This window comes from Psychrobacter sp. Ps2 (assembly GCF_022129405.1).
Classification (GTDB): Bacteria; Pseudomonadota; Gammaproteobacteria; order Pseudomonadales; family Moraxellaceae; genus Psychrobacter.
The window spans coordinates 1-55,528 of sequence record NZ_JADQAM010000030.1; the positions used below are offsets into that span (position 1 = coordinate 1).

General features: G+C 42.6%; 47 protein-coding genes and 3 tRNA genes. 32 read left to right on the top strand and 18 right to left on the bottom strand.

Annotation, left to right across the window (positions count from 1 at the left end; genetic code table 11):
* Positions 1-582 precede the first annotated feature (582 nt).
* Complete coding sequence (locus tag I3254_RS01785) at positions 583-2,190, top strand: inorganic phosphate transporter (RefSeq protein WP_101206393.1); 1,608 nt, start codon at positions 583-585, stop codon at positions 2,188-2,190.
* A 288-nt stretch (positions 2,191-2,478) separates the two neighbouring features.
* Here I3254_RS01785 and I3254_RS01790 read toward each other — a convergent pair whose 3' ends face one another.
* Positions 2,479-4,137 carry an aminotransferase class I/II-fold pyridoxal phosphate-dependent enzyme gene (locus I3254_RS01790; RefSeq protein ID WP_238050726.1) on the bottom strand — a complete coding sequence of 553 codons (1,659 nt, stop codon included), beginning with the start codon at positions 4,135-4,137 and terminating at the stop codon, positions 2,479-2,481.
* A gap of 444 nt (positions 4,138-4,581) precedes the next feature.
* On the opposite strand from I3254_RS01790, the gene msrB reads away from it, so the two are divergent.
* The 4 genes from msrB to I3254_RS01810 all read left to right on the top strand — a co-directional run bounded on the left by msrB (position 4,582) and on the right by I3254_RS01810 (position 6,050).
* Positions 4,582-5,007, top strand: a complete 426-nt coding sequence (msrB, locus tag I3254_RS01795; RefSeq protein WP_057760931.1) for a peptide-methionine (R)-S-oxide reductase MsrB — start codon at positions 4,582-4,584, stop codon at positions 5,005-5,007.
* Between the two features lie 143 nt (positions 5,008-5,150).
* Positions 5,151-5,636, top strand: a complete 486-nt coding sequence (locus I3254_RS01800) for a glutathione peroxidase (RefSeq protein ID WP_238050728.1) — start codon at positions 5,151-5,153, stop codon at positions 5,634-5,636.
* 224 nt (positions 5,637-5,860) lie between these two features.
* Positions 5,861-5,936 (top strand) — tRNA-Val (locus I3254_RS01805).
* Positions 5,937-5,973: 37 nt separating this feature from the next.
* Positions 5,974-6,050, top strand: a tRNA-Asp gene (locus I3254_RS01810).
* A 355-nt stretch (positions 6,051-6,405) separates the two neighbouring features.
* Here I3254_RS01810 and I3254_RS01815 read toward each other — a convergent pair.
* Positions 6,406-6,840: a rhodanese-like domain-containing protein gene (locus tag I3254_RS01815; protein ID WP_238050729.1), complete on the bottom strand. Its 435-nt coding sequence runs from the start codon at positions 6,838-6,840 to the stop codon at positions 6,406-6,408.
* A 13-nt stretch (positions 6,841-6,853) separates the two neighbouring features.
* A complete protein-coding gene (locus I3254_RS01820) occupies positions 6,854-7,282 on the bottom strand; it encodes an MBL fold metallo-hydrolase (protein WP_238050731.1) in 429 nt (142 codons plus the stop codon).
* Positions 7,283-7,639: 357 nt separating this feature from the next.
* Here I3254_RS01820 and I3254_RS01825 point away from each other — a divergent pair, with 357 nt between their 5' ends.
* The 4 genes from I3254_RS01825 (at position 7,640) to I3254_RS01840 (ending at position 10,618) form a co-directional block, all read left to right on the top strand.
* The gene (locus tag I3254_RS01825; protein WP_238050732.1) at positions 7,640-8,002 is read left to right on the top strand and encodes a winged helix-turn-helix domain-containing protein; all 363 of its coding nucleotides are present in this window, start codon (positions 7,640-7,642) and stop codon (positions 8,000-8,002) included.
* A 44-nt stretch (positions 8,003-8,046) separates the two neighbouring features.
* Entirely contained in the window at positions 8,047-8,454 is a 408-nt protein-coding gene (arsC, locus tag I3254_RS01830) for an arsenate reductase (glutaredoxin) (protein WP_238050733.1), read from the top strand.
* Positions 8,441-9,214 (top strand): arsenical resistance protein ArsH, encoded by a 774-nt coding sequence (arsH, locus tag I3254_RS01835; protein WP_228153152.1) that lies wholly within the window; start codon positions 8,441-8,443, stop codon positions 9,212-9,214. Before arsC ends, arsH begins: the two co-directional genes overlap by 14 nt.
* An 84-nt stretch (positions 9,215-9,298) precedes the next feature.
* Positions 9,299-10,618 (top strand): arsenic transporter, encoded by a 1,320-nt coding sequence (locus I3254_RS01840; protein ID WP_238050734.1) that lies wholly within the window; start codon positions 9,299-9,301, stop codon positions 10,616-10,618.
* Positions 10,619-11,169: 551 nt separating this feature from the next.
* On the opposite strand, the gene I3254_RS01845 is transcribed toward I3254_RS01840, so the two are convergent.
* Positions 11,170-11,245 (bottom strand) — tRNA-Asn (locus I3254_RS01845).
* A 255-nt stretch (positions 11,246-11,500) separates the two neighbouring features.
* On the bottom strand, positions 11,501-12,703 hold the full coding sequence (locus tag I3254_RS01850) for a pyridoxal phosphate-dependent aminotransferase (protein WP_238050735.1): 1,203 nt from the start codon (positions 12,701-12,703) through the stop codon (positions 11,501-11,503).
* 537 nt (positions 12,704-13,240) lie between these two features.
* Between I3254_RS01850 and I3254_RS01855 the strand changes: the two genes are divergently transcribed.
* The 4 genes from I3254_RS01855 (at position 13,241) to I3254_RS01870 (ending at position 18,443) form a co-directional block, all read left to right on the top strand.
* A complete protein-coding gene (locus I3254_RS01855) occupies positions 13,241-13,978 on the top strand; it encodes an SDR family NAD(P)-dependent oxidoreductase (RefSeq protein ID WP_102092377.1) in 738 nt (245 codons plus the stop codon).
* Between the two features lie 62 nt (positions 13,979-14,040).
* On the top strand, positions 14,041-15,765 hold the full coding sequence (locus I3254_RS01860) for an FAD-dependent oxidoreductase (protein ID WP_238050736.1): 1,725 nt from the start codon (positions 14,041-14,043) through the stop codon (positions 15,763-15,765).
* 84 nt (positions 15,766-15,849) lie between these two features.
* Complete coding sequence (locus I3254_RS01865; protein WP_238050737.1) at positions 15,850-16,869, top strand: DUF1365 family protein; 1,020 nt, start codon at positions 15,850-15,852, stop codon at positions 16,867-16,869.
* A gap of 122 nt (positions 16,870-16,991) precedes the next feature.
* Complete coding sequence (locus tag I3254_RS01870; protein WP_238050739.1) at positions 16,992-18,443, top strand: cyclopropane-fatty-acyl-phospholipid synthase family protein; 1,452 nt, start codon at positions 16,992-16,994, stop codon at positions 18,441-18,443.
* A 116-nt stretch (positions 18,444-18,559) separates the two neighbouring features.
* Here I3254_RS01870 and I3254_RS01875 read toward each other — a convergent pair whose 3' ends face one another.
* Positions 18,560-19,732: an MFS transporter gene (locus tag I3254_RS01875; RefSeq protein ID WP_191113921.1), complete on the bottom strand. Its 1,173-nt coding sequence runs from the start codon at positions 19,730-19,732 to the stop codon at positions 18,560-18,562.
* Positions 19,733-19,840: 108 nt separating this feature from the next.
* Between I3254_RS01875 and I3254_RS01880 the strand changes: the two genes are divergently transcribed.
* The 4 genes from I3254_RS01880 (at position 19,841) to I3254_RS01895 (ending at position 23,362) form a co-directional block, all read left to right on the top strand.
* The gene (locus I3254_RS01880) at positions 19,841-20,743 is read left to right on the top strand and encodes a LysR family transcriptional regulator (protein WP_238050740.1); all 903 of its coding nucleotides are present in this window, start codon (positions 19,841-19,843) and stop codon (positions 20,741-20,743) included.
* 39 nt (positions 20,744-20,782) lie between these two features.
* Complete coding sequence (locus tag I3254_RS01885) at positions 20,783-21,193, top strand: DUF2177 family protein (RefSeq protein ID WP_201569847.1); 411 nt, start codon at positions 20,783-20,785, stop codon at positions 21,191-21,193.
* Positions 21,194-21,517: 324 nt separating this feature from the next.
* Entirely contained in the window at positions 21,518-22,078 is a 561-nt protein-coding gene (locus I3254_RS01890) for an acyl-CoA thioesterase (protein ID WP_101206408.1), read from the top strand.
* 195 nt (positions 22,079-22,273) lie between these two features.
* A complete protein-coding gene (locus I3254_RS01895) occupies positions 22,274-23,362 on the top strand; it encodes a cation diffusion facilitator family transporter (RefSeq protein WP_238050742.1) in 1,089 nt (362 codons plus the stop codon).
* A 175-nt stretch (positions 23,363-23,537) separates the two neighbouring features.
* Here the strand turns inward: I3254_RS01895 and dps are convergent, their stop codons facing one another.
* Complete coding sequence (dps, locus tag I3254_RS01900) at positions 23,538-24,020, bottom strand: DNA starvation/stationary phase protection protein Dps (RefSeq protein ID WP_238050744.1); 483 nt, start codon at positions 24,018-24,020, stop codon at positions 23,538-23,540.
* Between the two features lie 483 nt (positions 24,021-24,503).
* Between dps and uvrB the strand changes: the two genes are divergently transcribed.
* The 3 genes from uvrB (at position 24,504) to I3254_RS01915 (ending at position 28,657) form a co-directional block, all read left to right on the top strand.
* Positions 24,504-26,615, top strand: a complete 2,112-nt coding sequence (gene uvrB / locus I3254_RS01905; RefSeq protein ID WP_101206411.1) for an excinuclease ABC subunit UvrB — start codon at positions 24,504-24,506, stop codon at positions 26,613-26,615.
* 311 nt (positions 26,616-26,926) lie between these two features.
* Positions 26,927-27,979, top strand: coding sequence for a histidinol-phosphate transaminase (locus I3254_RS01910; protein ID WP_238050746.1), 1,053 nt, complete (start codon positions 26,927-26,929; stop codon positions 27,977-27,979).
* Between the two features lie 300 nt (positions 27,980-28,279).
* The gene (locus I3254_RS01915; protein WP_165597842.1) at positions 28,280-28,657 is read left to right on the top strand and encodes a hypothetical protein; all 378 of its coding nucleotides are present in this window, start codon (positions 28,280-28,282) and stop codon (positions 28,655-28,657) included.
* Between the two features lie 98 nt (positions 28,658-28,755).
* On the opposite strand, the gene I3254_RS01920 is transcribed toward I3254_RS01915, so the two are convergent.
* Both I3254_RS01920 and I3254_RS01925 read right to left on the bottom strand, forming a co-directional pair.
* The gene (locus tag I3254_RS01920) at positions 28,756-29,145 is read right to left on the bottom strand and encodes a hypothetical protein (protein WP_101206414.1); all 390 of its coding nucleotides are present in this window, start codon (positions 29,143-29,145) and stop codon (positions 28,756-28,758) included.
* Positions 29,146-29,329: 184 nt separating this feature from the next.
* Entirely contained in the window at positions 29,330-29,845 is a 516-nt protein-coding gene (locus tag I3254_RS01925; protein ID WP_101206415.1) for a hypothetical protein, read from the bottom strand.
* A 317-nt stretch (positions 29,846-30,162) separates the two neighbouring features.
* On the opposite strand from I3254_RS01925, the gene recJ reads away from it, so the two are divergent.
* Positions 30,163-32,001 carry a single-stranded-DNA-specific exonuclease RecJ gene (gene recJ, locus I3254_RS01930; protein ID WP_238050749.1) on the top strand — a complete coding sequence of 613 codons (1,839 nt, stop codon included), beginning with the start codon at positions 30,163-30,165 and terminating at the stop codon, positions 31,999-32,001.
* A 251-nt stretch (positions 32,002-32,252) separates the two neighbouring features.
* Here recJ and I3254_RS01935 read toward each other — a convergent pair whose 3' ends face one another.
* From I3254_RS01935 to I3254_RS01960, 6 genes are all read right to left on the bottom strand, one after another.
* The gene (locus I3254_RS01935) at positions 32,253-32,918 is read right to left on the bottom strand and encodes a trimeric intracellular cation channel family protein (RefSeq protein ID WP_057760888.1); all 666 of its coding nucleotides are present in this window, start codon (positions 32,916-32,918) and stop codon (positions 32,253-32,255) included.
* A 71-nt stretch (positions 32,919-32,989) separates the two neighbouring features.
* Positions 32,990-33,625: a trimeric intracellular cation channel family protein gene (locus tag I3254_RS01940; RefSeq protein WP_057760886.1), complete on the bottom strand. Its 636-nt coding sequence runs from the start codon at positions 33,623-33,625 to the stop codon at positions 32,990-32,992.
* Positions 33,626-33,725: 100 nt separating this feature from the next.
* Positions 33,726-34,889, bottom strand: coding sequence for a multidrug resistance efflux transporter family protein (locus I3254_RS01945; protein WP_238050751.1), 1,164 nt, complete (start codon positions 34,887-34,889; stop codon positions 33,726-33,728).
* Positions 34,890-34,950: 61 nt separating this feature from the next.
* Complete coding sequence (gene queE, locus I3254_RS01950; RefSeq protein WP_238050753.1) at positions 34,951-35,682, bottom strand: 7-carboxy-7-deazaguanine synthase QueE; 732 nt, start codon at positions 35,680-35,682, stop codon at positions 34,951-34,953.
* A 225-nt stretch (positions 35,683-35,907) separates the two neighbouring features.
* Positions 35,908-36,729 (bottom strand): 2,3,4,5-tetrahydropyridine-2,6-dicarboxylate N-succinyltransferase, encoded by an 822-nt coding sequence (gene dapD / locus I3254_RS01955; RefSeq protein WP_057760881.1) that lies wholly within the window; start codon positions 36,727-36,729, stop codon positions 35,908-35,910.
* Positions 36,730-36,953: 224 nt separating this feature from the next.
* A complete protein-coding gene (locus I3254_RS01960; protein WP_238050755.1) occupies positions 36,954-37,910 on the bottom strand; it encodes an alpha/beta fold hydrolase in 957 nt (318 codons plus the stop codon).
* Positions 37,911-38,287: 377 nt separating this feature from the next.
* On the opposite strand from I3254_RS01960, the gene I3254_RS01965 reads away from it, so the two are divergent.
* The 6 genes from I3254_RS01965 (at position 38,288) to I3254_RS01990 (ending at position 44,320) form a co-directional block, all read left to right on the top strand.
* On the top strand, positions 38,288-39,478 hold the full coding sequence (locus tag I3254_RS01965; protein WP_238050757.1) for an FAD-dependent oxidoreductase: 1,191 nt from the start codon (positions 38,288-38,290) through the stop codon (positions 39,476-39,478).
* Between the two features lie 221 nt (positions 39,479-39,699).
* Entirely contained in the window at positions 39,700-40,692 is a 993-nt protein-coding gene (gene arsS, locus I3254_RS01970; RefSeq protein WP_238050759.1) for an arsenosugar biosynthesis radical SAM (seleno)protein ArsS, read from the top strand.
* Positions 40,693-40,843: 151 nt separating this feature from the next.
* A complete protein-coding gene (locus tag I3254_RS01975; RefSeq protein ID WP_238050761.1) occupies positions 40,844-41,665 on the top strand; it encodes a DUF547 domain-containing protein in 822 nt (273 codons plus the stop codon).
* A 36-nt stretch (positions 41,666-41,701) separates the two neighbouring features.
* The gene (locus I3254_RS01980) at positions 41,702-42,415 is read left to right on the top strand and encodes a TIGR04283 family arsenosugar biosynthesis glycosyltransferase (RefSeq protein WP_238050773.1); all 714 of its coding nucleotides are present in this window, start codon (positions 41,702-41,704) and stop codon (positions 42,413-42,415) included.
* Positions 42,416-42,499: 84 nt separating this feature from the next.
* Positions 42,500-43,168, top strand: a complete 669-nt coding sequence (locus tag I3254_RS01985; RefSeq protein WP_238050763.1) for a TIGR04282 family arsenosugar biosynthesis glycosyltransferase — start codon at positions 42,500-42,502, stop codon at positions 43,166-43,168.
* A gap of 108 nt (positions 43,169-43,276) precedes the next feature.
* Positions 43,277-44,320 (top strand): methyltransferase domain-containing protein, encoded by a 1,044-nt coding sequence (locus tag I3254_RS01990; protein ID WP_238050765.1) that lies wholly within the window; start codon positions 43,277-43,279, stop codon positions 44,318-44,320.
* 158 nt (positions 44,321-44,478) lie between these two features.
* On the opposite strand, the gene mtnP is transcribed toward I3254_RS01990, so the two are convergent.
* A complete protein-coding gene (gene mtnP, locus I3254_RS01995; protein WP_238050767.1) occupies positions 44,479-45,372 on the bottom strand; it encodes an S-methyl-5'-thioadenosine phosphorylase in 894 nt (297 codons plus the stop codon).
* A 485-nt stretch (positions 45,373-45,857) separates the two neighbouring features.
* On the opposite strand from mtnP, the gene I3254_RS02000 reads away from it, so the two are divergent.
* Genes I3254_RS02000 through I3254_RS02010 form a run of 3 tightly spaced genes read left to right on the top strand, consistent with a single transcriptional unit; the run spans position 45,858 to position 49,432 of the window.
* Positions 45,858-46,877: a TAXI family TRAP transporter solute-binding subunit gene (locus tag I3254_RS02000; protein WP_057760864.1), complete on the top strand. Its 1,020-nt coding sequence runs from the start codon at positions 45,858-45,860 to the stop codon at positions 46,875-46,877.
* Positions 46,855-47,418, top strand: a complete 564-nt coding sequence (locus I3254_RS02005) for a DUF1850 domain-containing protein (protein ID WP_102092356.1) — start codon at positions 46,855-46,857, stop codon at positions 47,416-47,418. Before I3254_RS02000 ends, I3254_RS02005 begins: the two co-directional genes overlap by 23 nt.
* A 10-nt stretch (positions 47,419-47,428) precedes the next feature.
* Complete coding sequence (locus tag I3254_RS02010) at positions 47,429-49,432, top strand: TRAP transporter permease (protein WP_238050775.1); 2,004 nt, start codon at positions 47,429-47,431, stop codon at positions 49,430-49,432.
* Between the two features lie 143 nt (positions 49,433-49,575).
* Here I3254_RS02010 and lipA read toward each other — a convergent pair whose 3' ends face one another.
* Both lipA and I3254_RS02020 read right to left on the bottom strand, forming a co-directional pair.
* On the bottom strand, positions 49,576-50,619 hold the full coding sequence (gene lipA / locus I3254_RS02015; protein WP_057760861.1) for a lipoyl synthase: 1,044 nt from the start codon (positions 50,617-50,619) through the stop codon (positions 49,576-49,578).
* A gap of 148 nt (positions 50,620-50,767) precedes the next feature.
* On the bottom strand, positions 50,768-51,178 hold the full coding sequence (locus I3254_RS02020) for a carboxymuconolactone decarboxylase family protein (RefSeq protein ID WP_057760859.1): 411 nt from the start codon (positions 51,176-51,178) through the stop codon (positions 50,768-50,770).
* Between the two features lie 420 nt (positions 51,179-51,598).
* On the opposite strand from I3254_RS02020, the gene acnB reads away from it, so the two are divergent.
* On the top strand, positions 51,599-54,202 hold the full coding sequence (gene acnB / locus I3254_RS02025; RefSeq protein ID WP_238050769.1) for a bifunctional aconitate hydratase 2/2-methylisocitrate dehydratase: 2,604 nt from the start codon (positions 51,599-51,601) through the stop codon (positions 54,200-54,202).
* A gap of 204 nt (positions 54,203-54,406) precedes the next feature.
* Positions 54,407-55,345, top strand: coding sequence for a hypothetical protein (locus I3254_RS02030; protein ID WP_238050771.1), 939 nt, complete (start codon positions 54,407-54,409; stop codon positions 55,343-55,345).
* The last annotated feature ends 183 nt before the right edge of the window (positions 55,346-55,528 follow it).

The window sequence follows — 55,528 nt, forward strand, 5'->3', positions numbered from 1 at the left end:
CTGCTCTGAATCGTTTTATGATTATGTTTGATGACCGTATCAGTAAGCATTTAATCTAAATGGCAGTTACACAGAATATGGGATGGGCTCCTCGAAACATATTCGAGTTATCCTATCTTTTACAGAGTGTGGTCTTGTCCGTATACACTCGCAGTTACAAATCTCGCAATATCATTATGCATTATGTGCTCATATTTAATATAATAGAGCGCGAAACAGCCTCTGCTAAATAATAATTTTAATTTAGCAAACAACGTATTTTGGTTATTTAGTATAGATAACTTAATAATTACGACAAAAATTGTTACAATAGCTGTTAGTAATACCACAAATATCGCTAAGAAATATATAAGCCGCAAGATGCTGTAATCAGACGATTTGGCAATATCACTTGCGGCTTTGTGACATGTTGAAGGATGTGTTTTTCCTTGCCGTTATAATAATCGGTTCAAAACCTTCTAACCGCATGTTGTATATTTTCTATTGCTACTTCATTAGATGCTGCGACAAGCACTGTGAGTAGCAGCGCAATACTATTAACCTCATATAATTTTCATCAGCTTACGCAGGACGTACTAACGTATGGGTATTAGCAGCAGTTCTACAGAGTCAGTCAAGCCAGTTGGCTCTATGAGAATAAATCTATTTTTTGCCATTTTACTGATTGCGATGACTTCCTACTTTTTGTGGTGGGGTTTAGATTACACCATGCGTCAGCAAACGACGCTATTCATCGTGGCGACCGCTTTTGGTGTCTTTATGGCATTCAATATCGGTGGTAACGATGTCGCCAACTCATTTGGTACTTCGGTGGGTGCAGGGACGTTGACTATCCCGCAAGCATTGGGTATTGCCGCGATATTTGAAGTATCGGGGGCAGTCCTTGCAGGCGGGGAGGTGACTGATACGATTCGAAGCGGTATCGTCGATCTAGATGGTCTATCAGTGACGCCCAATCAGTTTATTTATGTCATGCTCTCCGCATTGGTTGCAGCAGCATTTTGGCTGTTATTTGCGACCAAGAAAGGTCTGCCTGTTTCGACCACTCACTCCATTATTGGCGGTGTGATTGGTAGCTCCATTGTTTTAGGTATCACGTTAGGTGGTACGGACATGGCGCTATCAACGGTAGACTGGGGAACGGTTGGAACCATCGCTATTTCTTGGGTATTGTCGCCGCTACTAGGTGGCGTGTTGTCTTATCTTTTATATGGACAAATCAAGAAAAACATCATTGAATATAATGATAAAACCGAAGCCTATATTGCGACGCTAAAAGGCAATAAAAAAGTCTTAAAGCAAAACCATAAAGAGTTTTTGGATGGTTTGACAGAGTCTGAGCAATTGGCCTATACGTCAGCGATGCTACGTGATCAGGAAATCTATAAAGATGATGATTGTATCGTTGAAGACCTAGAAACTGATTACTACAAAAAGCTTTATGATATTGAAAATGAGCGTAGTAGCCTTGATACTCTAAAAGCACTTAAGCAATGGGTACCTATCATTGCTGCCGCAGGTGGTGCGGTGATGACTTCTCTAGTCGTCTTTAAAGGTCTGAAAAATGTTAATAGCGGCCTGACCACACTACAGGGCTTCTTGATTATGGGTATGATAGCGGCGCTAGTATGGTTAGCGACCTATATTTATACCAAGAGTATCCGCGGTAAGCATAAAGAAGATTTGACCAAAGCGACATTCATTATGTTTAGCTGGATGCAGGTCTTTACCGCGTCAGCTTTTGCCTTTAGTCATGGTTCAAACGATATCGCCAATGCGGTTGGTCCTTTTGCCGCCATTATGGATGTGATTCGTACTAATAGTATCGCTACTGAAGCTGCCGTGCCACCTGCTGTCATGCTGACTTTTGGTGTAGCATTAATCGTTGGTCTTTGGTTCATTGGTAAAGAAGTAATTCAAACCGTTGGTACCAATCTAGCGAAAATGCATCCAGCTTCAGGCTTCTCAGCTGAGTTAGCTGCTGCTGCTGTTGTAATGGGCGCATCGACTATGGGTCTGCCTGTATCAAGTACTCACACGCTAGTAGGTGCGGTACTGGGTATCGGTATCGTCAACAGAGATACTAACTGGAAGCTTATGAAGCCGATTGGTTTGGCTTGGATTGTGACGCTACCTGCAGCGGCTACTATGTCTGCCATCAGTTATCTTGTATTGAGCAACATTTTTTAATGCGCTGTTTTCATCAGTGAATTATCATAATTGAGTTTTAATAACTAGGGCGTGTCTTCATTTCAAAAATGGTGGTGAAAATGAGATAAATTGCCGTCAAACAAGAAAAATAGCGCAGATAATATCGGGATATTAACCAGCTATTTGACGATGTTTGGCAAGATTTAGCCATTTTTAGCCCATTTAGATGACTATCGGGTGAATTGAAGACACGCCCTAGGTTCAACGCAATAAAAAACGCTTATCAGCATGATGCTGATAAGCGTTTTTTTAATGATGTATGAAGATTTACTCGGTACCAAATTGCTTACGTTTCTTCGCAAAAAATCTGTCCAATCTATCCATCGCATTTTCTAGGTCAAGTAAGTTAGGTAAGAACACCAGACGGAAATGGTCAGGTCTGTCCCAGTTAAACCCACTACCTTGAACCATCAATACGTTTTCTTCAACGAGCAAGTCCATCATAAAGTCCATATCATCGGTGATAGGGTAAACTTCTGGATCCATTTTTGGAAAACAGTAAAACGCGCCTTGAGGCATGGTACAAGAAATACCTTTAATAGCATTTAGACGTGAGACAGCCATTTCACGTTGCTTATACAGCCGACCCTTTTCAGAAGTCAGGTCTTGCATGCTCTGATGCCCACCCATTGCTGTTTGAATGGCATACTGTCCTTGCACGTTAGAGCAAAGGCGCATGGATGCGAGCATATCTAAGCCTTCAATAAAGTCAGCTGCATGCTGTTTGCGGCCTGATACCATCATCCAACCTGAGCGAAAACCTGCAATACGATGTGACTTTGACAAGCCATTGTAAGAGAGCACCAGCACGTCGTCAGTTAAGGTGCTCATTGGGGTATGGACATTATCATCATAGAGAATGCGATCGTAAATCTCATCAGCCATGATGATTAAATCATGCTCTTTAGCAACTTCGATAATTTGCTTTAATAACTCATCACTATAAAGTGAACCTGTCGGATTATTTGGGTTAATAACCACGATACCCTTTGTTTTGCTCGTGATTTTCGACTTAATGTCTTCAATATCAGGGTGCCAGTTGTCTTCTTCATTGCAGCGATAGTGCACAGCAGTACCGCCAGCGAGATTAGCAGCAGCAGTCCAAAGCGGATAGTCTGGCATCGGAATCAAGACTTCATCACCGTCATTCATCAACGCCTGCATGGTCATAACAATAAGCTCAGAAACCCCATTGCCCAAATACACATCACGTACGTCAACGGCCGACAGCAACCCCTTTGATTGGTAGTATTGCAAAATGGCTTTGCGCGCTGAAAAGATTCCCTGCGAGTCTGAATAGCCAGTTGCCTCAGATAAGTTCATAGCGACATCGCGTAAAATCTCATGAGGGGCTTCTAAGCCAAAAGGCGCTGGATTACCTACGTTTAGTTTTAATATGCGTTTGCCTTCTGCTTCCATCTTATTGGCCGTCTGCAATAGAGGACCACGAATGTCATAGCAAACGTTTTGTAATTTATCAGATTTTTTTATAGTGTTCATAGCATGACCGTTTTTCGGATTGGTTGTCGAATTGGTTTTTGAGCCTTTAGGAGCAGTAAAAGGTTTCGTGGACTGAGCATCAGTTGTTTTAATGTCTGATTGGGTATGTGAACTCGTATCTAGCTTTTGATATTCACTGCGCTCTATAGATGATTTTAATTTGTCCGTATCAATAGAGATAACCTCATTGTTGAGGTCGCCGCGTAACAGATAGCCTTCACTACAGCCCAAAATACGTGCGAGTGTAGGCAGCTTGGATGAGACAATGCCATTGGTACCGCGCTCCCAGTTTGAGATAGCACCACGACTCACTTTTGCACCAGCGGCAGTCATGGCTTGCGCTAGCTGCTCAGCAGTAAATCCTTTGTCACGGCGTAACTGTACCAGTCGTTCCGCTTGAGTACTTTTGCTATTGTCGTCAGACATTTTCGTTCGAGCCTTTATTAATCAGTAATTATTCAGAGTAGAAATATATTAAACATTTTATTTAAATACTAATGCAAGATATTATTGCATTGATAGTTAATTTGCAAATGATTTTACAATCAGTTCTATGAGTGTTTGCAAGTATATCTTGCAATTAATACTTGGCTTATATTCATATGGCTCTAAATCTCTTATATAGACTATAAAAGGTATAGATATCAAAATTACATCTTTACCCATCATTATCTAAAATTAATTTGGTATATTTAACTCAGTCAATCTCTTCAATCATGCTGTCTATCTCCCAATATAAAGAGTGCTTTTCTTATATATGCCTTGAATAGTGTGCTGATAACCAACAGATAGAGCACGTCGTTCTCATAATCATATGGCGATAAAATAGTTACCGAGATTAGATAATAAATACTCGAACAAGGATAAATTATGCAAGACAATCAATTAAGCAAAGAAGAGATTAGCCAGTTGACTGAAGCTGACTGGAAAGAGCGTTTAACCGCTGATGAGTATCATATTATGCGTGAGAAGGGCACTGAGCGTCCATTTACAGGTGTATACAATGATGCAACCGATGATGGCGTTTACCGTTGTAAGGGCTGCGGTGCAAGCTTATTTGACTCAAGCAATAAATTTGATGCTAGCTGTGGCTGGCCAAGTTTTGACCAAGGTATCGATAACAGCGCGATTGAAGAGCACGTCGATAACTCGCTAGGCATGACTCGTACTGAAGTCACTTGCAGTAACTGCGGCGCACATTTGGGTCATGTATTCCCTGATGGCCCTACTGAGACAACAGGCATGCGCTATTGCATCAACTCAGTATCTATCGATTTAGATAAGTCTGAGAAGTAAGTAGTCTAAGTAGTATTAGAAACGTGAACGTGAAAGGGAAGTACAGGGTGCTTCCTTTTCAATAGTTTTATTATGTGTATGATAGAAAAAGAAGTAGTGCATAGACACCCAAAACAATAAAAACCTCAATTTAAGGATAAATGATGAGTACGATTTATGATTTTACGGCTGAGCGCATGGATGGTAGCTCGCAAGCGTTTTCAGATTACCAAGATAAAGTATTATTAATCGTCAATACCGCAAGCAAATGTGGATTTACGCCGCAGTTTGAAGGCTTAGAGTCACTATATCAACAATATAAGGATCAAGGACTAGTGGTCGTCGGTTTTCCTTGTAATCAATTTGGTAGCCAAGATCCAGGTAGCAATGACGAGATTGGTGCGTTTTGCCAAAAAAACTATGGTGTCAGCTTTCCGATGATGGCAAAGACTGATGTCAATGGCGCAGATGCTCATCCTATCTATGAATGGCTCAAAGAACAAAAGGGTGGCGTGCTAACAGATGGTATCAAGTGGAATTTCACCAAGTTTCTAGTTGATAGTAAAGGCCAAGTTATTGACCGCTACGCACCAACGACCAAGCCAGAAGCCATCAAAAACGACATAGAGCAAGCATTAGCCAATAAGTAAGCATTAAACTTAAAAAATATTGGTTTTGTATGAAAATATAAAATCAATAAAAACAAATGCTTGCTAGATATTCTCATAAAAATTGAAAAAATATCTAAAAAAGTGGTAAATACTGTTTGACACCCAACTGTAAATCTATATAATACACTCCCACAGCAACGGAGCTTAGTGACAAACTTAAGAGCTCAGTTGAAGTTGAATAAATTGCCTAGCAATTGTTCGAAGGGTGATTAGCTCAGTTGGTAGAGCGTCTGCCTTACACGCAGAATGTCGGCGGTTCGAATCCGTCATCACCCACCACTTCTTAGCAAGTGGCTAAACAAGCTAAGAGACCTAAGCAGCGGTAGTTCAGTTGGTTAGAATACCGGCCTGTCACGCCGGGGGTCGCGGGTTCGAGTCCCGTCCGCTGCGCCATATTTAAAACGAATTTAAACTGTTAAGTTTAAGCAAGTTTCGCCTCAAGCATTAGATTGTTTGAGGTTTTTTTGTGTCTGTTTTTTATGTATCTATGTTTTATGAGTGATAAGTCAGGTAAGGAAATACAGTAAGAGTTAGAATCTAGAACTATGACTTATATTCATTTAAGTCGTATCAATTAAAAGCCAGCTAAAACGACGACGCTTCTTTTATATCAGTCTTATACTGAGTAAAAGAAGGGTCGTCGTATTTATTTTAGATATATCATTTTAAAGTAGCCTTGCTTAAAACTCATGAGCTAGAATTTGTGATGCATTTTAGACAGTTGTAGATTTTAGCTACAAATAAAAGGTTAGTCATGCATTGCTTGCCATGCACCCATTGACCCTAGATAGATATCAATGTGCTCAAAACCTCGACTAGCAAGCCATCCTGCTGCTATTGTTGCCCGAGCACCACTAGCACACATCAAGGTATAGTGGTGACTCCTGTCAAGCTCATGCCAACGCTCATTCAGGTGACCAACATAGATATGCTGTGAGCCTTCTATCGCATTGGTATTCCTCTCATCGATATCGCGTACATCGAGCAATGTCCAGTTCTGAGCATTATTAAGACGACTCTCTACCTCGGTTGTATCGACCATAGGGGTTTGCTGCATCTGTTCCCCTTTGGCAGCGGCAGGGACGACACCTACATAGCCACCGACAATATTATCAAAAGCAATACGTACCAGATGCTCCATCGCAGTCGCAAGTTGCTCTTCATTAGAGGCAATCAGGGCCAAGCTTTGTCCTTCTTCAATCACCTACAAAGAGCGCATCACCGGTAAAAACGCCAACCGCCTTATCTGGGTACGCCGTGTCAAACAGCGCATAAGCAAGATGATCATCGGTATGACCAGGCGTTTCTAAGACATGAATTTCTAATTGGCCAATTGGAAAACAATCACCATTACGTGCGGTCTCAGCGTAGACAACAGGTTGTTCTGGATTGGGTCCATGCAAAACTGTTGCCCCTGTCATTGCAGCCAAGATAGATGCGCCAGAAACCAAATCCTCATTACGATGTGTTTCAAAAATATGAGTAATTTCAAGACCTGCTGCACGCGCTTTTTCTACATATATCGCACAGTCACGACGTGGATCAATTACCGCTGCTTGACCGCCAGAGCCTACCAAATAGGATAAGTGCGAAAGTCCAGGTGTCTTAATTTTCTCTAGTAGCATGGTCATTTCCTTATTGTTGTTTTAATCATAATAGTTATTTTAATCAGGTTTATTGGCAGTACAGAGCGAGAGCTACCAGCCAAATCTAGTTTTACTCTTGCATAAACTTGCATTCAATCTAGCATGAACTTCTAAGTATCATCAATATACAATAACATATATTAAACTTGTTATTTACATAAGGCCAAACGTAGAGAATTTTAGGTTGAAAAGGTGGGGTGATCATTATTTCCACTATTTGGTTAATCGCTTTTACTCGTTGATGTATATAGTTTAATTACACAGATATATCTTTTTTAGATTAAAAATATCTGTCAAACATTGAACTATTTTTAATATGTCTGTATTATTGGACATATGGAAATAACTAATGCTATCGCAAGCTTTGCTGCGCTCTCTCAAGATACTCGTTTAAAGGCTTTTAAGCTGCTTGTCAGCCATGAGCCTGAAGGCCTACCTGCGGGCGAAATAGCCCGTCAGCTCTCTGTTCCTCATAACACAATGTCAGCCCACTTAGCGGTGCTAGCACGGGCAGGATGGGTGGTCTCACAGCGTCATAGCCGACAGATTATCTATCGTGCTTCGCTATCACATATGGATAACGTCATCCAGTTCCTGCTGCAAGATTGCTGTGCGGGACATCCAGAATTGTGTGCGTCACTCATGGATAGCCTGAGTGGCTGCAGAGTAGATGAGTCTGCTGAGCAAGGTAACGATTAAACCAATTATCATTTCAATAAATACATAAAATAGGTGTAAAAACTATGAAGCCATTAATCTTTCATAATCCTAAATGCGGTACCTCTCGTAACACACTTGCCATTATTAAAGCGTCAGGTGAAGAGCCAGAAGTGGTGGAATACCTAGAAAACCCACCAACGCGCGATCGTTTAGTTGAGCTATTGGCACAAATGCAGATTTCGCCTAGAGAGTTATTAAGAAGCAAAGAAGCTATCAATGATGAGCTTGGTCTGGATAATCCTGAGTTGTCTGACGATCAAATTATCGATGCTATGATTGCGCATCCTATTTTAATCAATCGTCCTATCGTAGTGACGGATAAAGGCGCTGCTCTATGCCGTCCTTCAGAACGAGTGTTTGAATTGCTAGCCAATCCAGTAAATAGCTTTACAAAAGAAGACGGCGAGGTTGTTACTCATGACAAACACTGAGGTTGACCAAACATTAGCCGTTGATCCTACTGTTTCGCCAGAATTTAGCTTAGACGATTTGCCCAATATTGATATAGATAATCTTCAGCCTATCGATATTGAGTCTTTGGTTGCGCCAAATGACTCACGTCATCCGCCAAAAATACTAGTGCTATACGGTTCTGTCCGTGCGCGCTCGTTTTCTAGATTGGCCGCTGAAGAGTCTAGCCGATTGCTACGTTGGTATGGTTGTGAAGTAAAAATGTTTGATCCATCCGGCTTGCCGTTGCCTGACGATGTAGACTCAGACCATCCCAAAGTACAAGAATTGCGGGAGCTGGCGCAGTGGTCAGAAGGCATGCTGTGGGTGAGTCCAGAGCGTCACGGCAGTATTACCAGTATCATGAAAGCGCAAATCGACTGGATACCGCTGTCACTAGGTGGCGTGCGTCCAACTCAAGGTAAAACCCTAGCACTGATGCAAGTCAGCGGCGGTAGTCAGAGCTTTAATACAGTTAATCAAATGCGTATTCTCGGGCGCTGGATGCGGATGATTACTATCCCCAACCAATCTTCGATACCCAAAGCGTTCTTAGAGTTCAACGACGACAATCGCATGGATATGTCTCCGTTATATCTGCGTCTTGTCGATGTCTGTGAAGAACTAGTGAAGTTTACCTGGCTCACACGCGGACGTTCAGATTATCTCACGGATCGCTATTCAGAACGCGTTGAGAGTGCTGAAGAACTATCGAGCCGCGTCAATCAAAAATCGATCTAACCTCCTAATTGATCTAACCCCCTAATCGATCTAATTCCCTATATTAAATCGGCTGAATAAAATCAGCTTAAGTAAGGTTGTACAATGCTTGCATTTGCTATTTTTGTGGTCACTTTAGTCTTAGTTATCTGGCAACCTAAAGGATTGGGTATCGGCTGGAGCGCCATGGGTGGTGCCTTAGTCGCGTTAGCGCTTGGCGTCGTGCAGCTATCAGATGTGGGTATCGTCTGGGATATTGTCTGGGATGCGACCTTTACTTTTGTGGCGCTGATTATCATCTCCCTTATCTTAGATCGAGCAGGGTTCTTTGGCTGGGCAGCATTACACGTGGCACGCCTTGGCAATGGACAAGGGCGCTTATTGTTTCCGATGATTGTCGTGCTCGGCGCCTTTATTTCTGCCTTTTTTGCCAATGATGGTGCTGCGCTACTACTGACTCCGATCGTCATCGCTATCTTGCTACGTCTGAAATTTTCGCCACCATCAGCTCTGGCATTTATTATAGCGACTGGTTTTATCGCTGATACGGCAAGTCTGCCATTGGTCACCTCAAATTTAGTCAACATCGTCAGTGCCAATTATTTCGATATTGGTTTCGGTCGTTATGCGGCGGTGATGGTACCGGTCAATATCGTGTCTGTATTAGCGACGCTACTGGTGTTGTGGGTTGTCTATGCACGTCATATTCCAAAAACCTACTCGACTAGCGAGTTAAGCGCTCCAGAGTCTGCTATTACCGATCCATTGGTCTTTCGAGCTGCTTTTCCACTATTGGGCTCACTACTGGTCGCCTACTTTGCAACAGAGCCGTTGGGGCTACCTATTTCACTGGTCACGGGCATCGCTGCTGTTGCACTAATGGCAATCGCTGGTCGTATATGGCAAGGCGGTCGCGGTGCGGTGGTCTCTGTGAGCGATGTAGTACGTAAAGCGCCTTGGCAAATCGTACTATTTTCAATTGGTATGTACTTGGTGGTATATGGTTTGGGTAATGCAGGGCTTACGGCCTATGGTGCGCAAGTACTCAACTGGTTGGGTCAACAGGGTGCAATGATTGCTACCGTTGGGACTGGGTTTTTATCAGCGATAGTTGCTTCTGTTATGAATAATATGCCAGCGACCCTAGTCGGCGCGCTTGCAATTGATCAAGCACAAGTGCCTGCAGCAACACGAGAGCTGATGATTTATGCCAATGTCATCGGTAATGATTTAGGACCTAAGTTTACGCCGATTGGTAGTCTGGCTACTTTACTATGGTTACATGTCTTAGCAGAGAAGGACTACAAAATTAGCTGGGGACAGTATATAAAGATTGGTCTACTGATCACGCCGCCTGTGTTGTTAGTGACACTGTTGGCATTGGTATTCTGGTTGCCACTGTTGCCAAGCTATATTAGCCAATAGACAATTTACTATAGTAATATCCTATCGTGACCATGATATTCATTTTTAAATATCATGGTCATAATCAAGTATGAGATAAAGTAGTGATTAGCGCTTATCAAAGCGACAAAATAGATAACCAATATTAGGGTCTGTTGAACATTCAAATATTAGGACTGCTGATCGCGAAAATCGAATCAAACTAGGCGTAAACCGACGATAGTGTCGAGACCTTAACTAGGCTTGCAACAACGTTTGAGGTGATTTTAGCATCAGCCTTGAGAACGGATCGAGTAAAGCACTGCTTTGCCCGTTTGCAAGACGAGAGCTGTGCTCGAGTGGAGGGCAGGGCTATTTTTTGCCAATACATGGCGAAATCGTCTAACCTAGAACGACTAGGCGTCAAAAACTTCACTGCGTATTGTCTAAAAAATAGTCACTGCGAGTACCACATTTGAATGTTCAACAGACCCTAAATGATACGCATAAAAAAACCCTCATCAAATTGATGAGGGTTTTGGCAAATGCCATAATTGAATCAAAGTTGACTCAAGAAATTTACTACTAGAATGTGGCTCTCCAACCTGGGCTCGAACCAGGGACACACGGATTAACAGTCCGTTGCTCTACCAACTGAGCTATTGGAGAATAGGCTGTAAGTAACTAATCGCTTACAACGAGCCTTAGAAGTCTCTAACGAGTTCTTGCTAAGTGGGGCGTATTCTAGCAAAGTTAAAAAATACGTCAAGCCTTTTTTTGCATAATTAGTAAAAATTATCATTTTAATGACGAGATAGCGTGTTTTTCCTAGTTATGCCTAAGACTCGCGTAAAAAAGACGCCCTATAGAATGTATAGGGCGTCTTTTTAATGAACAGCGGTAAGACTCGTTGCTGTTTACAATTTATTCAGCAACATCTAAATCAGCCACTGCTTTTTCGATACGCGATAGGGCGTCTTTTAACGGCGCCTCATCAGTAGCGTACGAGATACGCATATAGCCGCCAAGACCGAACGCATCGCCAGGTACGACTGCCACGCCAACTTTGTCCAATAACCATGCTGAGAATTCAGTACATGACGATAGGCCAGCCGCTTTGATGAGCGGTACGATATTTGGGTATACATAGAATGCGCCATCAGGACGCAGGCAAGTAATGCCTTTGATGGCATTTAGACCATCTACGACTAGGTCACAGCGTTTCTCAAAAGCGGCTACCATTGGCTCTAGTACGCTCTGATCACCACTAATAGCAACTTCGGCAGCCACTTGGCTGATTGACGTCGGGCATGAGGTAGATTGTGACTGTACCTTTTTCATCGCGCCGATTAGCTTAGCAGGGCCACCCGCATAACCGATACGCCAGCCTGTCATCGCATACGCTTTAGACACACCGTTCAAGATGATGGCGCGATCTTTTAGCTCAGGTGCCGCGTTTAAGATATTGTAGAACTTATCGCCTGTCCAGCGAATGTGCTCGTACATATCGTCTGAAGCTACATAAACTTGTGGATGCTTTTTCAATACTTCAGCGATGGCCTTTAGCTCATCTAACGTATAAATCATACCCGTTGGATTCGATGGGCTGTTCAATACCAACAATTTAGTCTTGTCAGTTATGGCTTCTTCTAGCTGCTCAGGGGTGATTTTGAAGTCTTGTTCAGCCGGGCATTTGACGATGACTGGCACGCCTTCTGCGATGATAACCATGTCAGGATAGCTGACCCAGTATGGTGCTGGGATGATGACTTCGTCGCCAGGATTGATAAATGCCTGGGCAAGGTTAAAGAATGACTGCTTACCACCGACTGATACTAGGATTTCGTTTGGCTCATAGCTGATGTCGTTGTCGCGCTTGAATTTCTCGATGATGGCTGTTTTTAGCTCTGGCGTACCATCGACAGCCGTATATTTAGTGAAGCCATCATTGATTGCATCGATTGCTGCTTTTTTGATGTGTTCAGGGGTATCAAAATCAGGTTCACCAGCGCCCAAACCGATAATATCTTTACCAGCTGCTTTTAGCTCTTTGGCTTTATTGGTAATCGCTAGCGTAGGTGATGGTTGGATGTTGTTGACGCGGTCAGACAGTTGCAACTCGCTCATGAGAGATCCTTTTTATATGGGAGTGGGATTGGTAAAAATCGATATTAATTATATAACGCTTTTATCATTATCAGGACAAGATATCGGGCAGTTTAGACAATCACCTCATCTTGTCGTGAAGATAGCCACAATTCGATCATAAATGAGACGCTCATCCATGTCTGCGCGGCTATTTTAATATTGTAGCATGCTGATATAGCGCTGTCTTATTACCCCGATCACAAAACATTGCGGACTGCCTTGCAGCATGACTCACTGTATAAATATAAAAGCCACAGTAAAGATAAGATGCTTTTGTTGTGGCAATTGCGAAGTCACAACAATAAACCTATAGCCGACCACTATAATTATTTAGATTTGTTAAATAAAATGGCTTATAGCTTAATGAAATGCGACCAATGATATCTGCGAAGAATAACAATAATAGCTAGCTGTTATCAAAAATCTAAGGTTTTATTAGGTAATCAGTTTAAGAGCATTAATTCCATATTATGAAAATACTTAAAAAGATAAGAATACTCAAAAAGGATGTTTACGATGACAGATTCTACTGAAAAATTACATATTCTCATTACTGGGGCGACGTCAGGCATTGGTAAGCAGTTGGCAAAAGACTATCTGCTAGCGGATCATCATGTATATGCAGTTGGCCGTGACGACGAAGCGTTGGCTGAGCTTAAGGCGTTAGGCGCAGAAACGATTGATTTAGACCTCATGGATCGAGAAAAGGTCATCAAAGCTTTTGAAAAAATCGACAATATCGATCTAGCAATTTGCGGTGCTGGCATGTGCGAGTACTTAGATATGCCGAACTTTGATAGCAGTGTGTTTATGAAAGTAATGTCGGTCAACATGGGTACCTTGTCCCATGCGATCGAAGGGGTATTGCCAAAGCTAATCGCTTCAAAAGGTCGCTTGGTCGGTATCGGTTCAGCGTCTGCTTATGTGCCTTTTGCGCGCGCTGAAGCTTATGGTAGCTCAAAAGCTGCTATCCATTATCTGATGAAGACCTTACAGATTAGCCTTGCTCCGCATGATGTGTCAGTTAGCTTAGTCGTACCTGGTTTTGTTGAGACACCGATGACCAAACAGAATGACTTTCCGATGCCATTTATCCAGACGCCAGCGCAGGCAAGTCAAGCCATACGTGACGGTATCGAAAGCGGGCATGAGGTGATTGAATTCCCAAAGAAATTAACTATGCCATTAAAAGCCTTAGGTACGTTGCCTGATTTGGTCTGGCAGCAAGTTAGTGAAAAACTTAATAAAAAATAATCTACTATCAGTAGAACTCTCAGCCATCATATCGACAGAAAAATACAGAAGGGAATGCTTTTATGCCGTTTACTCGTTTCAAGCGTGCAAGTAACCAAAAAAATGCTACCGATGCTGCAACAGATTCTGACCATCAGACTGCCCAAAAACGTATTGCTATCATCGGCTCAGGTGTATCAGGACTGACATGCGCCCATTATTTAGGTACGCAACATGATGTGACGGTATTTGAAGCCAATGATTATATCGGCGGGCATGTAAACACGATTGATGTGGTGCTACAAGACGGTAGAAAAGCAAAGAGTAGCAATGTAGAGAGTAGTGCGATAGATACAGGATTTATTGTTTTTAATGAGCGCACATACCCGAACTTCTTTCGTTTGCTTCATGAGTTACAGGTGCCTTTTCAGGCAACGGACATGAGCTTTTCTGTCAAAAACACTGCACGTCATTTTGAATACAATGGGCATACGCTCAACACCTTATTATCGCAGCGCAAAAACGTACTCAATCCGAAATTTTGGCAATTTATCAAAGATATCTTGCAGTTTAATAAGCACATTAAGCAGCTACGTCAAGATTATGATAATGCGCGTGCTGCGGGGCAAGACATTAGCGGACTTACTGAGCAGACACTCGGTGGTTATCTAGCACAAAAAAACTATGGTCAGCTATTGACCAATAATTATCTGCTACCGATGGTCTCAGCCATTTGGTCAACCAGTCTGGATGAAGTACAAGATTTCCCATTGGTGTTTTTTGCGCAATTCTTTGACAATCATGGCTTGCTCGATGTGGTCAATCGTCCGCAATGGTTTACGATCAAAGGTGGCTCAAAACAATACGTTAATAAACTGATCCCACGCTTTATCAAAGCGGGCGGTAAAGTGCGAGTTAACAGTCCAGTACAGTCTGTGACGCGTGATGGTGAGCAAGTGATTTTGACAGTACAGAATGCTTTGACAGTGCAGGATAAAGGTAACGCTGACAATCGTAGCGAAAATCTTGTATTCGATGAAGTCATTTTTGCCTGCCATGCAGACACCGCATTGAAGATTCTAAAAGATGCCAGTACCGATGAGTCAGAGGTGCTGAGTCACTTCCGCTTTACCAAAAACACGGCAGTATTGCACACCGATACGAGTGTCTTACCTAAGAAGCCACTGGCATGGGCAAGCTGGAATTACCTTATCGATGAAAAAACTTCAGCCAATGTGACAGACAAGAATCAAGCTGGCGTAAATACACAACCACCTGAAAAACCAGTGCTAACGTATCATATGAATATCTTGCAGCGTCTGACCAAGAAGCATAATTATTTGGTTACGCTTAATCATGAAGTCGATGATAAGCAAATCGTCAAAAGCATTGATTATAGTCATCCAGTGTTCGATCTAAAGATGATTGAGGCGCAAACCAAATGGTCAAGCATCTCTGGCGCTGGGTTGCACACGCATTTTTGCGGGGCATATTGGTTTAATGGCTTTCATGAAGATGGCGTACGCAGCGGTCTACGTGTATGTCAGGCGCTCGGCCATGATATCGATATAAAAGATGAGGTTGATCCAGCGCATTTGCCTAATACGGATAGTGCACATACGCCGTTTCGTTATAAAGACTTGCCGATAAAGGCTGACACAAAGGCACGCAAACTTGATAAGCGTCAAATTATCACTGCGACTACTAATCAGGAGCTGGTTGAGTATGCTAATCGTTTGCAGAGTTCAACTGCTGAGACGAGCCGATATAAGAAACGTGGCTTATTCGGTCGCCGTAAAACCAAATAATATGACGATTAACGCCATTATGTATTCTAAGTGTTTTGAAAGATTCGCCATACGAAAAGCACACCGTTACCCAAGAGACTATTTATGACCACGTCCGCTCAAGATACCAATACTATGCCAAGTCATGAGTATTCTTATGATACAAATGCATTGCCGCATCAGCTGTTTGAGGGTACGACATGGCACAGTCGGCTGCTACCTAGTGTAAATAAATTCGTTTACCCTTATCGCTATTGGGGCGTTAATATTAGCGTGCTTGCGAAAGGGAAGGAGCTTCCTGAAATTAGCACGGCGTCATTTGACGAGAGTAAGTTTTTAGAAAAATTACCATTGCGTAAAGTATTACCGAAAAAGCTACTAGCGCAAGGTCTGCCTCTATTTTCAACAAAGAAAAAGGCGCTACAACGATTCTGTCCTAATGATTATCTACAGCATACTGACATACAGAGTAATAATAGCCTAAGCAATGATAAAAAACTTGATAGTAATGTAGAGTCTGTTCAAACGCTGAAAAAACGTCTAAGCCAGGCATTTGAAAAACATGCAGGTAGCGCACCTGAAGGCGATATGTTGGGATTGCTCGTCTGCCGTAATGCTGGCATGTACTTTAGCCCAGTCAATTTTTACTTGGGGTTTAATGCGCAGCAAACGCCCACTCATCTATTAGCTGAGGTGTCTAATACGCCATGGGACAAGCGTCATTACTACGGGTTTCTGTTAGAAGGAGAGAATACTGAGTTCTGTCGTGACAAGGACTTTCACGTATCACCTTTTAACCCTATTGACCAGCTGTACCGCTGGCAGGTTACGGTAAAAGGTACTAAAACGGATGAGCTGCCTAATACTGGCTTACAAGTGCGTATCGCTATCAATATCAGCGATGAGCGCGGTGAAGTTCTAAAAACTGGTATAAAGATATCAGGCGTACCGATGACAGAAGAGGCTGTTCGTCATAGCTTGCGAAAAAACCCTTTGATGAATATGACATCATTAACCCGTATTTATTGGCACGCGTTCAAGCTCTATGCGATAAAAAAAGTGCCATATATCAACTACGATGAAAAATTGGCCGACAGTCAACAGAAAAGCAGCCAGCAGTCTTGATCGCAAAAAGATGTCTTACAGTTACAGCAATTTTCAAATATCAACAATCCAAAAATTTTGTCAATGTAATACTAAAAATGAATCACTAAAAAACAAAGCATTTAAACAAGGATAAATACACGATGCCAGCACGACCGACCGATCGAGCACCAGTCACAAAACTAGAAAAATTAACTGCTCGTGTGAGCAAAGTGGTTAATGAAAGTGCTGTACTACAGCCAGTCAGCAATAGTGTGAATAACTTAGCGAGAAAGCTTATATTTCGTGCGTTACAGCATGTTCAGTTTGGTAGCCTCACGCTGATTGAAACGTTTGACGAGCAGGAACCTAAGACAAGAAGTTTTGGTAAAGTAGCTACTAACGATGCTAGTAGCTCGGCGGTTGGTCGCCATTCGCTACATGTGACGCTACAGATTCATGATAGCGCTGTCTATCGTCAGCTATTACTTGGTGGCTCTATCGCGCTAGCAGACAGTTATATCAATGGTGAATGGGATACGGATGATCTAACAGGTTTGATTCGTTTGGCGGCTCGTAACTTAGCAGTGCTCAATAAACTAGAAAATCGTTTTGCTGGTATTAGTAAAGCATTTGAAAAAGCGAAGCATCAGCTTCGTAGCAATGACAAATCTGGCTCCAAATCCAATATCCTAGCGCATTATGATTTGGGTAATGACATGTATGAGCGGTTTTTGGACGATACGATGATGTATTCATCAGCAGTCTATCCTACGCCTGACGTGACGCTTAGCGATGCTCAGCAGCACAAACTGTCGCTTATATGCCAACGTTTACAGCTTAGTGCTGATGATAATGTGATCGAAATTGGTACAGGGTGGGGCGGTTTTGCTATCTTTGCAGCCAAGCATTACGGCTGCCATGTGACCACCACGACTATCTCTGATGCCCAGTATGATGAAGCGAAGCGACGAGTCGAGGCAGCAGGTCTGTCTGACAAAATCACGCTACTCAAGCAAGATTACCGCGAGTTGACAGGTCAATATGACAAGCTAGTCAGTATCGAGATGATTGAAGCGGTGGGGCATGAGTATCTACCGACTTTCTTTGCTAAGTGTAATAGCTTACTCAAGCCAACAGGTCTTATGGTATTACAGGCTATCACCTTTAACGATCAGAATTATCAAGACTATATCGATTCAGTCGATTTTATCCAAACGCACATCTTCCCAGGTGGTTGCCTGCTTTCAAACCAAGAGCTGACGACCCAATTCACTGAGCAAACCGATATGGTCGTCAAACAATTGCATGATTATGGTTTTGATTATGCGTATACGCTGCGTGACTGGCGTGCTGCGTTTATGGCCCAGTGTGCAGAGATTCAAGCGCTTGGCTATGACGATGCCTTTATCCGCCTATGGGAGTTTTACTTTTGCTATTGCGAAGGTGGGTTTTTGGAGCGCACGATCGGTGTGGTACAAGTTACAGCGGTGAAGCCTAACAACATTGATACGCTACATTTTTCTGATCTGCCATCTGCCGTCTTAAATCATAAAACGGTTTTGAACGATGAGACATTTAGTGAAGAAGATAGAACAGACACCGCTTCAGTATAAGTCTAATCATATAGATATGGTTTGTTCATAACATTCAAAGGGTCTTATACTGCATCTACAGTTTGAGACCCGTATGTTGAGAAGTTATACATTGAAAAGTTCTAAACCGAAAGGCTCTACGATGCTTGCAGGGCACGCTTATCACGTAGACCTGAATAGCGTGTGACCGCTAATGCCATTAAAGAGATAACAGCACCGATCCAAGCCGTGTCTTGCAATGACATATTTTCAACCACGCTACCACCGATAATTGAGCCCAGTGCAATACCGATATTGAACGCAGCAATGTTCAATCCAGAAGCGACATCGACAGCGTTCGGCGTATATTTTTCAGCTTGCTTAACCACATAGATTTGTAGGCCTGGTACATTACCAAAGGCGAAAGCACCCCATACCAGAATAGTTAGCACTGCGGCAATCTTGGACTGCATAGTAAAGGTGAACAGTAAAAGAATGACACTTAAGGCGCTGAATATAATGCTAAGCGCACTAATAGGGCCGCGTTTATCTGCAAGTTTTCCGCCCCAGATATTACCGATAGCAACGGACACGCCATATACGAGCATGATGAGACCGATTGCTGATGGCGCAAATTTGGTCTGCTGCTCTAAGATAGGTGCTAGGTAGGTAAATGCCGTAAACGTACCGCCATAACCAAGGATCGTCATGAGATAAACCAGCAGTAACTGTGGTTTTACAATGACTTGTAATTGCTCTTTGAACGTTGCAGGGATAGATTTTTTTAGGTTTTTCGGTACCAATATGGCGCTACCAATTAAAGCAATTAAACCCAGTACTGAGACGACCAAAAACGTAGCGCGCCAACCGAAATGCTGTCCAATCCATGTACCTAAAGGTACGCCAGTGACGAGCGCTACAGTAAGCCCAGTAAACATAATGGCAATTGCGCTGGCTTCTTTCTCTTTACTAACAAGGCTAGTAGCAATCATGGAACCAATAGAGAAAAACACACCATGTGCCAGACCGGTCAAGATACGGGCAAGTATTAAGGTTTCATAACTGGGTGCTTGCCAAGCCAGCAAGTTGCCGATGACAAACAGACCCATTAGGCTCATCAGTACTATTTTACGATTCCAGCGACCAGTGAGTGCAGTAAGGATAGGGGCACCGATAGCGACACCAACGGCATATAGGCTTACGAGCAAACCTGCTGAAGGCAAGCTCACGCCTAGATCTGCGGCAATAGTTGGTACCAATCCAACAATGACAAATTCGGTTGTCCCAATTGCAAATGCGCTTAGAGTAAGCGCCCATAAAGCGAGTGGCATAACGACATCCTAATAATTAAATAATGCGCGTAGTTTGACCGATTTATAATTTGCAAAAAACAGCACAAATGACAAAATACCTTTGTCAATTTTGTAAAGGTCATCATGATGATGGGACATGCTAAAACAGAAGATATAGAGATATTTTTGACTGTAGTGGATACGGGCAGTTTTACTGGCGCTGCCAACTTGCTGAATCAGCAAGTCGCTAAAGTATCTCGTGCGGTGTCCAGACTCGAAGATACGCTGCAATGCACGCTATTGAATAGAACGACACGGCGCTTAGAGCTGACGGAGGAAGGGCATGTCTTTATTAGATATGCGCGTGAGAGTTTAAATACGTTATATACCGGTGAAGAGGCAATTAAGCTGTTAAAACAAGCGCCGAGTGGGCATCTACGAATTGACGCTGCGAGTCCGTTTGTATTGCATCAGCTGACGCCTTTGGTTGGTGAGTTTGTGCAGCAGTATCCGCATATTACGCTTGATTTGACCTCGCATGACAATATCATCGACTTGCTTGAGCACAAGACGGATCTGGCTATCAGAATTGGCGACTTAAAAGACTCAAATCTGCATGCACGTTTATTAGGTAAAAGTAAGCTGCGGCTAGTAGCCAGTCCTGAATACTTACACCAGCATAATGAAGTAGCTAATATTGATGATTTGAATATTGAGGATTTAAGCACTCATAAATTAATTGGCTTTAACGATGCATCAAAACTAAATAGTTGGCCATTAAAAACTCCAGTTAAACTGAATTTTCATATGACTGGCAGTAGCGGCGAGACCTTACGTCAGCTATGTTTGAATCACCAAGGGATTGCTTTACTGTCGCATTTTATGATTGGTGAAGACTTGGAATCTGGCAGATTGGTTGAAATATTGCCTGAGGCGATAGTCAGACCAAACAACCGTGAAGCCATACAGGCGGTATATTACAAAAACAGTGCCGTATCTTCGCGTATTCTGGCATTTTTAGACTTTGTCCAACCAAGACTAACACTATAAATTTTATCCGTTTTTATTCATTTTATAAGAGGTAATATCATGGGTTACGTTTTTATTTATCTCGCCGCTGTAGTTATCTTTTTGGGTGTCGATGCTGTCTGGCTGACGACCATGAAAGGCGCCTTTTATGAGTCGCGTATTGGGCATCTATTGGCTGATGAACCGAACATGATGGCCGCTGGCGTGTTTTATATGTTTTATATATTGGCACTTTGTATTTTGGTTCTGTATCCGCAAATCAAAGCTGGCGCATCCGTTGGTCATATCTTCTTGCTTGGTGGTCTGATTGGCTTGATGGCTTACGGGACATATGACTTTACCAATTTGGCACTGTATAAAGGCTTTACGCTAGATACAGCGTTGGTTGACTTTGTATGGGGTGGTATTTTGACCGGTTCAGTGAGTGCGATAGTGGCATGGCTTGCGTATCGCTTTCATTGGTTGGCCTAAAGCTTATTATTTTGGCTTATCTAGGGCGTGTCCTCATTTTAAAAATGGTGATAAAAATGAGATAAATCGCAGTCAAACAAGGAAAATAGCGCAGATAATATCGAGATATTAGTCAGCTATTTGACGCCATTTGGCAAGATTTAGCCATTTTTAACCCATTTAGATGACTATCGATTGAATTGAAGACACGCCCTAACGCTGTTTAAATAGCCCTGATTTACACAATTTAGACTGTCCAATGACAGAGGTCTGTTTGTGCTATACGGCGACCTGCTGTATAAATGGTAGACATAATAAATAAGTGTTAACCCATTAAGGAATATTATGCCGCAATACAATACCAGCTCCACTGCCAAAAAAGCCCCATTAAACCATGAGCTATACATGTCAGTACTTATGACGCCTGATATGGCGAATTTCATTGGCAATGTGCATGGTGGGGATTTGCTCAAGATGCTTGATCAGGTCGCTTATGCCTGTGCCAGTCGCTATAGTGGTAACTATGTGGTGACACTGTCTGTCGATCAGGTGATGTTCCGTGAGCCGATATATGTGGGCGAGCTGGTTACTTTTGCAGCCAGTGTCAATTATGTTGGTAACACCTCAATGGAAGTAGGTATCCGCGTCGAAGCAGAAGATGTGCGTGGTCGTACTGTTCGTCATACCAATAGCTGTTACTTTACGATGGTGGCTATCGATGACAATGGTAAACCGACATCCGCACCGCCACTCGATATCAAAAATAAGATGCAGCAATGTCGAGCGGATGCAGCAAAAGAACGAAAGAAACTGCGTATGGAGAGCTCACATCGTCCTAGTTGCGACTTTGAAGAAATTAATAAACAGTTTAGCGAACACGAAGAAAATGCTGAGGTAGAAAAGTAGCCCGAGTTATTTAGAGCTATCTAAAATTGTATATTGTATAAAGTTGTCCAGTTTTATTGAATTAATAATTCATACAACGACTCACTAAAAAGACACTGTTATTGTAGAGCGCTTATTTTAAGCTGATGTATGTTTCAAGCCATTTATCTACGGCGAAAAATTCTACTATCAATACGTTATTTCAGTGAGTCTAGCATGAGTCTAAAGCCATCTATTGCTAATCCGCAGCGCCATTTACCAGCCTCTCCTAAAGCGCAAACACCTCGTGCACGTGGGGCGGGCAATCCTAAAATTCCAAATGACCCTGAATTAAAACATACCCTTAACCAAAGCCCTGAAACCAACGATGAGCATTCAGGCTCACTCATTACCGTGTTGATTGCGGTCGGGGCCAATCTGGTTATCGCAATCGCAAAAACAGTTGCCGCCTTTATGACAGGCTCAGCCTCCATGATTGCAGAGGCAGCTCACTCATGGGCGGATGCTGGCAATGGTACATTGCTCATCGTCGCAGAAAAAAAATCCATCAAACCTGCTGATAAAAGCCATCCGTTAGGCTACGGCAAAGAATCTTATGTTTGGTCGATGATTGCTGCTTTTGGTGTGTTTACGGCAGGCTCGATTGTCTCTATCTATACGGGTATTAAGGAATGGAACGCTACTGAGTCTGAGACTAACTATACAATTGGCTTTATCGTATTGGCAGTGGCGTTTGTGCTTGAAGGAATCTCATTGGTTCAGGCTTACAGACAAAGCAAAAAGCATGGTGAAGCACTTGATATCAGTGCACTTGGCTATGTCGTAGATACCTCTAACCCAACGTTGCGCGGTGTATTCTTTGAAGATTTAGCAGCGGTTGTCGGTTTGGTGATTGCCGCTGCTGCTATGGGGATGCACGCTTATACCGGTGAACCATATTGGGATGCATTAGGGTCTATTATCGTTGGTCTACTATTGGGTGTCGTCGCCATATTCTTAATCAGTCGTAATCGAGATTTCTTAGTCGGACATAGAGTCACTGACCGTATGCACGAATATGTTTTAAGCGAGCTGCTAAATCATCCAGATATCGATAGTGTGTCCTATCTGCACCTAGAGTGGGTCGGCCCAAAAAAGATATTTATGGTGGCGGCAGTAGATATCGCCGGCAATCAAAAAGAAGAGCATATCGCTCAGAAGTTTGAAGAGATTGAAAATCTGTTTAGAGGTAACCCAGTCTTTCAAGAGGCTATCTTGACACTGTCTGAACCTAACGCTGAGCTCCTAAGTTTAGAGAATATTTGATATAAAGGTTTAATAGATTAAGTAGGTGGTAGAGGAATCATATTGAATGCTTTTAAGTATTCTTTTTAAATTAACAAAACGCTAAACACAAAAAAGCCGTCAATCATGACGGCTTTTTTTATAACTTTATAACTTTATAACTCTAGTACTTAGTGACTAGTCAAATTGAATGCTATTATTTCTTTGGTGCGTTTGCACCGATGAACCATGCGTCTTTATCAACGATACGGCTAGCTTCTGTAAATAAGTCAGCGGTGTCTTCATCACCTGCATCGCCAGCAGTAGCAATTGCTTCACGCAATGTCTCGGCTACTTTCTTGTAGCGGCTTGTTAGCTCACGAACATGCTGATCTACCTCAGTGATGTCGGTTGGGTAGTCATCTAGGATAGACTCTTTTACTACTCGACTTGCTAAACCGTTTGGTTGGCCACCTAGGATTACAATGCGCTCTGCGATAGTATCTGATACTTCGAGGATACGATCTGATGTCTCATCTAATAATTGATGCACACCGATAAAGCCAGTGCCTTGTAGATTCCAATGGCACTGTTTGCCATCTAAGGTTAAATCAATAACGTTTGCTAGGTTAGCGTTTAACAAATTAATCATTTTTTTCGCAGTTTCGTCTGAAATACCACTTGCGTAACGTTCTCTCATATTTTACTCCGTCATTTATTTAAAATTATTATATTGAATGAAAGTTCAATGTATTTTTATTGGTCTTCTATTCGATGACAATCAAGTTAAAGCTAATGATACGAATTGCTATAAAGCTATTTATTCACTAGTACTGCTCACTAATACTCAAAAGTCATCAACTTATTAATTCAAGAACGATAATAGCAGCTTAACTCAGTGTTGGAACCCTTGAGTGTTAGGCTTTGTTGAGTGGTCGTGTAACGAGTCTGTTAACCGTGAAAAGCTTTGTAAATTTATCGAATACTGTGTGCGTTTTTTATAACGATGTAAGTTTTATCCGCTACTATTAAGCCTTAACTTTTAATAAATCTTACCTTTATACACTCATATTTTTGGGCAGCGAGACAGTGTTTTAACTATAGGATGAGACTCCTTATTCTCCTTTAAAAACCGCTGCTCAGACCCCATATTGTTATAAACCTTAAGAAGAAGAAAACCATTATGCGAATGCCTGAACCGCGCTCATCGCGTCAGTTAAATCAATTGGCCACTCAGCTCCAAGGCGAAGCTGAAATTAGTGGTGTTAATGCGTCAGGGACGCAAATATCAAGTCGTGCCTTTGAGATGGTGACTGACTTTGAGCCAGCAGGCGACCAGCCGCAAGCCATCAAAAAGCTAGTTAACGGTATCAATTCGGACATGGACGAGCAGTTGCTACTAGGTGTGACTGGCTCTGGTAAGACCTATACCATGGCGAAGGTCATCGCTGAAACTCAGCGTCCGACCATTATCATGGCGCACAACAAAACGTTAGCGGCTCAGCTATATGGTGAGTTCAAATCGTTCTTTCCTAATAATGCGGTCGAATATTTTGTCAGCTATTATGATTATTATCAGCCAGAAGCGTATGTCGCTGCTAGTGATACCTTTATCGAAAAAGACAGCGCCATCAATGATCATATTGATCAGATGCGCCTGTCAGCCACGCGTGCTTTGCTAGAACGCCGTGATGCGATTATCGTCGCTTCGGTATCATGCATTTATGGTCTGGGTGATCCAGAGAGCTATCTAAAAATGCTATTGCATGTCGTTGTAGGCGATAACATCGATCGTACAGCGACTATCAAGCGTTTGGTTGAGATGCAGTACACACGTAACGAGCTAGATTTTGGCCGTGGTACGTATCGCTTGCGTGGAGAGCTATTAGATATCTATCCTGCTGAGTCTGAGCAGCTAGCCGTACGTGTGCATTTATTCGATAACGAAGTTGAAAAGATTACGTGGTTTGATCCTTTAACGGGTAAGACGGTACGCAGTGTGCCACGTATTACCATTTATCCAAAGTCGCACTATGTGACGCCGCGTAATAAGTTAGAAGCTGCCAGCCATACGATTCGTGCTGAGTTAGAGCCGCGTTTAGAATACTTCCGTGACAACAATAAGTTGATTGAAGCACAGCGTCTCAAAGAGCGTACTCAATATGACTTGGAGATGATTCAGCAGCTTGGCTACTGTAACGGTATCGAAAACTATTCGCAGCATCTCTCTGGGCGTCCATCAGGGGAAGCGCCGCCGACGTTGTTTGATTATATTCCAGAAGATGCCTTGTTGTTCCTTGATGAGTCACATGTGACGGTTTCGCAGATTGGTGCGATGTATAAAGGCGATAGATCGCGTAAAGAAAACTTGGTCAATTATGGTTTTAGATTACCCAGTGCGATGAATAACCGCCCGATGAAGTTTGAAGAGTGGGAGCGCATTAAGCCCAAAACCATTTATGTCAGTGCCACGCCAGCATTGTATGAGCTTGAGCACAGCGAGCAAGTCGTAGAGCAGGTCGTCCGTCCGACGGGTCTGATTGACCCTGAGATTGAGATACGTCCTGTCTTGACACAAGTTGATGATGTGCTATCAGAGATTACCAAACGCCGTGAAAAGGACGAGCGTGTACTGATTACCACATTGACCAAGCGTATGTCAGAAGATTTGACCAGTTACCTCAAAGAGTATGATGTAAAGGTCGCTTATCTACATTCGGACATTGATACTGTCGAGCGTATGCAGATTATCCATGAGCTCCGTACTGGCGTGCATGATGTGCTGGTCGGTATCAACTTATTACGCGAGGGCTTGGACATGCCTGAGGTATCTTTGGTAGCGATATTTGATGCTGATAAAGAAGGCTTCTTGCGTTCAGAGCGTTCGCTTATTCAGACGATTGGTCGTGCAGCGCGTCACTTAAACGGTAAAGCCATTCTCTATGCTGATCGTATTACACCAAGTATGCAAAAGGCGATAGATGAGACGGATCGTCGCCGTGATAAGCAGATTGCCTTTAACCTTGAGCATAATATCACGCCAAAAGGTGCTCGCCGTAGTATCACGGATAAGATTGATACTGGTGAAAGTTTGGATGCCAATGACAATCAAGCTATCCCAGTTAAGAGTAACTTGCCAGATGTCGATATCAATATCTTGCGTAGCCCCGATCTGCTTGCCAAAGAAATCAAACGATTAGAGAAGCAAATGCAGCAAATGTCGCGTGATTTGAAGTTTGAAGAAGCAGCAAAAACGCGTGATAAAGTGCTGGAGCTAAAAGCACATTTAATCTGATAACTTGGGTCGAATATTGAAGCTAAAAAGAGGCTAAACAATAGCGAAGGTGAGGTGCTTGTTGAGTACCTCACTTTTTTATGGTTTATTCAATATCGGAACGTACAGAATACTTGTAATACAACGCATTGCCACTTACCATATCCGCATAAATCTCACCATCCATATAACATTTCAAAAATTTAGGTCATAAGCGAATAAGCCGAGTACGTGTAATGTTCTTAGTAGGCTAGGCTTACTGTTTTTATAGATCACATTATAAACATAGACTGAATTTTTGGAATGGACATAATCTAGGCGTATTATTCATTGTGCTTACCAACAACTTAATAGAATTAAACTCTAACGAAAATTCACTCGGCATGTCAGATGCTGCCAAACAAGCCGTTATCGACTCTTTAGACATCAGCTTTCGCTATCCCGATGACCAACGTGCGGCGCTGATTACCAAAGTTGCTGAGATAAACGGTGTGACAGAGAGTCAAATCTCACTGGGCAGTGGCTCTAGTGAAAATATTCGTACTGTCGTCCAAATGCTACAAAATCAAGCATTAGTAGAAGGCAAAAAATTCCAAGTTATCGTGCCGCATCCAACCTTTGCCTATGCTGAGTTATATGCGACATCTATCGATGTACCTGTGGTAAAAGTACCGCTGATGACTGAAAACTACGCCTTTGACTTGCAAAGCATGCAAAAAGTCGCTGATGACTTTGACGGTATTAGCTTGTTTTATCTGTGCAATCCAAACAACCCAACGTCGACTATTACTGACACAGTAAAGCTCAAAGAATGGGTAGGGCGTGCACCAAGTAACCATTACTTTTTATTAGATGAAGCTTATTCAGAGTATGTGACTGATCCAAGTTTTGAGAGTGGTGTTGCATGGATACGAGAGGAGTACTCTGAAAATATCGTTGTGGTGCGTACCTTTTCAAAACTATGTGCACTCGCTGGCATGCGTGTCGGCTATGCAGTTGCTAGCCCGCAAATGATAGCCAAACTAGAGGCTTTTATCTCGATTGATAATACTAACTTATCAGGCGCTGTAGCTGCATTAGCAACTCTAGATGATGAAGATTTTCTAGCATTGAGCTTACGTACAGCCAATCAATCACGTCAACTGGTTGAGCAAACATTAGATGAGCTTGGTTTACGCTATTTGCCATCACAAGCAAGCTTTATATTTCATGAGATACAAGGCGATGTGCAAACCTATATCGACAGAATGCGTGAGCATGGTATTGCTGTCGGGCGTGAGTTTGCGCCAATCAGTGGCTTTAATCGCTTAACACTTGGCAGACCTGATGAGATGGCAGTATTTGTAGAGGTACTCAAATCATTTCGTGAGAAGGGCTGGGTCTAACTCAGTTAGTCAATGGAGTTCGATAATAAAAAAGGGAAGTTGCTTATTGGTCGCTTCTTTTTTTGTTGAGTCTATTTTTCTGGTTCTGTTTCGTTGGGTCTATATCCCATTCAAAGTCAATCGCACATTTTTACCAACATCAAACGCAGTTTTACATATCGCACCTTAAATAATCTAGCACTATCTTATACGATAACTGAGTAAAGCATGACCCGTTAATCACGCAGATGAATACTGGGTAACAGTCACAGTGCTCGGCATGCTCACGTATCTTATAATTATAAAGTTAGGGATGTACCTATGTTCGATATCAAATCATTTTTTAAACGAGAAGTAGAAAAAAAGCTTATCAATGTAGATGACTATATTTTTATGCCAGAACGCGTAGAGATGGAAATTGAAGGCGGACTATTAAATTGTGTGTTGAATAGTGATGGTCGCGTAGATATTTTTTATAGTAAAGACGGTGTCACTGAAGTGGGTTCAGCGTCGCGCAAGCACCCATTTACAGCATTTGAAAAAGAGCTATATCATGGTATTTATGATGACGTGATTAATGATTTAATTAAGGAAGTAGATAAAATTATTGATAGCACCTCGAAGTATTTCCGTCGTAGCCAATCGTTACCTTTTACTGCTTCTATAACGTCTCAACCAGCTGACACAAATAAATTTTAGGCTAATTAATTGAACTAATCTATTAGCAATAAAAAGGGTGCATTATGTATAACGCACCCTCTTTATTATTTTTTATTCTAATAAATAACTTAATTGTTCTATTGAACAAAGCTTGTATAGCAGCTCTGTAGAGATTTGGCGACGACTTGTGCGACTAACTGAGTACGGTACTGAGAGTCAATCGCGGCATTGCCCAGCTCAACAATCGTCACTTGCTGTGGCGCTTGCTCACTCACACAGCCACAAACATTGGTTTTAACAGATTCTTGCTGTGCTTCTGTCATGGCGACGCTTGCAACACGCCATGCGTTTTGTTTTTCAATTTGGCTACGGCATTGGTTGTCGATCGCAGCTCTAAAAACATTCATGCCGATCTCGTTTGCGGTACCGATTGCTGTACCTGTACCGTTGTTTGTAGTACCTGTTGAGGTACATCCCGCCAAGGCAAAAGTCGCTAGCATCATCGTTGAAGCCAAGATTTTTTTCATAAGTTAGTCCTTTAAGGTGTCTGTCATAAATAAAGCTGTATATTATCAGTAAAACCTAGCAATGACATCATTAACCACAGGCGCATTTTATTTTAGAACTCTATAACCTATATGTATTAACCACAAAAAAGCCAGCTAAGTAATCACTTAACTGGCTTGATATAGACTAAGCTATTCGGCTTATTTATACATTTTTGCCGTGTTCTTTTTGCTGAATATCTTTCGCCAATTTATAGCATTCGTTGATATGGTCATTAGCGATTTTCTTAAAAATCGTATAGCCCATAGTCGCAGCAACCAATTGACCGCCAAGTGGGATAAACTTAGTCACTTGTTTGGCAGCGATACGACCACCGAAACCTTGAATGGTTTTCTTAACGATACCGCGTGTTGCCATGAGTCCAGCGAAATCTACAGTACGATCTTTTACTGCGCTCCAATGCACTTCGCGAGATTCCAAGTTAATGGCTGATTGACGGTCTTCAATGAGACCAAAACGCTCACTAATCTCTGGAATCAACTGCGTCAACATCCCCGCGTCAACTGCCACATCAAAAAATGGTACTGGCACAACCGCTACACCAGCAGAAACTCTAGCGCGTCTTTTTACCATTCCCTGACATTCTTTTTTAACCTTCTCAAGGTCTAGGTTAGGGTCGATCGTATTTGGAAGTTTTTCAGCAAGTGGCGTGGTTTTCATAAAGTGTCCTTATAAATAATTAAAATATAAATGATAAAAAGTTCAATAGATAACAAATCCTTCAGTTGCTTACTATTTTATGGATTTATGCGTGGCTTACAATCATTGCTTTGTAGCAAAATGAATGAAATTACTCACACTGTGCACCTTTTTTGTAAGTGATTAAATGAAGGTGGTTTATATAAGCTATAAAAATGGCAGTCTCAATTATCACTAATATATGGGCATTATTCATCAAGTTGTACAATGCCTAATGATATACAGAGGTAGTATAAATTGTCATTGTGACCCTCTACTAAAGCCAGTAGAATACGCTCATGCTAAATTTAACCCCCCGTTATACCAGCACTCGCATCGACGAGTTGCCCACCGCGCTGCAACCATTTGCCGCTCAATCATTCACGCTTGCCCGTCTGTATGCAGGGCGAGGTATCACTGCGCCTGATGAGCTGGAGACTAGCTTAGCAGGTCTATTGCCTGCTGAGGCCTTGCACGGTGTCACAGAAGCCGTGCGCTTATTAGATGTGGCCATTGATGAGCGTCAGCGTATCTTGATCGTTGGTGATTTTGACTGTGATGGTGCCACCAGTACAGCCTTAATGATGCGCGCGCTCACAAAGATGGGTGCGGTCGTTGATTTCCTAGTACCAGATCGTTTTAAGTACGGTTATGGCCTGACGCCAGAGATTGTCGAGTTAGGTATTGAGACTTTTCAGCCAGATATGATAGTGACGGTTGATAATGGTATCTCAAGTCACGAAGGGGTGGCACGCGCCCAAGCTGATGGTATCACGGTGATTATCACCGACCATCATCTCACGACCAAAGAGACGCCACCTGCGGAAGCGGTGGTCAATCCCAACCAGCTAGGTTGTGACTTTGCTAGTAAGGCATTGGTCGGAGTTGGAGTCGCATTTTATGTGCTCGGACGCTTAGCAAAGCTACGCCGCGAAGCTGGCAAGTCTACGGTACAGGTGAGCCAATATTTAGATTTGGTCGCACTTGGGACGATTGCAGATGTTGGGGTACTGGATAAAAACAACCGTATCTTGGTACATCACGGATTGTCAGCTATTCGTCAAGGCCGCTGCTGTATGGGGATATTGGCATTGCTTGAGCAAGCGGGCCGCGATCCCAAGCAGCTTCATGCTCAGGATTTTGGTTTTGTATTAGGCCCACGTATCAATGCAGCTGGGCGCATGGACAATATGCGCATTGGTATCGAATGCTTATTAACCGAAGACTGGAGCACCGCACAACGTTTGGCACAAGAGCTTGAGCAGTTGAACCGTACGCGTCGTCATGTAGAGGGTGAGATGCGTGCGCAAGCTGATAGTATCGTACAAGCACTGGCTAATGAAGATAATAGCGATGAGAGTGTGAGTAGTGATAGCGATAACAATGTGAGTAGCAATGACACAATTACTCAAGCTGTTTCTACTGCTAAAGCAAACAATACAGGCGCTCGTAGTATTATTCTATACCAAGATGACTGGCATCAAGGAGTCATTGGCATTGTCGCTGGTCGCTTAAAAGAAAGCCATTATTTACCCAGCATCGTTTTTGCACCAGCAGACACTGAACAAACAGATGAAGATAGCGCCATTAAAGGTTCTGCACGTTCTATCGCTGGCGTACATATTCGTGATGCAATTGAACAAGTTGCTGAGCGTTATCCAGACTTAATCAGTCACTTCGGCGGGCATGCGATGGCAGCAGGCTTAACACTCAAGCGCCGTAACTTTGAGGCATTTGTCACCGCTTTTAATGAAGTGATGGCTCAGATGGATGATGAGGTATTTGCAGAGCAAAAATTCACCGATGGACCTTTGCAAGCAAGCGATTTTAGCTTATGGTTTGCTGAGCATTTAGCCGATGCCAGTATCTGGGGTCATGGGTTTGCACCCCCAATATTTGATGGTGTGTTTGAGGTACTGAGCTTTAAGATTTTAAAAGACAAACATCTTAAGTTATCGCTGCGTTATCCAGACGTTCAATATCCGATAGAGGCAATTTGCTTTAACTTCGATAATGAGGCGTGGGATTACCGTGCTAAGCAAGTCCATTTGTTATTTCAGCTAGACATCAATGAATGGAATGGCAAACAAAGCTTACAGCTGATGGTCAAAGATTTGGCTGTGGTAGAGCAGGGGTAAAATGACAATGTTAAATCAATAATACCAACGCGCTCAAATATGGACGCGTTGGCATTATTGACGCTCAATTAGTTTAGGGCGTGTTTTCAATTCACCCGATAGTCATCTAAATGGGCTAAAAATGGCTAAATCTTGCCAAACATCGTCAAATAGCTGGTTGATATCCCGATATTATCTGCGCTATTTTTCTTGTTTGATGGCAATTTATCTCATTTCTATCACTGTCTTTGAAATGAAGACACGCCCTAGTATCAGTATTTCCACTCTAATGTGGGGAACTGCCAATCGTAACGAATAGCTAGCATCCGCAAAGTAAAAATCGTACTCATCGTAGAGATGTCAGCTACCCAATCTGTCACGCCTAAATTCTTTAGAGCAAAGTACAGAACCCCACCTGTCAACGCTGCGGTGATATAAATCTCTTGCTGTAGTACCAATGGAATCTCATTGCAAATCATATCGCGAATGATGCCACCAACCACGATGGTAATCACACCTAACAATAGTGCTACAGGCACATTGGCACCCATACTATCAGCGACTTTGATACCGATCAGCGTAAATGCTGACAAGCCAATGGTGTCAGATAGTTTGAGGAATTTATCCACTCGTCTGGAGTTTGGATGAAAAAATATCTGCATCGCTAGCGATGAAATCGTAATGAGGGTCAGATAGCTCATATCTACCATCCAAAATAACGGATGGCGATCCAGAATGACATCACGTACCGTACCGCCACCGATAGCAGTGACAATAGACACGAGCAGACAGCCGAAGACGTCAAAGTTTTTGTGCTTGGCAAGTATCGTGCCTGAGACGCTACAGGCGATGATGCCAATCATATCAAAGAAATATATCAAAGAGCGCGGGTCAAAAGTAGTGATCAGTACGGTAGGGTCCAATACGATAGCCAACATGGGCAGTTCTCACTATTTTCAATTATTGTCAGTCAAACAAAGGCTATCTAAGTAGAGTTTTGCTCAATTAATCAGTTTACGAGTCGAATAGAAGGCAGATGCCAGTCGAATCTGAGCGCGAGCATACGAACTGCAAAGATCACAAACAGCATAATAAATTCGTTGAGACTGGCACCGACTCCGAAATACTGTAAGCATAAATAAGTCACAGACCCTGCGATACTGGCAGTAATATAAATCTCACGCTGTAGTACTAGCGGAATCTCATTACAAATGATATCACGTAGCAAACCACCGATAATGGCAGTCCAGACGCCCATCATAATAGCAATGAGGGGAGACATGTCTAGGGTTAAGGCCACCTTAAAACCAATGACACTAAAAGCGGCCAAACCAATGGCATCAAAGAGCTTTAACGCATTATCAATCTTATGATAAAGATGAAAGAAGATTTGTAAAATAAGAGAGGTCACCGTGATAACGATCACGTAATTAAGATCAGTCATCCAAAATAGAGGATGACGGTCGAGAGCCATATCACGCAATGTTCCACCGCCGATGGCATTGACCATCGCCACTAGAATACACCCAGCGATATCAAAGCCTTTATGCTGCGCAAGCAAAGTCCCTGCAATCGCGCAGGCAACAATGCCAACCATGTCCAATAAATATAATAGAATATCAGGAAAAATCAAAGCATTACCCATGGTTATATTGCCAAATCGAGATCATCAAAGTGATAGGTGTTTTTTAGGTGGCTATTCAATGCATAAATTTGACGAAAGAGGTGTAGTGTTACAGTGCCATTTAGCCATCTTTTGCAAATAATATCAGTCCTACAATAATCAGCCCTATACCGACCAGTCCCATCGCCGAAGGTATGGCGTTATCTAACAATAATATACCCCCAATTAAAGCAAAGATAACTTCACTGGCTTGGGTTGAGTCGACGCCTGCAACCTCGCTTGAAGTAACAGCTTGCTCGCGCGCATACAAAAATATAGTGGTCGCTGCCACGCCTGCTAATAGGGCAACGAGCAACGTATTGATTATTTGTGAGGGGTGGGGCTGGTCAGGGCGCACTATAATGCCCAAAAACAGCCAAAATGGCAAACACCCGAGAGTCATTAGCCACACTTTGTTAAAGGCATTTTGCAGTAGTGTGGTTTCGATAGAAGGAATGCGAGCAATTAAGTTTTGTAGGGATGAGGTTGCCGCAGTGTTGTTACTTTGAAGTACGCTATCGAGATCGGTAGTATCATATGTCGTAGTTGGTAAATCATAAGCTTCGGATATGAGCGGTTCACTCTGATCGTTAATATCAATACCAATACCAACACTAGTGCTAGCTCGTTGAGCGTTCAACTCTGCGGCCTTCTGTAGTTCAGTATTGCGCTTGCGGGCATTGTGAGAAGCCTGCCAAACCAGCTGGTTACCAATTGGGTAACTAAAAGCGGCGATAAGAGCAGGTAGCGCACCGTACAGCAGCATGTCAGACATGGGGACGGTGTCAGTTATAGAAGCAGCATGCAGACCTTCGCTGATATTGACGAGCGCCACACCGATAAAGACAATGACAGCATATACGATAAATTTTTTATCAAAACGTTGACCAAATGCCAATAGCACAAGCAGACTGGTGACGACGGTAAACATAAAGGTAGCCGCTACCACCCATCCCGCAACATGATCTGCGGCATAGCAAATACCGGTGTAAAACAGTCCAAACCCAATACTGCCAGTAATGCACCAAAAGCTCCAATGCTGTAGAAAAATCCTCATTAGCGCTTTAATACGACCAAAGCCATGTTGCATCGCAATAATGGCAGTAATAATCAACAGCATAAAGACATAGCGTAGACTCGCTGACCAAAACCAATGTCCACCTGCGCTACTCATAAGCTCATTTAAGATAAATGTTGAGCTAAAAAACGCACCTGCTAGCAAGCCCAATAAAATGAGTTTGATCATACCGTTACCTTATCCAGGGCGCTCTACGTATTCACACTTTCTGTTTGTTACTTGCTGATAGTTACTTGCCTTTGGCATCTGCCCAAATGATCTTATGCAATTGTAGCTGAAAGCGAACTGGCAAGGCATCAGCCAACATCCATTCTGCTAGCTCGCGCGCCAATACAGGTACTTCAGGGCTAAGCTGTTCATCGACATCATCTGCGACATTAAACATCGGAGAGAACCACACCGTACCGACCAATTCGTTTAGCTTATACTCGGTCAATTTAGCTTTTGCCCAATCGTAATCTGTACGATTCATAATGACAAACTTGATTTGATCGTGCTGAGTGAGATGGTCGAGGTTTGACCATAGATTTTTATCGACCTCACCTGAGCTTGGCGTTTTGAGATCCATTACCTTACTGACTGCTGCTGGCACGTTTTCTACCGTGAGCGCGCCTGCGGTCTCAAGGGATATCTCATACCCATCGCTCAGCAAACGTTTCATCAATTCAATGGCATTTGGCTGTGCTAATGGTTCACCGCCCGTCAGACAGATGCGCTTGCACGGATAACCCTTGATGGTTTCTATGATGGTTTCTAATGATTGACGTTCGCCGCCAGTAAAAGCATATTCAGTATCACAATAGACGCAGCGCAGCGGACAGCCCGTTAGACGCACAAATATCGTCGGCAAGCCTGAGGTGATTGCCTCACCTTGTAGGGAATAAAAAATCTCAGTCAGACGCAACCCTGCTTCAGGGTCAGTGACAGGGATAGCGGCGGTGCGTAATGATGATTCACTCATAATATTTCAAATACAGTTAAAGGTCGATAAGGCGATGAAGCGCTTATCAATCGTAATAAAAAGGCAGGGAATGGTACGAATGATTTTGTGTTTGTATAAAGACAAACTAAAAGAGGATTATAACGTAACGCGTTATATTAAGCTGCAAAAAAGATGCTGGAGTCATCCTCCAGCATCTTCATATAAAACAATATTCTTCAATAAACAAGGGTACGTGCCAAATATTTAGGCTAAGCGTAATAGCTCGTTTACTGATGTTTTTGCACGAGTTTGCGCGTCAACTTTTTTCACGATGATAGCAGCATACAAGCTGTGCGTGCCATCTTCTGACGGTAAGCTACCTGGTACAACAACAGAACCTGCTGGTACACGGCCACGATGAATCTCGCCAGTCTCGCGATCATAGATGCGCGTCGATTGACCGATGTAGACACCCATAGAGATGACAGCGCCTTCTTCAACGATAACGCCTTCGACGATTTCAGAGCGCGCACCGATGAAGCAGTTGTCTTCAATGATAGTAGGGTTTGCTTGCAATGGCTCTAATACACCACCGATGCCAACGCCGCCTGATAAATGCACGTTTTTACCGATTTGAGCACATGAACCAACAGTCGCCCATGTATCAACCATTGCGCCTTGATCGACATAGGCGCCGATGTTGACGTATGACGGCATCAATACTGCGCCTGCTGCGATGAATGAACCTCTACGAGCAACAGCTGGTGGTACAACGCGTACGCCTGCTTCTTTAAACTGTGCTTCAGTCCAGTTAGCAAATTTAGTCGGTACTTTGTCATAGAACTGTACGTGTTCGCCAGCAGCTTGGACGTAGTTGTCGTTTAGACGGAAAGACAATAGTACGGCTTTTTTGGCCCACTGATTGACAACCCATTCGCCATCTTTCTTTTCTGCTACGCGCAGGCTACCGTTATCTAGTTGCTCAAGTACTTGGTTGATAGCATCGCGCACGTCTTGTGGCATATTGGCTGGGCTGTATTCGTTGCGATTTTCAAATGCTTGTTCGATGGTTTGTTGTAATGACATAAAGGTTCCTAAAATGAATGAAAGGGAGGGTGATCTTAATGTTATGGTTAAAGACTTATATGACCCAGCCTAAAGAAAATTCAAAGTATGGCTTGGTCCAAAAACTTGCTTGCCGTATTGTCGCTAATTTGACCGCTTTTAGCAAACGCGTTGAGGGTCTTATTGTGACAATATTGAATGAGTTGTTTTCAGATACTCCCTCAAAACAACTCATTTATCATAATTTAATTGTCTGCCGTGTTGGTCTCTATCCACTCTAAAATATCTTGATAAACGGTCTGTTTATCCTTTTCGTGCAGCACTTCATGGCGCATATTAGGATACAGCTGAATATCGACATGACTGAAATGACGTTTGTCCAGACGCGTGACAACCCTACGTATACCGCGACCCATTTCACCAATCGGATCATCTTCACCGCTAATAAACAGCATCGGGAAGTTTTTGGCGATAGTGGTAGCCCAATTTTTATTCAGCCCAGTATCCATGAGCGTAAACAATGTCATAAAGCCATTATTGGTAAAGTCAAAACCAGTCTTAGGATCGGCTTCATAGGCTTCAATGTTTGCAGTATTTTCACTCAGCCAGGCAAACTGTGAGGACGAATTGCTATCAGATAGTTGGCTGTTCAGGACTTTATTCATTACCTTGGCAAAAACTGTATTCGGTTGTCTTGGGGCGACTCTGGCCAGTAGCTTGTTAATAGGTAGTAAAACCTTGGCCAGTGGGTTAGCGTCTGCGGAACCCATTAGGATGGCGCCTGTGAAATTATGCGCATGATGCTTGAGTACATTGCGCACGATAAACGACCCCATCGAGTGACCCATCACAAAATGCGGGACGTCTGGATGACGGTCTTTTAGGCTATCGGCCATGACTATCACGTCTTTCAAAAGCGACTGTACCGGATGCTCTTCACCAAAAAACCCAAGATCGGCTTCAGTCTTGATAGTCTGTCCATGACCCAAATGGTCATAAGTCGCCACAGCGATACCATTATCTGCCAAAAACTGTGCAAAATCGCTATAGCGCCCGCTGTGCTCTGCCATGCCATGCACAATCAATAAAGTCGCGCTAATCTCGACGTCTTTGCTACTTGGTTCAAAAAAGTCATGGTGCAAGTAGTGAATATTGTCAGAAGACAAAATGTGATCGTTACTGGTATCGATATTGGTACTCATGTAATGTTCCTTGATTACTTATAATTTTCATTAACGGTTTTGACGATATTTCTCAAATAATGAGTCAAGTAGCGCAATTTATCCTGCGGCTCTTATACTGTCCTATTGTACTGGGCGATGATAAATAATTTCACCTTATTTTATGATTTTAATTCAGTTATACAAAATATCATTCTACTAATAACGGTTGATGCAGTGACTATGGTTGAATATGTATAAGTCACATGAGTCACATAAGTCATTTACGCTCTTACTGTTTGCCCGCAACAGACTGGTCTTATTTATATGATACTTTTAAATGAGTTTTTAAAGTCATTTATATCAATCAACATTCCATCAAATATTAACAGCAACTAACCGCCTTGATAAAATCATCTATGACGAAATTTTCATCGAAAAAGACACTGCTATTGGCAGGCGCAGGTCATGCTCATATTGGCATGTTGCGCCAACTTAGCGCCGCGCGTTTAAAGGACGCCGATACGATAGAGGCAGACATTCATTTAATTAGTGAGCAACCGCAAACGATATATTCTGGCATGTTACCGGGTTGGATGGCAGGGCATTATCAGCTGCATGATATCAGTATCGATATCAAATCGCTTTGTGTGCGAGCAGGCGTGCGCTTTATTCAGCAATCGCTTGTACAAGTAAACGCAGCGTCAAACAAGGTGGTTACGACAGGCGATGAACAAACGGATTTTGACTATGATGTCTTGTCTCTAAATACGGGCGCAGATACAGATATGCGTTGGCTACCTGACCACAATGGCTACAACGAGCACAGAAGCGATAGTGACGATAACAATACTGGCGCTGCTAATACTGGCGTGATTGCCATACGACCATTATCAACATTTATCACCCAATGGCAGCGAATTCTAAAGGACGCTCAGCAGTCTGAAAAGTATCAATTGGCTATTATTGGGGCAGGTGCTGCAGCCATAGAGTTGGTGATGGCAGCCCAAGTCGCGCTACGGAACATCAATCGTAATCACCAAGTGACATTAGTATGCGGTGAGAATCTATTGTCAGGATTTAACTCAGACTTTCGACAACGGGTTGTTCAGCAGTTACATCGCCATGGTATTACGATAATTCGAGAACGAGCGACTGATTATCGCGATGGTAAATTATTGACTACGCATAAATCATTGCCCATAAATGCTGTCATCGCTGCGACTGGCGTCATAGGGTCGGCATGGACGGCTTCTACGGATTTGGAAATCGAAGGTGATGGGTTTGTCGCGGTAAACTATAAGCAACAGAGCGTCTCTCATCCTAACGTGTTTGCGGTTGGTGATGTGGCGACACGAATCGATAAATACGTGGCGCACTCGGGGGTTCATTCAGTGCATGGTGGTGCTGTCGAAGCCGATAATTTATTGGCCTATTTGAAAGATAGCATAATGAAGAGCTATCAGCCAAAGTCACGCACGCTATATCTGCTGTCTTGCGGTGATAAATACGCCATTGGTAGTTGGGGTAATGTAAACCTACAAGGTCGCTGGGTATGGCATCTCAAAAAGTATATTGATAAACGCTTCATAGAGGCGGATAAGGGTTAATGCTCATTTGGAATAAACCATAAAATCCATATGATTAGTTGTCAATGCTTATTGATAATCAGGTATGATTGATTAGATAAACCGTAAAATGAGAAAGTGGGTTTTACGTTGTAAATTTTTAAAATAAACAGTAAAAGCAATGCGCTATCTGTGTTTTCTAATCTTTAATGTCACGTTGCTATCCTTTTTTAGTTGTACTGCTAACAGGATTTTATACCACCATGAAATCAACTATCGAGTTACTTGAGCATACGGACTTTCCAGCGATAAAACGGCATCAATTGACAATATTGCAAGTCAATATGGGCTACTTATGCAATATGTCCTGTGTACATTGCCATGTGGCTGCTAGTCCTTATCGTACCGAGATGATGTCACGTGAGTTGGTTGAGCTGATACCGAAGGTATTACAAGCACAAAACATCGATACGCTTGATTTGACGGGCGGTGCGCCTGAAATGCATGAGGATTTTAAGTATTTGGTCACGGCCGCTCGGGCATTAGGTGTCAAAGTGATAGACCGCTGTAATCTGACTATCCTTATGGAAGAGGGTTATGAGGATATGGCGCAGTTTTTAGCAGACAACCAAGTTGAAGTAGTGGCGTCTTTGCCTTGTTATTCTTTAGAAAACGTGGATAAACAGCGCGGTAAAGGTGCGTTTGATGACAGTATATTGGGATTGAAAAAGCTCAATCAGTTGGGGTATGGCAAGTCTGATTCGAATTTAATATTAAACTTGGTTTTCAATCCGCAAGGTGCGACGCTACCACCCAATCAACAGCAGCTTGAAGCCGACTATAAGCGGGAGTTAAAGGCGCACTTTGATATTGAGTTTAACCATTTATTTGCTCTAACAAATATGCCGATTCAGCGTTTTGGTGCGGTGCTATTGGCAAAAGACCAGTTCCATCCGTATATGGATTTGCTCAAAGCTAATTATATGGCTGCCAATTTGGCCGAGGTCATGTGCCGTTCGACCATTAGTGTCAATTGGTTGGGTGAGCTGTTTGATTGTGATTTCAATCAGCAGTTAGAGATACCTGTCCCCAACAAGTCACGGCGACACCTAAATGATTTGTTAACGCAAAACCCCTCTGGTGATGACATTGCCATTGCTGACCACTGCTATGGTTGTACAGCAGGACAGGGCAGTAGTTGTGGCGGTGCGTTAGAAGAAGAGGCAGTAGAGCTAGTGCTAGTGGACACGCCTTAGCCGTTCTAATGCAAGTGATTTTAATACAAGCACTTTCAATATAAGCACTTTAAACATAGATTCTTTAAGCCTAAGCACTTTAAACATAGGTACTTTTAGTATAAATAAAAAATTTAAGTAAAAAACAATCAGTGTAAACGGAGTAAGTCCTATGTCAGTATTTAACTTTTCAGCGAAGACGTTTTTCGCCCAACCAGTGATTGCTACGACTATTTTATTAGCAAGCGTGGCTGCTCATGCTGACTTCAACCATCAGAGCTGGGATAGCTTACTAAGTAAGCATGTAACTATGACCAACGGTGGCAAAGCTTCAGTGGTCAATTATGCTGGTATGAAAGCAGATCAAAGTAAGCTGACAAGCTATCTAGAAGCGACAAGCAAGGTATCTCAATCAGAATTCAATCGTTGGAGTAAAAATGAGCAGTTGGCATTTTTAATCAACGTTTATAACGCTGGTACGGTTGATTTGGTATTGACGAAATATCCAAACGTCAAATCTATCAAAGACATCGGCGGACTGTTTGGGTCACCATGGAAGCAAGAGTTTGTTTCGGTACTCGGTAAGACGCGCTCACTTGATGATATCGAGCACAACCTCATTCGTGGTTCTAAACGCTACAACGATCCTCGCATTCACTTTGCGGTCAATTGTGCCAGTATTGGTTGCCCTGCATTGCAAGATGATGCCTTTACTGGTAAGCGTTTAGACAGTCAACTAGAGCAGGCAACGTCTAAGTTTTTAGCAGACAGTAGCCGTAACAGTCTTAAAGGCGATACGCTAAGAGTGTCACCGATTTTTAAGTGGTATAAAGAAGACTTTGCAACCAACTGGCGTGGCACCAAAGATTTAGCAGGGTTTTTGGGTCGTTATAACTCGTCACTAGGATTGAGTAAAGCTCAGACAGCAGAGCTAAAACAAGGCAAGATAAAAATAAGCTATACCGACTACAACTGGAATTTGAACAAAAAATAAGCCAGTTTTTAATCTTACTCGCTGATTCATGTGAAGGTGTATCCATTGAACCTATCAATTATTGTTCCTTTATTAAATGAAGCGAACAACTTGCCTGAGCTTATTGCTCATATTGTCCATCTCGATCCGGCACCGCAGCAAGTGATATTGGTCGATGGTGGTTCAGTGGATGGTTCGGTTGCTATCGCCAAAAGTGTGCTCAAAAGTACAGAGATTGCTCAATCAATCATTGATTGGCATATTATCGAATCTAGGGTAGGACGTGCTCAGCAAATGAATGCGGGCGCTGTGTTAGCAACAGGTGATGTACTGCTATTTTTACACGCTGATACCGAGCTGCCAGCTTGCGCGATAGATAACATTCAGCAGGCAATAGCTCAGTACGATTGGGGACGTTTTGATGTGCGCTTAGATAGTCATGAGCCATTGTTAAGCATCGTCGGATTAATGATAAATCAACGCTCGCGCTTAATGGATATAGCCACTGGTGATCAAGCAATATTTATCAAAAAGTCTTTGTTCGAGCAGATTGGTGGCTATCCTGATCAGCCACTGATGGAAGATATAGAACTGTGTAAACGGCTAAAGAAAATTTCTCGACCAGCTTGTCTAAAAAGCAAAGTCACGACCTCAGCTCGGCGTTGGCAGCAGCATGGTATATGGCGGACGATTTTCTTGATGTGGCAGTTGCGCTTTGATTATTGGCGCGGCGTATCGCCTAATGTTTTAAAGCAACGTTATTATAAGTAGTGAGATTGTTTGATTTATAAATATGATAGACAAAAGAAGAAAGAGCTCGTCCTTGTACATTTGACCAATTGAGAGACCGTTATAGTGACAGCTGATTTATCTGCAAGACAGCAAGATACCTGCATCATTCTGTTTGCAAAATATCCAGCGCGCAATAAGGCAAAAACCCGTTTGCAGCCAGCGCTAGGGGTAGATGGCGCTGCACGTATGGCAAGGCAACTATTACTGCATAGTATTGAGCAGACCATTGATACTGGTTTTTCCGTCGAGCTATGTGTGAGTCCAGCACCAACAGATCCATGTTGGCAGGCGCTTGATTTGCCTGACTCGTTGCGCTGGTCTACGCAGGCCAACGGTGATTTGGGTTTGCGTATGTTGATAGCCAGTCAGCGCGCATTGCAACATTTTGACAAGGTTGTGTTAATTGGTACGGACTGTCCTAGTCTTACGACAGCACGTATTCAGACATCGGTACAGCAGCTAAATCAACACGATGCGGTTATGATTCCAGCAACTGATGGTGGGTATGTGTTGTTAGGATTTAAACAAGTTAATGACAGCATGTTTTCGGACATTGTTTGGAGTACGGCTAGTGTAGCCGCTGTCACCAAGCAGCGCATGGCGGCATTAGACTGGACACTTGCACTATTTGACCCTTTGCACGATATTGATGAGCCTAAAGATCTAGTACATTTGCCGTCAGGCTGGCTAGATTCTTACATCAATATTAATATCAAAGTGGATAACTACTGATAACCGATAAGTGACAACTAGGTCGATAAACTCACTAATGTAGTTGCATATTCTAAGATGATTTACTAAGATTTTTCAATGGATGGCACATTCAATAAGGATATTGTTATGCATGACGTCGTGCAAAATTACTATGGCAAAGAGTTACAGAGTACCAATGATTTAAAGACCTCGGCTTGTTGTGATATCAGCAATATGCCTGAGTGGCTCAAGCCATTACTCGCAAATATTCATGATGAAGTATTGAATCGCTATTATGGCTGCGGTCTGGTATGTCCAGCACTGCTTGAAGGCTGTCGAATTTTAGACTTGGGCAGTGGCTCAGGCCGAGATGTCTATGCACTAGCACAATTGGTTGGCGAGAGTGGCCACGTAGTCGGTGTTGATATGACCGATGAGCAGTTAGCCGTTGCCAAACAGCATCAAGCCTATCATGTCGATAAGTTTGGCTATGATAATGTGACGTTTTTACATGGCTATATTGAAAAGCTAGATGAACTAGACCTTGAGGCTGATAGATTTGATATTATCGTCTCAAACTGCGTTATCAATTTATCACCAGATAAAGCCGCGGTCATGGCCAGTGTGCAGCGTTTGCTGAAACCTGGTGGAGAGTTTTATTTTTCTGACGTCTATGCCGATCGCCGTATACCGCAACACTTGATTGACGACCCAGTCTTATATGGAGAGTGTTTGAGCGGTGCGTTATATTGGAAGGATTTTAACCGTTTGTCACGAGATGCGGGATTCTTGGACGTACGTTTGGTTGAAGATCGCCCACTTGAGATTACAGATCCTGCTTTGGCGGCTAAAATTGGTGATATTCAGTTTTTCTCTGCGACTTATCGCTTATTTAAAATCGACTCGCTTGAGGATGCTTGCGAAGATCACGGACAAGCGGTGATATATAAAGGAACTATCGAGCAGTCCCCGCATCGGTTTGATTTAGATAAACATCATGCTATCGAAGCTGGTCGGGTATTCCCAGTATGTGGCAATACGTTTCGCATGCTGCAAGAATCACGCTTTGCGCCGCATTTTGAGTTTATCGGTGATTACAGTCGTCACTACGGTATTTTTGCAGGTTGCGGTGAGTTAATGCCATTTACTCAACCTATGGTGCTGGCAACTGGCTTGGGCGGTTGTTGCTGATATCAAAGTGATGTATTTAGTATAAATTTCGAATATACATGCTAAATTATAGAAAAGGCCATTATTTTAGTTAATGGCCTTTTTTGACTTGATTGAAGTCAGATTAAGACTAAACCGATTAGAAGTAGTCAGTTTAAGATGGAGAGTAAATATCAAGATTACGCTAGCAAGGCGGCCAGTCTAATCTTGGTATGCTCGTCCATCGCATCTATAGGTGTGACTAGCGCTTGTGCGAGGGCATTGTGAGCGATTGAATCAGGTAGTTCGGCGGCAATCAAAGCCACGGCTTTCTGTATCACTTTTTGAGCATTGTCCGCATTTTTCATTAGGTTCTTTATCGCATAGTCGGCACTGACGGCTTCTTCCGTTGGATGCCAACAGTCGAAGTCTGTCACCAGAGCTAACGTGGCATAAGCAATACTGGCTTCACGTGCCAATTTGGCTTCTGGCATATTGGTCATGCCAATAACATCTGCCTGCATCTGACGATACCATTCTGACTCTGCCCGAGTTGAGAATTGAGGCCCTTCGATACAGACATAAGTCGCCTGTGGGTGACTAGTGCCTTCTGTAATATCCGCTTTGTCATAAGCGCGCGTCAAGAGTTCTGCTAGAGCAGGGCATAGTGGGTCAGCCATAGATACATGGGCGACGGCACCTTCACCGAAGAACGTACTCACTCGCTGCTTGGTCATATCAATCATTTGATCAGGCACGACCATATCTAATGGCTTAAGATGCGCTTGCAATGAGCCAACTGCTGATACGGAGACGATATAGCGTACCCCAAGCGTTTTTAGCGCATAGATATTGGCTCGATAAGGTACTTCGGACGGCGTCAGTCTATGTCCCTGACCATGCCTCGTCAAAAAAGCAACGGTCACTCCCTCAAGCTCACCTAAGACAATATCATCAGATGGACTGCCATAAGGCGTCTGTATCGTCACACTGCGTTTGTTGGTCAGTGATGACATTTGGTAGAGACCGCTGCCACCGATGATAGCAATATCAGCAGATAATGTTGCTAGTACTTCCGTGTGAGGTATTGTCATAAGGACTATCCGAATGGGTTAATAAAAGAGAGACACAGACTAGTGCCATGTAATATCCTGAACCAAAAAATAGCTCAGATAAAATATAGCAGAACTTTTGTCCTTATAGTTATAAATTGAGATAGTTATAAATAGAGAATTCTCATTAATTTGCTATATCTAAAGATTCCTAAGAAATAATGCGATATGACAATATTTTTCAGATATCGATAAAGGTTTACAATAGCGACAATTTTTGTTTTAATATTTATTAAATGAAACTTTGTTTCGCATAGCAAAACATACATATATATATTAGTACAATTGATGAATGACCTATATTTTCTCTAATAGCTTTAAATATAAGGTATTGAAAGAAAAATAGAAAGTAAGCTAAGGTTTATTTATTGACAGAATTGCTATATTATTACTCGTCTGTAACGTATTTATGTATAAATACGGATATTGTTAAACGTATAAAACCGATTACTTCAAGGATGAATTCAATGCTTAATTCTTTAAAATCCCCATTACTTTTGTCAGCTATGTTGAGTGCTGCGCTAGGTCTAACCGCATGCTCATCTCCAAGCTCAGAGGGCAGTGATACTGCATCTGCAGATAGCGCGGCAACGGATACTGCAGCAGATAAGCTTGATACTAAGTTTTTGACCATCGCTACTGGCGGTGCATCTGGCCCTTACAACATCATTGGTACTTCATTGTCTGAAGTCTATGTCAAAACCTTTGGCGTAAACTCAAAAACTCAAACCACTGGCGCATCAGTCGAAAACGTCAATCTATTGACCCAAGGCAAGGTCGACATGGTCTTGGCATTGAGTGATGTGGTTACGGATGCTGTCGAAGGTAAAAACAACTTTGAGCAGCCAATCACTAACATTCAACAGATTGCTGTTTTGTACCCTAACGTGGTGCAAATTGTGACCTCAAAAAAATCTGGTATCAAAAACATTGAAGATTTACGAGGCAAGCGCATTGCTGTAGGCGATCAAGGTTCTGGTACAGAAGTCAATGCTCGTACTTTACTGGAAGGGTTTGGTATCACCTATGATGATGTCACCGTTGATTATCTAGGCTTTGCTGAAGCTGCTGATGGTATGAAAGCAGGTAAGATCGAAGCGGCATTCTTTAGTAGTGGTCTACCAAACTCATCTTTGATGGAGTTAGAGCAAGGCTTAGATTTACAGATTGTCACTATCAACCAAGACAAGCTAAAAGAAATCATCGCGACCAAGCCTTACTTCAAAACCTTTGAGATTCCTGCTGGTACTTATGGCAACGAAACAGCCGTACCAACTGCAGCAATCATGAATGCATTATTGGTTAGCTCTGATCTATCTGAAGCGGATGGTTATAAACTAACCAAAGCATTGTTCGATAATTTAGATGGTCTAAAAACAGCTCACCAAGCGGCCAATGATATCAGTCTAGAAACCGCTCGTGATGGCATGGTAGCCCCAATCCATCCTGGAGCTAAAAAATACTATGACGAACAAGCAGCCAAGTAATTCATTATGGTTATCAACTGGCGCGGCATTTATTGCAGCGCTGGTTTTTTTTACGCTATGGTTAGGCTCTACGCTTCAGTCTGTCGTTGAAGTGCGAGTCGCAGGCGTAGACGGTGCTGATGATAAGGTTTGTTATTTCACTGAGCCTGATTTTCAGCTACGTTGGATACATTCTGTAGAAAAACAGTGGTGGGAAGAACAGTATCAACGCATAGACGGCAGCAGTACAGCAGGTGCGGAGCTGTTACTGACCACGACCTATTTTGAAGCGTTCGGTGCGGGAACACCCTCCACCGAAATGCTTGCTCCTATACAAAAGCCTGGCTATCTGGGTTATCAAATCAACGAAAAACTGCCTCGCCTTAATTGGGTCGTATCTAGACTGACCAAAGGTGAAATGGATTATGGTGGTCATCGTTTCTTGATTCACCAGTGGGTGCCAGACTATTCTGAAGTGGTGATCATGCCTAAGACGTATGATTTAATTGATAGATTTAAAAAGGACTTTTGTCATGAACTCCCAAGTGACGGATCAAGGTAGTGTGACTACCATGCCAGATGCTCAAGTTGATAACGATGCTGAGGCGGATGCGGTCAACCGAGCAGTATTGGAAAAATATGACCGAGAGTCAATCACGCGTCATATCACTCAAGGACCAGTGAAGTATTTTATCGCTGGCATTTGTATACTCTATTCACTGTTTCATTTATATATCACTTTTAATCCAATGCCGGCACTGTTACAGCGCTCTGTACACGTGGGTGTTGGTTTTGCATTGATATTCCTGATTTTTCCAGCCAGTAAAAAAAGCAGTCGTAAGCGAGTGGCATGGTATGACTGGATTTGGTTTGCCTTATCTCTATCTGGTATGGGCTATCTCATTTATGAGTATCAAGATATCGTTACCTCGCGTGGCGGTATGGCCAATCAGGTCGATGTGATATTTTCCTTGATTACGGTAGTCTGCGTACTAGAAGGCAGTCGCCGTATCACTGGTTGGATTTTGCCAATATTGGCAGGGATATTCTTGGCTTATCCATTTGTCAGTCATTTGGATTTTATGCCCGATAGGCTGCTGACTCGTCCTTATGATATGGGTGATATCTTTGGTCAATTATTCTTGAAAACAGAAGGTTTGTACTCTGTTGCGATTGGTGCCTCGGTTACCTTTATCTTTTTATTTATTCTCTTCGGTGCATTCTTAGCACGCTCGGGAATGGGGCAGTTATTTAATGATTTAGCATTGGCCATCGCTGGTCATAAAAAGGGCGGGCCTGCAAAAGTAGCAGTCATCTCTAGTGGTTTTATGGGTAGTATCAATGGCTCAGCTTTATCAAATGTGGTTAGTACAGGTGCCTTTACCATTCCGCTGATGAAAAAGGTCGGCTATCACAAAGATTTCGCAGGTGCAGTTGAAGCCAGTGCTTCGGTTGGTGGACAGATATTGCCTCCGATTATGGGTGCTAGTGCCTTTATTATGGCTGAGACAACAGGCTTGCCGTATAGCACGATTGCCTTAGCAGCATTATTACCAGCGATCTTGTACTATTTAGGCGTCATTGCGCAGGTGCATTTCCGTGCTGGACGTCGAGATCTAAAAGGTATTGCTAAAGAAAATTTACCAGCGGTCAAAGAAGTACTAAAAGCCCGCGGTCACATGTTATTGCCGATTGTCTTCTTGATTTTCTTATTAATCAGAAACGTACCTGTGGGATATGCAGCAGCTTATACCATTGGCTTCACCGTTGTGATCAGTATGCTACGTGCCGAAACGCGCATGAGCTTTTCTGATATTTTGGGTGCATTAGAAGATGGTGCGCGCCAGTCACTAGCGGTAATGGCTGCCTGTGCGGTCGTCGGTATTATCATTGGGGTTGTGAGTCTGACCAGTTTTGGTACGGTAATGACGTCCTCTATCGTCACGCTAGGCGCAGGATCACTATTCTTTACGCTTATCTTAACGATGTTGGCATCAATGGTTTTGGGCATGGGATTACCCTCTATTCCTGCCTATATCATTACGGCGACGATGGCTGCGCCAGCATTGGCCGGTTTTGATATTCCAATCTTGTCAGCGCACATGTTTGTTTTCTATTTTGGTATCTTTGCCAATATTACACCGCCTGTGTGTCTCGCAGCCTTTGCGGGTGCAGGTATATCCGGTGGTGATCCGATGAAAACAGGGTTCTTGTCCCTCAAGCTTGCCCTCGCGGGATTTATCGTGCCGTTTATGTTTATCTATAATCCAACGATGTTGATGATAGATCCAACTGGCCTAGCAGTCACGGCAAAAGATTTCCCGCTGCCACCTATTGTAGATATCATTACAGTAGTAGTGACTTCGGTGACAGGTGTTATTGCGCTGAGCTCAGCACTTGAAGGCTACTTTAGAGGCGGTATGAATACGGTGACTCGTGTCATCTTAGCTATTGGTGCTTTATTATTGATTTATCCTGAAATCACGACAGGTATTGCAGGTGGTATTATTGTCCTTGGTATTGCTGCATTCAATATAAAAACAGCTGGAAAGCCAACGCCTACTTTAACCGTGTAAAGCGTTAGGTTTAATCCTTTGACAATTTATTAAAGCTAAAAAAAGGGTGAATAACAAATCTGTTATTCACCCTTTTTAATATTCTTAAGAAATGTTTTAGCGACTGCTGTTCGCAACTACTTTCACATCACTTTATTACTAAATTAGCAGCCAAGTTTGCCTTCAGCTTCTAATGCTTTTTTGCTACGGATAGGTGCTGGGCAGTCTTCGCCATAGTACTGACGATCTGCAAAGTAGCTTGAGCGTACCATTGGGCCTGCCCAAATACTAAAGAAGCCGATTTTTTTGCCGTAGTCCATATAGCGTTGGAACTCATCTGGATGGACATAACGATCAACAGGGGCGTGGTTTTTACTAGGCTGTAGATACTGACCAATCGTGATCATATCTACATCATGAGCTTTTAGATCATCAAGTAGCGCATAGATCTCTTCTTCTGTCTCGCCAAGACCAACCATAAAGCCGCACTTGGTGGCGATATCAGGACGACGCTCTTTATAAATCTTAAGCAAATCTAGTGAATGCTGATAGTCAGAACCTGGACGGAAGGCTTTGTATAGACGTGGCACGGTTTCGATGTTGTGGTTAAACACATCTGGTGCAGTCTCTGTCAATAAATCCAATGCGATATCCATACGACCGCGGAAATCTGGTACTAGGATTTCAATCAAGCAGTTTGGGCTAAGTGCTCTTGACTCGTTTAGCACTTCTACAAAATGTCCCGCACCGCCGTCTTTTAAATCGTCGCGATCGACAGAGGTGATTACGGCATACTTAAGCTGTAGACCTTGAATCGTCTCAGCGGTATGACGCGGCTCATCCTTGTCTAGCTCATTAGGGCGACCGTGACCTACATCACAGAATGGGCAGCGACGCGTACAGATATCACCCATGATCATAAAGGTGGCTGTACCATCAGCGAAGCACTGCGGCAAGTTAGGGCAGGCTGCTTCTTCACAGACGGTATAAAGCTTTTGCTCACGCAAGGTTGCTTTGATACGAGCAACTTCAGCAGGCGAGGACATTTTTACCCGAATCCAATCAGGCTTTTTCTTTGCCTCGACAGTCGGGATCACTTTAATTGGGATACGGGCAACTTTGTCATAGCCACGCAGCTTTTCGCCTTGGATGGCTTTTTTTGGTTTGGCCTTAGCAGCAGGTACATGTGTTTGTACGGCAGTTGTCATAATGGAGTTATCTCTTAACCCTTTATATTATAAGGGTTTATGGAATTATCAGAATGTTTTATGAGTGCAGATATTATAGCAGAAATTTGGTCGTCAATTTTTAAACAATATTGTTAAGATTACTATGATTGCTCGGACGACCATAGTTTTAAATATCTATATCGATTTCCAACTCATTCAGTATATCTATGGCAGCACGAAACGCTTCTTGAGTAGCAGGTGCACCGCAGTACGGCAAGCTGTGCATGAGCACTTCTCTAATCTCAGCGACACTGGCCCCGTTGTTAATGGCACCGCGTATATGACCTTTCAACTCGTTTGGGCTTTTTTGGGCAATTAAAAAGGCAATAGTGATTAATGAGCGATACTTGCGTGGTAATACTGAGTCATCTTGCCAAGTGCTGCCCCAAGCGTGTTCGATAATCCAGTCTTGCAACGGTTGGGTAAATCCTGTGGCAGCATCAAGCGAGCGTTTGACATGCTGCTCACCCATGACCTCAGTGCGTACCTTGAGACCATTGTCATAGTTAGGATTGTTGTCCGTATTGCTATCAGTCATATCGTCGTCCTTAATATTTTTACCAAAATGTTTTTACCAAATCGACTACTAATCAATCGACTATTAATAAATCTAAGTTGCTACATTTCTTTAAGCTGAATTCTATCGAAGTTGTTTCTTACAAAATTGTATATCAGTCATATGGTGCCTGCTCAGTCATAAAGCAAGCGCTTATTGATAAGCGTAATCAGGCAAATGCCAGTTATAATGAGCGCTACAATCATATTATTGATGGCACTATTTTTATAATAAATGTTCAATATGGCCTTACAATGCGCCTTTTCAGGGCTGAGCCATTAACATTTAAAGCGTTTTAAGCTATGATTGCACGGATAATTATTTCATATAGTATATAGACGCAGGCAGTCATGCTGACTACCCACGTAATGTGCTACACCCCAACTGACGAGGACGACTATTGTGTTAGAAGCTTATCGTAAACATGTCGAAGAACGTGCTGAGCTAGGAACTGTACCCCTACCACTAAATGAAAAACAAGTAGTAGAGTTGGTTGAATTATTAAAGAACCCGCCTGCAGGCGAAGATGCGTTCTTGATGAACCTATTAGAAAACCGTATCCCTGCTGGTGTTGACCAAGCAGCATACGTTAAAGCGGCATTTTTGGCTGCTATCTTAAAGGGTGAAACATCATCACCACTTATCAGCAAGCAAAAAGCTGTTGAAATTCTAGGCACTATGCAAGGTGGCTACAATGTTCAGCCACTAGTTGCTGCACTAGATGATAGCGAAGTTGCACAAGACGCTGCTGAAGCACTAAAGAAAACTTTGCTAGTATTTGACGCGTTCAATGACGTGACTGAAAAAGCAGAAGCTGGCAACACTATTGCTAAAGAAGTGATTCAGTCTTGGGCTGACGCAGAATGGTTCTTGAACCGTGCTGAAGTACCAAAGAAAACCACTTACACGACGTTTAAAGTAACTGGCGAAACCAACACGGATGACTTGTCACCTGCGCAAGACGCATGGAGCCGTCCTGATATCCCATTGCATTCGCTAGCCATGCACAAAAACTCTCGCGACGGCATCAATGCTGACGAAGAGGGCGTTGTTGGCCCAATGAAGCAAATCGAAGCACTGAAAGAAAAAGGCCATCCGCTAGCCTATGTTGGTGATGTTGTTGGTACTGGTTCTAGCCGTAAGTCTGCAACCAACTCAGTATTGTGGTTGATGGGTGAAGATATCCCTAACGTGCCAAACAAACGTGGCGGCGGTCTAGTACTTGGTAACAATATCGCTCCTATCTTCTTCAACACGATGGAAGATTCTGGCGCATTGCCAATCGAAAAAGTGGCAGTCGATAACCTAAACATGGGTGATGTATTTGACATCTATCCGTACGAAGGCAAAATCACTAAACATGACTCTGATGAAGTACTATCAACGTTCTCACTAAACTCACCAACATTGCTTGATGAAGTTCGTGCTGGCGGCCGTATTCCATTAATCGTTGGTCGTGGTTTGACTAACCGTGCTCGTGAGTATATGGGTCTTGGTCATTCAGATATCTTTGCTAAGCCAGAAGAGCCAGCTGATACCGGTAAAGGCTTTACGCTTGCACAGAAAATGGTTGGTAAAGCGTGTGGTCTGTCAGGCGTACGTCCAGGTATGTACTGTGAGCCTAAGATGACGACTGTCGGCTCTCAGGATACGACTGGTCCAATGACGCGTGATGAGCTAAAAGACTTGGCATGTTTGGGTTTCCAAGCAGACCTAGTGATGCAGTCATTCTGTCATACTGCCGCTTATCCAAAGCCAGTTGACGTTGAAACTCAGCACACACTACCTGACTTTATCATGAACCGTGGCGGCGTAAGCTTACGTCCAGGTGATGGTATCATTCACTCATGGTTGAACCGTATGCTACTTCCAGATACCGTTGGTACTGGTGGTGACTCGCATACTCGTTTCCCAATGGGTATCTCGTTCCCAGCGGGTTCTGGTCTAGTTGCTTTCGCAGCGGCAACTGGTGTAATGCCACTTGATATGCCTGAATCTGTTCGTGTTCGTTTTGTTGGTGAGCGTCAAGCGGGTATCACCCTACGTGACCTAGTACATGCGATCCCTTACCAAGCAATCAAAGAAGGTTACTTGACGGTTGATAAGAAAGGTAAAATCAACGAGTTCAACGGCCGTATTCTTGAAATCGAAGGTCTAGAAGATTTGACCGCTGAGCAAGCGTTTGAATTGTCTGATGCCTCAGCTGAGCGTAGTGCTGCTGGTTGTACCATCACTTTATCTGAAGCGTCAGTGACTGAGTACCTAAACTCAAACATCACGCTGCTTAAGTGGATGATCTCAGAAGGCTATGGCGATGCACGTACGATCAGCCGCCGTGTTGAGCAAATGCAAGAGTGGTTGGCTAATCCAAGCCTCATGCGTGCTGATGATGATGCTGAATACGCGATCGACATCACTATCGATATGAGCGAAATCAAAGAGCCTATCCTGTGCTGCCCGAACGATCCAGATGATGCAAAAACTCTAGCAGACGTGGCTGGTGATACGATTGATGAAGTATTCATTGGTTCATGTATGACTAACATCGGTCACTTCCGTGCCGCTGGTAAATTGCTACAAGACGTACCAGCAGGTAGCCTGAAGACTCGTCTATGGATTGCACCACCTACTAAGATGGATGCACGTCAGTTGATGGAAGAAGGTTACTACAACATCTATGCACAAGCCGGCGCTCGTACTGAAATGCCAGGTTGTTCACTATGTATGGGTAACCAAGCACGTATCGCACCGAAATCTACTGCGGTATCGACCTCAACTCGTAACTTCCCGAACCGTCTAGGTCAAGGCGCTAACGTATACCTAGCTTCTGCAGAGCTTGCAGCAGTCGCAGCGGTACTTGGTAAACTGCCAACTAATGAGGAGTATCAGCAGTATGCTGGCATGCTAAACAGCATGGGTGATGAAGTCTATCAATACATGAACTTCGATCGTATGGAAGACTATACTGAAGAAGCAGACAAGATTAACGTTGCTCAGTTGACCTAGTCTTGAGTATACAAGCTTTTAAAATTAGAAGCTTTATACTAAAAACTTTATACGTAAGACAAAAAACCCCCGTATCGTCATGATGCGGGGTTTTTTATTAGAAATAAACACGTCATTGGTTGACGTCTATAGATAATATATAGTTGTAACCTGTCATTTGTTGGTTAATAATTAATAAAATTAACTTATTGCAGGGTAGTATATATGTCTAAAGCTGAAAAAAGTAAGGTGAAAATAGAGTGCATAGATGATGAAATAATAATTCCAGATATTATTAATGAATATCACTACAATTTTTTTTCTAGAAAGAACTATAAAGTTCCTATCTGTTTAAAATTCGTTAATATATTTTTACTATTTTTTGCTCTAGGTAGTATTTATCTTACACTAAAATTAATAAGTCTTAATATTTCTTATGTAGGTTTTACAATATTTATTATTATAGGATTTCTATGGCTTTTGAATGCTTTATATATTCAATGTATAGTTAATACTAGAATAGTTCTAAAATTTTATATGCTACTAGATCGTAATGATCTTGCGGAGTTTATAAATGAGATTAATAAGAGTGGAAAAATAGAAATAAAAGATTTTGTTATTAGGAATATAGGGCAAGCTATAAAAATAAAGACGGCTTTTAGCTCAATTTTAACAGTTGCAAACAAAATTTACGTTGAAAAGATTATAGATACTTGGCTGTCAAAGGTAGTTAGAAAAGAAGAGCAGTTACAATTTGCAGATAAAATTTCTGAGTGGAAAAGATTACAAGATCAATATAATTTGGGGAATAGTTTTAATATTAATAATTTCATATTTAGTCCTGATTCTAAGGCGAGAATTACGGGTTTGGTAGCGGTGTTATTCACAGTAACGGCTGCAATAATTATCAAAAATGGGGATGTTAATGTTTTTTATGAGCTTTTCTCGTATGAAGGCTTAAGATTATTTGCGGTAACAGCTATACTTGTAATTGAGTTGCTTTCTATTGCTTATATGATTATAGGCTTTGTTAAAGAAATAATTGATTATATAGATGACTGTTTTAACGATTTACTTGTACTTGACAAAAAGCCAAGTGATTTAAGAATTAGTAGATTTATCAGAAGACTGCTTTTGAGAGCTACTATAGAAAATAGAAAATAAGTGCTGGAAAACTAAAAAACTTTTAGTTTTATATTTTTAAATAATGAGCTTACTTTAAAAATAGCCAGTGGTATAAAAACCAACTGGCTTCTCCTAGCATCTTATGTATAGTTAAGTCTTTATAAAATCGATACAGCCCATATCATGAAACAGTTTAGGTAGATTATTCTCCATCCATCCTTG

Bases quoted from the DNA above. Each gene is read 5' to 3' on its own strand.
- I3254_RS01785 (WP_101206393.1), top strand. From the start codon at position 583: ATGGGTATTAGCAGCAGTTCTACAGAGTCAGTCAAGCCAGTTGGCTCT.
- I3254_RS01790 (WP_238050726.1), bottom strand. From the start codon at position 4,137: ATGTCTGACGACAATAGCAAAAGTACTCAAGCGGAACGACTGGTACAG.
- msrB (WP_057760931.1), top strand. From the start codon at position 4,582: ATGCAAGACAATCAATTAAGCAAAGAAGAGATTAGCCAGTTGACTGAA.
- I3254_RS01800 (WP_238050728.1), top strand. From the start codon at position 5,151: ATGAGTACGATTTATGATTTTACGGCTGAGCGCATGGATGGTAGCTCG.
- I3254_RS01820 (WP_238050731.1), bottom strand. From the start codon at position 7,282: ATGCTACTAGAGAAAATTAAGACACCTGGACTTTCGCACTTATCCTAT.
- I3254_RS01825 (WP_238050732.1), top strand. From the start codon at position 7,640: ATGGAAATAACTAATGCTATCGCAAGCTTTGCTGCGCTCTCTCAAGAT.
- arsC (WP_238050733.1), top strand. From the start codon at position 8,047: ATGAAGCCATTAATCTTTCATAATCCTAAATGCGGTACCTCTCGTAAC.
- arsH (WP_228153152.1), top strand. From the start codon at position 8,441: ATGACAAACACTGAGGTTGACCAAACATTAGCCGTTGATCCTACTGTT.
- I3254_RS01840 (WP_238050734.1), top strand. From the start codon at position 9,299: ATGCTTGCATTTGCTATTTTTGTGGTCACTTTAGTCTTAGTTATCTGG.
- I3254_RS01850 (WP_238050735.1), bottom strand. From the start codon at position 12,703: ATGAGCGAGTTGCAACTGTCTGACCGCGTCAACAACATCCAACCATCA.
- I3254_RS01855 (WP_102092377.1), top strand. From the start codon at position 13,241: ATGACAGATTCTACTGAAAAATTACATATTCTCATTACTGGGGCGACG.
- I3254_RS01860 (WP_238050736.1), top strand. From the start codon at position 14,041: ATGCCGTTTACTCGTTTCAAGCGTGCAAGTAACCAAAAAAATGCTACC.
- I3254_RS01865 (WP_238050737.1), top strand. From the start codon at position 15,850: ATGACCACGTCCGCTCAAGATACCAATACTATGCCAAGTCATGAGTAT.
- I3254_RS01870 (WP_238050739.1), top strand. From the start codon at position 16,992: ATGCCAGCACGACCGACCGATCGAGCACCAGTCACAAAACTAGAAAAA.
- I3254_RS01875 (WP_191113921.1), bottom strand. From the start codon at position 19,732: ATGCCACTCGCTTTATGGGCGCTTACTCTAAGCGCATTTGCAATTGGG.
- I3254_RS01880 (WP_238050740.1), top strand. From the start codon at position 19,841: ATGATGGGACATGCTAAAACAGAAGATATAGAGATATTTTTGACTGTA.
- I3254_RS01885 (WP_201569847.1), top strand. From the start codon at position 20,783: ATGGGTTACGTTTTTATTTATCTCGCCGCTGTAGTTATCTTTTTGGGT.
- I3254_RS01890 (WP_101206408.1), top strand. From the start codon at position 21,518: ATGCCGCAATACAATACCAGCTCCACTGCCAAAAAAGCCCCATTAAAC.
- I3254_RS01895 (WP_238050742.1), top strand. From the start codon at position 22,274: ATGAGTCTAAAGCCATCTATTGCTAATCCGCAGCGCCATTTACCAGCC.
- dps (WP_238050744.1), bottom strand. From the start codon at position 24,020: ATGAGAGAACGTTACGCAAGTGGTATTTCAGACGAAACTGCGAAAAAA.
- uvrB (WP_101206411.1), top strand. From the start codon at position 24,504: ATGCGAATGCCTGAACCGCGCTCATCGCGTCAGTTAAATCAATTGGCC.
- I3254_RS01915 (WP_165597842.1), top strand. From the start codon at position 28,280: ATGTTCGATATCAAATCATTTTTTAAACGAGAAGTAGAAAAAAAGCTT.
- I3254_RS01920 (WP_101206414.1), bottom strand. From the start codon at position 29,145: ATGAAAAAAATCTTGGCTTCAACGATGATGCTAGCGACTTTTGCCTTG.
- I3254_RS01925 (WP_101206415.1), bottom strand. From the start codon at position 29,845: ATGAAAACCACGCCACTTGCTGAAAAACTTCCAAATACGATCGACCCT.
- recJ (WP_238050749.1), top strand. From the start codon at position 30,163: ATGCTAAATTTAACCCCCCGTTATACCAGCACTCGCATCGACGAGTTG.
- I3254_RS01935 (WP_057760888.1), bottom strand. From the start codon at position 32,918: ATGTTGGCTATCGTATTGGACCCTACCGTACTGATCACTACTTTTGAC.
- I3254_RS01940 (WP_057760886.1), bottom strand. From the start codon at position 33,625: ATGGGTAATGCTTTGATTTTTCCTGATATTCTATTATATTTATTGGAC.
- I3254_RS01945 (WP_238050751.1), bottom strand. From the start codon at position 34,889: ATGATCAAACTCATTTTATTGGGCTTGCTAGCAGGTGCGTTTTTTAGC.
- queE (WP_238050753.1), bottom strand. From the start codon at position 35,682: ATGAGTGAATCATCATTACGCACCGCCGCTATCCCTGTCACTGACCCT.
- dapD (WP_057760881.1), bottom strand. From the start codon at position 36,729: ATGTCATTACAACAAACCATCGAACAAGCATTTGAAAATCGCAACGAA.
- I3254_RS01960 (WP_238050755.1), bottom strand. From the start codon at position 37,910: ATGAGTACCAATATCGATACCAGTAACGATCACATTTTGTCTTCTGAC.
- I3254_RS01965 (WP_238050757.1), top strand. From the start codon at position 38,288: ATGACGAAATTTTCATCGAAAAAGACACTGCTATTGGCAGGCGCAGGT.
- arsS (WP_238050759.1), top strand. From the start codon at position 39,700: ATGAAATCAACTATCGAGTTACTTGAGCATACGGACTTTCCAGCGATA.
- I3254_RS01975 (WP_238050761.1), top strand. From the start codon at position 40,844: ATGTCAGTATTTAACTTTTCAGCGAAGACGTTTTTCGCCCAACCAGTG.
- I3254_RS01990 (WP_238050765.1), top strand. From the start codon at position 43,277: ATGCATGACGTCGTGCAAAATTACTATGGCAAAGAGTTACAGAGTACC.
- mtnP (WP_238050767.1), bottom strand. From the start codon at position 45,372: ATGACAATACCTCACACGGAAGTACTAGCAACATTATCTGCTGATATT.
- I3254_RS02000 (WP_057760864.1), top strand. From the start codon at position 45,858: ATGCTTAATTCTTTAAAATCCCCATTACTTTTGTCAGCTATGTTGAGT.
- I3254_RS02005 (WP_102092356.1), top strand. From the start codon at position 46,855: ATGACGAACAAGCAGCCAAGTAATTCATTATGGTTATCAACTGGCGCG.
- I3254_RS02010 (WP_238050775.1), top strand. From the start codon at position 47,429: ATGCCAGATGCTCAAGTTGATAACGATGCTGAGGCGGATGCGGTCAAC.
- lipA (WP_057760861.1), bottom strand. From the start codon at position 50,619: ATGACAACTGCCGTACAAACACATGTACCTGCTGCTAAGGCCAAACCA.
- I3254_RS02020 (WP_057760859.1), bottom strand. From the start codon at position 51,178: ATGACTGATAGCAATACGGACAACAATCCTAACTATGACAATGGTCTC.
- I3254_RS02030 (WP_238050771.1), top strand. From the start codon at position 54,407: ATGTCTAAAGCTGAAAAAAGTAAGGTGAAAATAGAGTGCATAGATGAT.